The 56011-nt window shown below is 69.1% G+C and carries 52 protein-coding genes (2 of these 52 only partly in view); 26 read left to right on the top strand and 26 right to left on the bottom strand.

Annotation, left to right across the window (positions count from 1 at the left end):
* The 4 genes from Q0C38_RS01560 to Q0C38_RS01545 all read left to right on the top strand — a co-directional run.
* Positions 1-328: the final stretch of an N-formylglutamate amidohydrolase gene (locus Q0C38_RS01560; protein WP_291295289.1), read on the top strand. Its footprint begins 563 nt before the window's first position; 328 of the gene's 891 nt are visible here — the last part of the coding sequence; its start codon lies beyond the left edge, outside the window; it ends in the stop codon at positions 326-328.
* 61 nt (positions 329-389) lie between these two features.
* Positions 390-977: a GNAT family N-acetyltransferase gene (locus Q0C38_RS01555; RefSeq protein WP_291295288.1), complete on the top strand. Its 588-nt coding sequence runs from the start codon at positions 390-392 to the stop codon at positions 975-977.
* Positions 978-1237: 260 nt separating this feature from the next.
* Entirely contained in the window at positions 1238-2059 is an 822-nt protein-coding gene (locus tag Q0C38_RS01550) for a lytic transglycosylase domain-containing protein (protein WP_291295287.1), read from the top strand.
* 70 nt (positions 2060-2129) lie between these two features.
* On the top strand, positions 2130-2258 hold the full coding sequence (locus Q0C38_RS01545) for a hypothetical protein (RefSeq protein ID WP_291295286.1): 129 nt from the start codon (positions 2130-2132) through the stop codon (positions 2256-2258).
* Here the strand turns inward: Q0C38_RS01545 and Q0C38_RS01540 are convergent, their stop codons facing one another.
* From Q0C38_RS01540 to Q0C38_RS01530, 3 genes are read right to left on the bottom strand one after another with little or no spacing between them, the layout of a single operon-like run.
* The gene (locus tag Q0C38_RS01540) at positions 2259-3380 is read right to left on the bottom strand and encodes a CaiB/BaiF CoA-transferase family protein (RefSeq protein WP_291295285.1); all 1122 of its coding nucleotides are present in this window, start codon (positions 3378-3380) and stop codon (positions 2259-2261) included.
* 15 nt (positions 3381-3395) lie between these two features.
* The gene (locus Q0C38_RS01535) at positions 3396-4565 is read right to left on the bottom strand and encodes an acyl-CoA dehydrogenase family protein (RefSeq protein WP_291295284.1); all 1170 of its coding nucleotides are present in this window, start codon (positions 4563-4565) and stop codon (positions 3396-3398) included.
* Positions 4566-4623: 58 nt separating this feature from the next.
* A complete protein-coding gene (locus tag Q0C38_RS01530; RefSeq protein WP_291295283.1) occupies positions 4624-5220 on the bottom strand; it encodes a LysE family translocator in 597 nt (198 codons plus the stop codon).
* A 103-nt stretch (positions 5221-5323) separates the two neighbouring features.
* Between Q0C38_RS01530 and Q0C38_RS01525 the strand changes: the two genes are divergently transcribed.
* Positions 5324-6328: a 2-hydroxyacid dehydrogenase gene (locus tag Q0C38_RS01525; RefSeq protein WP_291295282.1), complete on the top strand. Its 1005-nt coding sequence runs from the start codon at positions 5324-5326 to the stop codon at positions 6326-6328.
* A gap of 1 nt (position 6329) precedes the next feature.
* Here the strand turns inward: Q0C38_RS01525 and Q0C38_RS01520 are convergent, their stop codons facing one another.
* Positions 6330-7802: an amidohydrolase family protein gene (locus Q0C38_RS01520; RefSeq protein WP_291295281.1), complete on the bottom strand. Its 1473-nt coding sequence runs from the start codon at positions 7800-7802 to the stop codon at positions 6330-6332.
* A 59-nt stretch (positions 7803-7861) separates the two neighbouring features.
* Here Q0C38_RS01520 and Q0C38_RS01515 point away from each other — a divergent pair, with 59 nt between their 5' ends.
* Both Q0C38_RS01515 and Q0C38_RS01510 read left to right on the top strand, forming a co-directional pair.
* On the top strand, positions 7862-8551 hold the full coding sequence (locus Q0C38_RS01515) for a hypothetical protein (protein ID WP_291295280.1): 690 nt from the start codon (positions 7862-7864) through the stop codon (positions 8549-8551).
* Positions 8552-8671: 120 nt separating this feature from the next.
* Positions 8672-9997, top strand: a complete 1326-nt coding sequence (locus Q0C38_RS01510) for a serine hydrolase (protein WP_291295279.1) — start codon at positions 8672-8674, stop codon at positions 9995-9997.
* A gap of 30 nt (positions 9998-10027) precedes the next feature.
* Here Q0C38_RS01510 and Q0C38_RS01505 read toward each other — a convergent pair whose 3' ends face one another.
* Genes Q0C38_RS01505 through Q0C38_RS01485 form a run of 5 tightly spaced genes read right to left on the bottom strand, consistent with a single transcriptional unit; the run spans position 10028 to position 17133 of the window.
* Entirely contained in the window at positions 10028-11707 is a 1680-nt protein-coding gene (locus Q0C38_RS01505) for a hydantoinase B/oxoprolinase family protein (protein ID WP_408869994.1), read from the bottom strand.
* A gap of 11 nt (positions 11708-11718) precedes the next feature.
* Positions 11719-13794 carry a hydantoinase/oxoprolinase family protein gene (locus Q0C38_RS01500; protein WP_291295278.1) on the bottom strand — a complete coding sequence of 692 codons (2076 nt, stop codon included), beginning with the start codon at positions 13792-13794 and terminating at the stop codon, positions 11719-11721.
* On the bottom strand, positions 13794-15059 hold the full coding sequence (locus Q0C38_RS01495) for a Zn-dependent hydrolase (protein ID WP_291295277.1): 1266 nt from the start codon (positions 15057-15059) through the stop codon (positions 13794-13796). The genes Q0C38_RS01500 and Q0C38_RS01495 overlap by 1 nt, the downstream gene beginning before the upstream one ends.
* Positions 15060-15071: 12 nt before the next feature.
* Entirely contained in the window at positions 15072-16337 is a 1266-nt protein-coding gene (locus Q0C38_RS01490) for a hydantoinase/carbamoylase family amidase (protein WP_291295276.1), read from the bottom strand.
* Between the two features lie 7 nt (positions 16338-16344).
* Positions 16345-17133 carry an SDR family oxidoreductase gene (locus tag Q0C38_RS01485; protein WP_291295275.1) on the bottom strand — a complete coding sequence of 263 codons (789 nt, stop codon included), beginning with the start codon at positions 17131-17133 and terminating at the stop codon, positions 16345-16347.
* 127 nt (positions 17134-17260) lie between these two features.
* On the opposite strand from Q0C38_RS01485, the gene Q0C38_RS01480 reads away from it, so the two are divergent.
* Positions 17261-18235 (top strand): D-glycerate dehydrogenase, encoded by a 975-nt coding sequence (locus tag Q0C38_RS01480; protein WP_291295274.1) that lies wholly within the window; start codon positions 17261-17263, stop codon positions 18233-18235.
* A gap of 7 nt (positions 18236-18242) precedes the next feature.
* On the opposite strand, the gene Q0C38_RS01475 is transcribed toward Q0C38_RS01480, so the two are convergent.
* A complete protein-coding gene (locus Q0C38_RS01475) occupies positions 18243-20564 on the bottom strand; it encodes a methyl-accepting chemotaxis protein (protein ID WP_291295273.1) in 2322 nt (773 codons plus the stop codon).
* Positions 20565-20722: 158 nt separating this feature from the next.
* On the opposite strand from Q0C38_RS01475, the gene Q0C38_RS01470 reads away from it, so the two are divergent.
* Together Q0C38_RS01470 and Q0C38_RS01465 are read left to right on the top strand one after the other, a co-directional pair.
* On the top strand, positions 20723-21361 hold the full coding sequence (locus Q0C38_RS01470) for a flavin reductase family protein (protein ID WP_291295272.1): 639 nt from the start codon (positions 20723-20725) through the stop codon (positions 21359-21361).
* A gap of 101 nt (positions 21362-21462) precedes the next feature.
* Complete coding sequence (locus Q0C38_RS01465) at positions 21463-23130, top strand: iron ABC transporter permease (protein ID WP_291295271.1); 1668 nt, start codon at positions 21463-21465, stop codon at positions 23128-23130.
* Between the two features lie 6 nt (positions 23131-23136).
* On the opposite strand, the gene zigA is transcribed toward Q0C38_RS01465, so the two are convergent.
* On the bottom strand, positions 23137-24378 hold the full coding sequence (gene zigA / locus Q0C38_RS01460; RefSeq protein ID WP_291295270.1) for a zinc metallochaperone GTPase ZigA: 1242 nt from the start codon (positions 24376-24378) through the stop codon (positions 23137-23139).
* Between the two features lie 98 nt (positions 24379-24476).
* Between zigA and Q0C38_RS01455 the strand changes: the two genes are divergently transcribed.
* Entirely contained in the window at positions 24477-25061 is a 585-nt protein-coding gene (locus Q0C38_RS01455; RefSeq protein WP_291295269.1) for a DUF1826 domain-containing protein, read from the top strand.
* Positions 25062-25212: 151 nt separating this feature from the next.
* Here Q0C38_RS01455 and Q0C38_RS01450 read toward each other — a convergent pair whose 3' ends face one another.
* Together Q0C38_RS01450 and Q0C38_RS01445 are read right to left on the bottom strand one after the other, a co-directional pair.
* Positions 25213-25710, bottom strand: a complete 498-nt coding sequence (locus Q0C38_RS01450) for a hypothetical protein (RefSeq protein WP_291295268.1) — start codon at positions 25708-25710, stop codon at positions 25213-25215.
* Between the two features lie 91 nt (positions 25711-25801).
* On the bottom strand, positions 25802-26926 hold the full coding sequence (locus Q0C38_RS01445; RefSeq protein ID WP_291295267.1) for a Fe(3+) ABC transporter substrate-binding protein: 1125 nt from the start codon (positions 26924-26926) through the stop codon (positions 25802-25804).
* Positions 26927-27086: 160 nt separating this feature from the next.
* Here Q0C38_RS01445 and Q0C38_RS01440 point away from each other — a divergent pair, with 160 nt between their 5' ends.
* Complete coding sequence (locus Q0C38_RS01440; protein WP_291295266.1) at positions 27087-27935, top strand: amidohydrolase family protein; 849 nt, start codon at positions 27087-27089, stop codon at positions 27933-27935.
* Positions 27936-27982: 47 nt separating this feature from the next.
* Here the strand turns inward: Q0C38_RS01440 and Q0C38_RS01435 are convergent, their stop codons facing one another.
* From Q0C38_RS01435 to Q0C38_RS01410, 6 genes are all read right to left on the bottom strand, one after another.
* The gene (locus Q0C38_RS01435) at positions 27983-28771 is read right to left on the bottom strand and encodes an HpcH/HpaI aldolase/citrate lyase family protein (RefSeq protein WP_291295265.1); all 789 of its coding nucleotides are present in this window, start codon (positions 28769-28771) and stop codon (positions 27983-27985) included.
* A gap of 55 nt (positions 28772-28826) precedes the next feature.
* Positions 28827-29513 (bottom strand): hypothetical protein, encoded by a 687-nt coding sequence (locus Q0C38_RS01430; RefSeq protein WP_291295264.1) that lies wholly within the window; start codon positions 29511-29513, stop codon positions 28827-28829.
* Positions 29514-29772: 259 nt separating this feature from the next.
* On the bottom strand, positions 29773-31362 hold the full coding sequence (locus tag Q0C38_RS01425) for a cisplatin damage response ATP-dependent DNA ligase (protein WP_291295263.1): 1590 nt from the start codon (positions 31360-31362) through the stop codon (positions 29773-29775).
* Positions 31359-32402 carry a ligase-associated DNA damage response exonuclease gene (locus tag Q0C38_RS01420; protein WP_291295262.1) on the bottom strand — a complete coding sequence of 348 codons (1044 nt, stop codon included), beginning with the start codon at positions 32400-32402 and terminating at the stop codon, positions 31359-31361. Before Q0C38_RS01420 ends, Q0C38_RS01425 begins: the two co-directional genes overlap by 4 nt.
* A gap of 22 nt (positions 32403-32424) precedes the next feature.
* The gene (locus Q0C38_RS01415; RefSeq protein WP_291295261.1) at positions 32425-33186 is read right to left on the bottom strand and encodes an SDR family NAD(P)-dependent oxidoreductase; all 762 of its coding nucleotides are present in this window, start codon (positions 33184-33186) and stop codon (positions 32425-32427) included.
* Between the two features lie 11 nt (positions 33187-33197).
* The gene (locus Q0C38_RS01410) at positions 33198-34184 is read right to left on the bottom strand and encodes an acetamidase/formamidase family protein (RefSeq protein WP_291295260.1); all 987 of its coding nucleotides are present in this window, start codon (positions 34182-34184) and stop codon (positions 33198-33200) included.
* Between the two features lie 160 nt (positions 34185-34344).
* Here Q0C38_RS01410 and Q0C38_RS01405 point away from each other — a divergent pair, with 160 nt between their 5' ends.
* From Q0C38_RS01405 to pdeM, 3 genes are all read left to right on the top strand, one after another.
* Positions 34345-35448, top strand: coding sequence for a B12-binding domain-containing protein (locus Q0C38_RS01405; protein WP_291295259.1), 1104 nt, complete (start codon positions 34345-34347; stop codon positions 35446-35448).
* Between the two features lie 208 nt (positions 35449-35656).
* A complete protein-coding gene (locus tag Q0C38_RS01400; protein ID WP_408869998.1) occupies positions 35657-38170 on the top strand; it encodes a ligase-associated DNA damage response DEXH box helicase in 2514 nt (837 codons plus the stop codon).
* Positions 38167-38856: a ligase-associated DNA damage response endonuclease PdeM gene (pdeM, locus tag Q0C38_RS01395; protein WP_291295257.1), complete on the top strand. Its 690-nt coding sequence runs from the start codon at positions 38167-38169 to the stop codon at positions 38854-38856. Before Q0C38_RS01400 ends, pdeM begins: the two co-directional genes overlap by 4 nt.
* Before the next feature lie 25 nt (positions 38857-38881).
* Here the strand turns inward: pdeM and Q0C38_RS01390 are convergent, their stop codons facing one another.
* On the bottom strand, positions 38882-39859 hold the full coding sequence (locus tag Q0C38_RS01390; protein WP_291295256.1) for an MBL fold metallo-hydrolase: 978 nt from the start codon (positions 39857-39859) through the stop codon (positions 38882-38884).
* 182 nt (positions 39860-40041) lie between these two features.
* Positions 40042-40674: an FMN-binding negative transcriptional regulator gene (locus tag Q0C38_RS01385; protein WP_291295255.1), complete on the bottom strand. Its 633-nt coding sequence runs from the start codon at positions 40672-40674 to the stop codon at positions 40042-40044.
* A gap of 203 nt (positions 40675-40877) precedes the next feature.
* Here Q0C38_RS01385 and Q0C38_RS01380 point away from each other — a divergent pair, with 203 nt between their 5' ends.
* The 9 genes from Q0C38_RS01380 (at position 40878) to Q0C38_RS01340 (ending at position 49657) form a co-directional block, all read left to right on the top strand.
* Positions 40878-42335 carry a deoxyribodipyrimidine photo-lyase gene (locus Q0C38_RS01380; protein WP_291295254.1) on the top strand — a complete coding sequence of 486 codons (1458 nt, stop codon included), beginning with the start codon at positions 40878-40880 and terminating at the stop codon, positions 42333-42335.
* Positions 42336-43646 (top strand): NAD(P)/FAD-dependent oxidoreductase, encoded by a 1311-nt coding sequence (locus Q0C38_RS01375; protein ID WP_291295253.1) that lies wholly within the window; start codon positions 42336-42338, stop codon positions 43644-43646.
* Positions 43643-44422, top strand: a complete 780-nt coding sequence (locus tag Q0C38_RS01370; RefSeq protein ID WP_291295252.1) for a DUF1365 domain-containing protein — start codon at positions 43643-43645, stop codon at positions 44420-44422. The genes Q0C38_RS01375 and Q0C38_RS01370 overlap by 4 nt, the downstream gene beginning before the upstream one ends.
* A 13-nt stretch (positions 44423-44435) precedes the next feature.
* Positions 44436-45653, top strand: a complete 1218-nt coding sequence (locus Q0C38_RS01365; RefSeq protein ID WP_291295251.1) for a cyclopropane-fatty-acyl-phospholipid synthase family protein — start codon at positions 44436-44438, stop codon at positions 45651-45653.
* Positions 45654-45657: 4 nt separating this feature from the next.
* Positions 45658-46977 (top strand): MFS transporter, encoded by a 1320-nt coding sequence (locus Q0C38_RS01360; protein ID WP_291295250.1) that lies wholly within the window; start codon positions 45658-45660, stop codon positions 46975-46977.
* A complete protein-coding gene (locus tag Q0C38_RS01355; RefSeq protein WP_291295249.1) occupies positions 46974-47714 on the top strand; it encodes a metallophosphoesterase in 741 nt (246 codons plus the stop codon). The genes Q0C38_RS01360 and Q0C38_RS01355 overlap by 4 nt, the downstream gene beginning before the upstream one ends.
* Complete coding sequence (locus Q0C38_RS01350; RefSeq protein WP_291295248.1) at positions 47714-48253, top strand: DUF3833 domain-containing protein; 540 nt, start codon at positions 47714-47716, stop codon at positions 48251-48253. The genes Q0C38_RS01355 and Q0C38_RS01350 overlap by 1 nt, the downstream gene beginning before the upstream one ends.
* Positions 48253-48732, top strand: coding sequence for a GNAT family N-acetyltransferase (locus tag Q0C38_RS01345; RefSeq protein WP_291295247.1), 480 nt, complete (start codon positions 48253-48255; stop codon positions 48730-48732). The genes Q0C38_RS01350 and Q0C38_RS01345 overlap by 1 nt, the downstream gene beginning before the upstream one ends.
* A 103-nt stretch (positions 48733-48835) precedes the next feature.
* Positions 48836-49657 carry a hypothetical protein gene (locus tag Q0C38_RS01340; RefSeq protein WP_291295246.1) on the top strand — a complete coding sequence of 274 codons (822 nt, stop codon included), beginning with the start codon at positions 48836-48838 and terminating at the stop codon, positions 49655-49657.
* A 289-nt stretch (positions 49658-49946) separates the two neighbouring features.
* Here Q0C38_RS01340 and Q0C38_RS01335 read toward each other — a convergent pair whose 3' ends face one another.
* From Q0C38_RS01335 to Q0C38_RS01315, 5 genes are read right to left on the bottom strand one after another with little or no spacing between them, the layout of a single operon-like run.
* On the bottom strand, positions 49947-50393 hold the full coding sequence (locus Q0C38_RS01335) for a nuclear transport factor 2 family protein (protein WP_291295245.1): 447 nt from the start codon (positions 50391-50393) through the stop codon (positions 49947-49949).
* A 4-nt stretch (positions 50394-50397) separates the two neighbouring features.
* Positions 50398-51195, bottom strand: coding sequence for an SDR family NAD(P)-dependent oxidoreductase (locus Q0C38_RS01330; protein ID WP_291295244.1), 798 nt, complete (start codon positions 51193-51195; stop codon positions 50398-50400).
* Positions 51192-52742 (bottom strand): cryptochrome/photolyase family protein, encoded by a 1551-nt coding sequence (locus Q0C38_RS01325; protein WP_291295243.1) that lies wholly within the window; start codon positions 52740-52742, stop codon positions 51192-51194. Before Q0C38_RS01325 ends, Q0C38_RS01330 begins: the two co-directional genes overlap by 4 nt.
* On the bottom strand, positions 52739-53383 hold the full coding sequence (locus Q0C38_RS01320) for a DUF6134 family protein (RefSeq protein ID WP_291295242.1): 645 nt from the start codon (positions 53381-53383) through the stop codon (positions 52739-52741). The genes Q0C38_RS01325 and Q0C38_RS01320 overlap by 4 nt, the downstream gene beginning before the upstream one ends.
* A gap of 17 nt (positions 53384-53400) precedes the next feature.
* Positions 53401-54135: an SDR family NAD(P)-dependent oxidoreductase gene (locus Q0C38_RS01315; protein WP_291295241.1), complete on the bottom strand. Its 735-nt coding sequence runs from the start codon at positions 54133-54135 to the stop codon at positions 53401-53403.
* 183 nt (positions 54136-54318) lie between these two features.
* On the opposite strand from Q0C38_RS01315, the gene Q0C38_RS01310 reads away from it, so the two are divergent.
* Both Q0C38_RS01310 and Q0C38_RS01305 read left to right on the top strand, forming a co-directional pair.
* A complete protein-coding gene (locus tag Q0C38_RS01310) occupies positions 54319-54870 on the top strand; it encodes a histidine phosphatase family protein (RefSeq protein ID WP_291295240.1) in 552 nt (183 codons plus the stop codon).
* Between the two features lie 8 nt (positions 54871-54878).
* Positions 54879-56011 carry the 5' portion of a CHAD domain-containing protein gene (locus Q0C38_RS01305; RefSeq protein ID WP_291295239.1) on the top strand. It continues 340 nt past the right edge of the window, so 1133 of the gene's 1473 nt are visible here — the first part of the coding sequence; the start codon lies at positions 54879-54881; its stop codon lies off the right edge, out of view.

The following is a 56011-nucleotide window of genomic DNA, read 5'->3' as shown; positions in this document are numbered from 1 at the left end:
GGCGCGGCACCGCCAGCCTGACATCGTGCTGGGCGATGCGCATGGCACGGCGGCCTCGCCGCTGGCGATGCGGCGGATCGAGGATCGGCTGCTCGATGCCGGCTTCACCGTGCGCCGGAACGACCCCTACGCGGGCGGCTTCGTCACCCGCCACTACGGCCGCCCACGCGATGGCGTGCATGCCGTGCAGATCGAGATCGCGCGCAGCCTTTACATGGACGAGGAGCGTATCGCGCGGAACGGCGGGTTCGCCCCGCTCCGCGTCCGCCTCGAGGCGGTAATCACCGCTCTCGCGGCCGAGGACTGGTCGATGCTCCGACGAGGCTGACCCGGGCGACATGCCCGCACCAAGCCTCGCCGATCAACCAGCCCTTCCGGACCAGACGCCCATGAACACCGAGATGACGCCCCCCCTCGCCGGCACGCTGACGCTGCGGCCGTCGACCGATGCCGACGTGGCACCAGCGCACGCGATCTACCGCCACCACGTGATGACCGGGCTTGCCAGCTTCGAGGACGATCCGCCGAACCTCGAGGAGTTTTCCGGGCGCCGCGCCGCGGTGCTGGCGGCCGGCATGCCCTGGCTCGTCGCCGTCGACGGGTCCGACAGGGTGCTCGGCTACGCCTATCTCGCGCTCTACCGGCCGCGCAGCGCCTATCGCTACACGGTGGAGGACAGCGTCTATGTGGCCCCTGGCCAGGGCGGGCGGGGAATCGGCCGGCAGTTGATCGCCGCGCTGGTCGCGCATGCCGCCACGCTCGGCTATCGCCAGATGGTCGCGGTGATCGGTGACAGCGGCAATGCTGGCTCGATCGGGGCCCACAGGGCGTGCGGCTTCCGCGAGGTCGGGCGCGTGGAGGCGATCGGCTTCAAGTTCGGCCGCTGGGTCGACAGCGTGCTGATGCAGCGCGCGCTTGGCGAGGGCGCGGCGGGCGTTCCCGCCGGCCCGCCGGCACATCGGCGCGGAACGCCCTGAGCCTGAACAAAAAAATGGCCACCCGCGAGGGTGGCCAAGTTTAGGGAGGAAACGTCCAAGAAAGACAGCACTGCCGCCGTAGCGGCCGTGCTGCGCTGCACAATGTATTCAGCGCCCACATGAACCACAAGGTCTTTTTGCACTGCAGCAAACGCATGGGGCACTGAGCGGTCTGCATGGGTCAGTGGAGTTGTCGTTCCGGCGTTCACGCGCCGGCCGGGTGCGGCGCCTCCTGGCACGGCGGTTGCGTTGGCCAGGGCATGAACACGCTCCGCACCCTTTCCTCCGCCCTTCTCGCACTGCTCGCGGTCGCAGGCGACGCCGCCGCCAACCCGTCCGCCCGTCCGGCGCAGGACGAGGACCAATCACGGTTGTGCCGCGCTGCCATCCGCACGGCGGAGCGGACGCACGGCATCCCCCAGGCGCTGCTTTCGGCGATCGGCCGCGTCGAGAGCGGCAGGCGTGACCCGGCAAGCGGCAATTTCGGCCCCTGGCCGTGGACCATCAATGCCGAGGGACGTGGGCAGTTCTTCCCCACCAAGGCAGAGGCGATCGCCACCGTCCGGCAGCTCCAGGCGGAGGGCATGCGCTCGATCGATGTCGGGTGCATGCAGATCAACCTCCGCCACCACCCGAATGCCTTCGCCAATCTCGACGATGCGTTCGACCCGGCGAAGAATGCCGACTATGCCGCGCGCTTCCTCTCCTCCCTCCAGGAGACATCGAAGAACTGGCTGCAGGCGGCGGCGAACTACCACTCGCACACGCCGGAATTCGGCACCGCCTACCAGCGCCGGGTGATGGCGGCGTGGCCTGACGAGCAGCGAATCGCAAACGACGAGTTCCGCCAGGCACAGCTGGCCGCCTGGGCAGCCAGGCCAGCGGCACACTCCGGAGGGCCGGGCAGGGTGTTGCCCAATGGTGGGATGGGGCGGATGCAGCAGGCCGCGCTCGGCCGTGGCCTCGATGCCTACCGCGCCGCGCCGATCCCGCCTGCCTTCGCACCACCCGCCCCGGCACGGAGTGCAACGAGCCAGGGCGTCGGGGGCCAAGGCGTCACTGCATTGCGAAGAAGCCCTTGAGTTGCTCCTTGGCCTTGTGCGTCAATCCGGGCTCGGGACGATCCCCGACGACGCTCGGAGCACACCCCCCATGCGCATGATCCTTGCCGCCGCCCTTTTCGTCACCGTCGCGCTGCCGGCCCTGGCCGGCCCGTGCAACGAGGCGCCGCCGCCGGCGCCGACCACCTCGTCGCTGCCGATCATCACGACCCTCGTCTGATCAGCCGGCAAACTCCGCCCTGATGCGATCGCCGTGCTGGCCGATGGCCGGCACGGCGCCGTAGCTGCGAATCCCCTCGGCCCAGCGCGCGGGCGGGGCGGCATAAGCCACCTCGCCGCCGGGTGTCGCGACGGTGATGCGGCGAAGTGCCGGGTGCTTAGCGAAATCCGCCACCTCGTTCACGAAGCCGAAGGCCGTTCCGGCAGCATTCAGCCGCGCGGTGATGCCGGCACGGTCGAGACTGCCGAACACCCGGCCCACCTCGTCCTCCAGGGCCGGGCGGTTCCTCACCCTCAGCACGTTGGTGGCAAAGAGCGGGTTGGAGGCGAAGCCCTCGTCCAGCATCACACCGCGGCAGAAATTCACCCATTCGCGCTCGTTCTGGATGCTAATCAGCACCTGCCCGCCATCGGCGAGGCGGAACACGCCATAGGGCGCGATCGAGGGGTGGGCGAGGCCGACGCGCGGCGGCGCCCTGCCCGTTCCCTCGTAGGTGAGCAGCGGCACGTTCATCCAGTCAGCCATGCCATCGAACAGCGAGACGGCGATGCCCGTGCCCTTCCCCGTGATGCCGCGCTGGATCAGCGCCTCGAGCACGGCCGCATAGCCGCCCATGCCGCAGGCGATGTCGCACACCGAGGCGCCGACGCGGCCAGGCCCTTCCGGACGGCCGCTGACGGCGGCGAGCGCGGTTTCCGCCTGGACCAGAAGATCATAGGCCTTCATCGACGCGTATTCGCCGTCCTCGCCGTAGCCGGAGATGTCGACCGTGATCAGGCGGGGGTATCTCTCGCGCAGCGCGGCTGAGCCGAAGCCCGCGCGTGCCGCGGCCCCTGGCGCGAGGTTCTGGATGAACACGTCGGCGCGGGCGAGGATGCGGTGCAGCAGCGCTGCGTCATCGCGGTTCTTGATGTCGGCGACGAGGCTTTCCTTGCCGCGGTTGAGCCAGACGAAGTAGCTCGACATGCCCTTCGCATAATCATCGTAGCCGCGCGCGAAATCGCCTTCCGCGCGTTCGACCTTGATCACGCGTGCGCCTGCGTCGGCGAGCTTGCAGGACAGGAACGGTGCGGCCACCGCCTGTTCCAGAGTCAGAACGGTGAGCCCCGCGAGCGGTGTCATCGGTGTCCTTCTGCGTCAGTACGACCGCGGCAATCCGAGTACGTGTTCCGCGATGTAGGAGAGCACGAGGTTGGTCGAGATCGGTGCGACCTGATACAGGCGCGTCTCGCGGAATTTCCGTTCGATGTCGTATTCTTCCGCGAAGCCGAAGCCGCCATGGGTCTGCACGCAGGCCTCCGCCGCGGCCCATGAGGCTTCGGCGGCGAGCATCTTCGCCATGTTCGCCTCGGCGCCGCAGTTGATCCCCGCCTCGAACTTCTCGCACGCGTCCTTGACCATCAACTCCGCCGCGCGCCACTGCGCATAGGCGCGCGCGATCGGGAACTGCACGCCCTGGTTCTGCCCGATGGGCCGGTTGAACACGTTCCGGTCCTTGGCGTAGGAGACCGAGCGTTCGGTGAACCATTTCGCATCGCCGATGCATTCCGCGGCGATCAGGATGCGCTCGGCGTTCATGCCGTCGAGGATGTAGCGGAAGCCGCGGCCCTCGACGCCGAGCAGGTTCTCGGCCGGGATCTCCATGTTGTCGAAGAACACCTCGCACGAATTGTGGTTCATCATCGTGCGGATGGGGCGGATGGTGAGGCCCTTCCCGAGCACCGCCTTCATGTCGACGATGAAGGTGGAAAGCCCCTCGGTCTTCTTCGCCACTTGGTCGCGCGCCGTGGTGCGGGCAAGCAGCAACATCAGGTCGGAATGTTCCGCGCGCGACGTCCACACCTTCTGGCCGTTGACGATGTAGCGATCGCCTTCCTTCCGCGCCGTCGTGCGCAGCGAGGTGGTGTCGGTGCCCGAGGTCGGCTCGGTCACCCCAAAGGCCTGCAGGCGCAGGCGGCCGGCGGCGATCTCGGGCAGGTACTTCGCCTTCTGCTCGGGCGAGCCGTGCCGGAGGATCGTTCCCATGATGTACATCTGCGCGTGGCAGGCAGCCCCGTTGCCGCCCTGGGCCTGGATCTCCTCCAGGATCGCGGCGGCACCCGAGAGCGGCAGGCCCGCGCCGCCATACTCCTCCGGGATCAGCGCGGCGAGATAGCCGGCCTCGGTCAGCGCCGTGACGAACGCCGTCGGATAGCCGCGCTCGGCGTCGAGCTTCCGCCAGTACTCGCCCGGGAACTGCGCGCAGAGCTTGGCGACCTCGCCGCGCAGGTCAGCCCAGGTGTCGTCACGCAGCAGCGTCTGGTCCATCGGAAGATCCTCCCCGTCCGGCATTAGGGCGCGATGGCGCGGGAGGCAAGGGTGCCACTCAGACGAATACGAGGGCCAGGGATGCGACGAGCAGCAGCGCCATCGTGACGTTGAAGGCGCGAAGCTTCGCCGGCGTGCGCAGCAGGCTCGCCGCCCCGCGGCCGACGAGCGCCCAGAAGCCGAGGGTGGGTGGTGCCACGGCAAGGAAGGCGCCGGCGATCAGCAGCGTCTCGCCCAGCACGTTGCCGCCAGGGGTGGAGAAGGCGGGAATGGCCGCAAGCGCCATCATCCAGGCCTTCGGGTTCACCCACTGGAATGCCGCCGCACCAAGGAAGCCGAGCGGAGGCTTCGCCTCTCCATCCCCCGGCGCGCCGGATCGCGCGATCTTCCATGCCAGCCACAAGAGCCAGGCCGAACCGATCCATTTCAGCGCCAGATGCAGCATCGGGCTCGCAGCGAACGGCCCGGCAAGGCCGAGGCCGACCAGCAGGACCATGGCGGGAAATCCGATCGAGATGCCCGCCATGTGCGGCAGCGTTGCCCGCACGCCGTGATTGGCGGCCGACGCCGCGACCATGATCACGTTCGGCCCCGGCGTGACCGACGAGGCGAAGGCGAAGGCGAGCAGGGCCCACATGACGTCGGGAACCATCATCTACCCAGTATCGGTCAGCGGCACTGACCTTGTCGCCCCATGGCCGGCCAAGGCGGCGCATGCGAGCCTTGCACCCCCCGCATGAATGGCCGGAGCCGCGCCGATGCGCATCGCGATGTTCAGCACCAAGCCTTATGACCAGCGCAGCTTCGAGGAGCGCGGCAGCAGCCACGACATCGCCTGGCTCGAGCCACGCCTCTCGGCCGAAACCGTCTCGCTCGCGCAGGGCTTCGAGGCTGTGTGCCTGTTCGTGAACGACGATGCGCGCGCCGAGGTGATCGCGGCCCTTGCCGCGGGCGGGACGAGGCTCATCGCGCTGCGCTGCGCCGGCTTCAACAATGTCGATCTCGCCGCGGCCGAGGCGCATGGCATGGCCGTGGTGCGCGTGCCCGCCTACTCGCCGCACGCGGTGGCGGAGTTCACGATCGGGCTGCTGCTCGCGCTCGTGCGGCGGATCCACAAGGCGTACACCCGCACGCGAGAGAGCAATTTCGCGCTCGACGGGCTGCTGGGCTTCGACCTGCATGGCCGTACCGTCGGCGTGATCGGCACGGGGCGGATCGGGGCGATCGTCGCACGCATCCTCCAGGCAGGCTTCGGCTGCCGCGTGCTTGCCTACGACATCCACCACGATGCGGCCCTCGAAGCCATCGGCGTGCGCTACGCCCCCGTCGAGGAGATCGTGGCGGAATGCGACATCATCTCCCTCCACTGCCCGCTGACGCCACAGACGCATCATCTCCTGAATGCGCGGAGCGTCGCGCGGCTGAGGCCGGGAACCATCGTTGTGAACACCTCGCGCGGCGCGCTGATCGACACCGAGGCGGCGATCGAGGCGCTGAAGACCGGCCAGCTCGGCGGGCTCGCGATCGATGTCTACGAGCAGGAGGCGGACGTGTTCTTCGAGGACCTTTCCGCCGAAATCATCCAGGACGACACCCTGCAGCGGCTGATGATGTTCCCCAACGTGCTGGTCACCGGCCACCAGGCCTTCTTCACGCGCGAGGCGCTGGCCGCGATCGCCGAGGTCACGCTCGGCAACATCGACGACTACGCAGCCGGAAGGCCGCTCGCGAACGCGGTGAAGCCAGCTGCGGTAAAGGCCTAGGCTACACCGCGCGCGGGTTGCGGATCAGCCGCCCCGCCCGCTCGCGCGTGGAGCCGATCTCGTCGCCCCAGCGATACGATTCCACGCCGTTCACCCACACGCGCTCGATGCCCTGCGAGGGCCTGATCGGGTCCTCGAAGGTCGCGCTGTCGATCACGGTCGCAGCGTCGAACAGAACCAGGTCGGCATGGTGGCCGGGGCGGATCACGCCACGGTCGGGGATGCCGAACACCTCCGCCGTCAGCCCCGTCATCTTCCGCACGGCATCCTCGAGGGTGATGAGGCCGAGGTCGCGCGCGTAGTGGCCGAGCACGCGCGGGAAGGTGCCCCAGAGGCGCGGATGCGGGAAACTGTCATGCGGAAGCCCGTCGGAGCCGATCATCGAGCGCGGATGGGCGATGATGCGCCGCACGTCCTCCTCGTTCATCTGGAAGTACACCGCGCCCGCCGGCAGAAGCTTCGCCGCCGCCTCGGCCCTGGTCATGCCCCACTCGGCCGCGACGTCGGCAAGGTCGCGACCCTGCATCTCGGGGTGCGGCACCGACCAGGTGACGACAACGCGAACCTCGTCGCGCAGCCGTTCCGGCATCAGCACGGTGGACGACGCGGGGTACGGGTAAACGTCGATCGCCACCTTCTGCGTCGCCGCCGCGGCATCGACCCGCGCGAGCGTCTCGGTGCTGCGGCCCCAATTGGCGGGGCCGGTGCACTTGAAGTGGCTGATGATGACCTTCACGTCGGCGCCCTGGCCGATGCGCAGCGTCTCCTCGATGCTGTCGATCACGCCGTCGCCCTCGTCGCGCATGTGCGTGGCATAGAGCCCGCCGCGCGCGCCCAGTGCCTGCGAGACCGCGATCACCTCGTCGGTCGGGGCCGCGATCGCTGGCGGATACCAGAGGCCGGTGGACATGCCCCAGGCGCCCTCGGCGAGCGCCTGGTCCAGCACCACGCGCATCCGCTCCGCTTCCGCATCGGTCGCCGCCCGGGTGAGCTCGCCATCGCCCATCTCGCGCACGCGCAGTGTTGTATGGCCGATGAAGGCGATGGCGTTGACGACGGGACGGTCACGGTCCAGCGCCGCGGCGTAGGCGCCGAAGCTGTCATGCCGCCACCAGCTCTCGTCGCCCAGCAGGTCGAGCGGCGCCGGCGGGCGCGTGTCGCGCGTCAGCGGCGAGAGGGAAACGCCGCAATTGCCGGCCACGACCGTCGTGACACCCTGGCTCAGCTTGCAGTGCATGCACTCGGCACCGCAGAGCAGCGCGCGATCGTCATGCGTGTGCGCGTCGATGAAGCCGGGGGCGAGCACCTTGCCGGTGCCGTCGATCTCCGTGTCCGCCGTCGTGGCGGAACAGTCACCCACCGACACGATGCGGTCGCCCGTCACCGCCACGTCGCCGGTGAAGCGGGGCGCACCGGTGCCGTCGATGATCGTCGCGTTGCGGATGATCGTGTCGCAGCGGAAGACTGTGGCCATCCAGTGGCTCCTTGTGGTTCGCTAACACGCTAATTGAACAGCATCCCGTGGAGGGCGGCATGGTCATCGCGGTCGCGGTCAAGAACTCGTTTTTCACCTATTTCTCCGTCGATGGCGAGACGGCAAAGCATCGCGAGGCGATCCAGGACTGGAACGCAGAGGGCATCAGCATGCGGATCCAGGGACCGCTGCCGCCAGCGGCCGACCCCGATGCCAAGAACCCCTATAACGGCTTCGGCAAGCGGCACCTGATCGTCACCGAGGGCGGCAAGCACGACGGCAGCGCCACCGACAAGGCAAAGGCGCTTGCGAACAAGCGGGCTGAGAACCCGGCCCAGAAGCGGCAGCAGGCGATGACCAAGTGGATCAACGCAGCGATCAAGCCGAGTGACTTCGACATGAAGACAGAGACCGGGCGGAACGCCTTCAAGGCTGCGAAGGAAGTGAAGCAGAGCGAGATCGCACCGTTCTACAAAACGGATCCCTACGGTCCGAAAACAGTCACGACGACAGTGCTGATCCTCGACGGGCTGACTCGGGCGGACGTCGCCAGCGCCTTCGCCAAGGCGATCAACGCGAAAGGACCTTGGGCTTCAGGAAACACGAAGCAGGTGCCATTCAATCTCGGCGCAGGAACTTGCTTCGAAGTCGCGAAGAATGGCACCACGACGCCCAAGAACGGCATGAACGTGCTCGTGCATTTCGATGGCGTGCTTCACCACATCTACCACTTCAACGGTGCATTCTGACCTGCTCTAGCCTTGTGCCTAGCCGAGCGGGGGACGCTTTCCGGACGACGCCACACTCGGTATCGTTGTGGCGCCAGGGCGGGTAACGTCCGGCGATCCCGAGGAGGAGTGTCCCCCCCCATGACCAAAGCGTTCCCCACGCTGCACCGCCGTGCGGCGCTGGCCGGCACCGGCCTCGCGCTCGTGCTTGGCGGCGGAGCGGCCGCGCAGCCCGCGACCGTCGCCGCAACCACGCCGGTCGCCGCACCCGATGTTATCCGCGGCTTCTCCAAGGCGCGGCTCGCCCGCATCCGCCCCGTCATGGAGGCGGAGGCCGCGCGCAATTCCTTCCCCGGCGCGGTGACGCTGATCGCGCGCCAGGGCGAGATCATCCACCACGAGGCGCACGGCCATCTCGACGCGGCCAAGACCAGGCCGATGACGACGGATGCGATCTTCCTCCAGGCCTCGATGACCAAGCCGATCGTCTCGACGCTGGCGATGATGATGGTCGAGCAGGGACGCGTGAAGCTCGACGACCCGATCCACACCTACCTGCCCGAGCTCGCCGAGCTGAAGGTCGAGGTCCGCCGGCCGGGGGCGGAGCCGGAATTCGTGCCACCCACGCGGCAGCCCACCATCCATGACCTGCTGCGCCATTCCGCTGGCTTCGTCTACGCCAATGCGGCCTCCCCCTCCCCCGGCATCCGCGCTGCGTACGGGCGGGCCGACATCGAGGCACGCAACGGGCCGGTGACGACGGCCGCGATGCTGCAGGCGCTCGGCACCATTCCCCTGGCGTTCCAGCCTGGCACGACATTCCACTACTCGATCGCAACCGACGTGCTGGGGCTGGCCCTCGAGCGCGCCGCCGGCATGCGGCTCGACCGCCTGCTCGCCCGCGACCTCACCGGCCCCCTCGGCATGGCTGAGACCACCTGGTTCGTCCCGGAAGCCAAGCGCGCACGCATTGCCGAGGCGCCGACCACCGACCCGCAGACCGCGCCGATGTGGCAGAGCTACCGCATCATGCAGGACCCGGGCGATGCCTCCTACTTCAAGGGCGGCGCTGGCCTCGTCTCGACCTCCACCGACTATCTCCGCTACGCGCAGATGATCGCCAATGGCGGCGTGTTCGAGGGCACGCGCTATCTGTCGCCCGCCACCGTGCGGTTCATGCTGTCGAACCACATCACCGGCATGGCGGGAACGCCTGCTGCCTCGACGGGCCCCGGCTACGGCTTCGGGCTCGGCTTCGGCGTCAGGCTCGCCGATGGCGTCGGCACGGCGCCGGGCAGCCCGAACGATGCGATGTGGGCAGGTGCCTGGGGCACGAGCTTCACGATCGACCGGTCGGAGGGGCTCGTCGCGATCCTGATGGCGCAGGGGCCATCGAGCCGCTTCCGCACGCGGATGATCTTCAAGAACCTCGTCTACGGCGCGATGACGGACAGCCTGCGCGGCTGAAAAATGGGTGGGCCGGCTGGCGCGAGAGCGTCAGCCGGTCCAGCCATACCGCGCCTTCGCCTCGCCGGGCGTGATCAGCCCATCGGCCACGTCGCGGGCGATGAGCTCAGGGTCACGCTCCTTCGGGTCGCCCATCCCGCCGCCGCCTGGCAGCAGCAGCAGCAACCGCTCCCCCTCCGGAATGATCTGGAACCCCTTGGTGCGCAGCGTCGTGCCGGAGGTGAGGGAGACGACACCCGCAGCCCCATCGCCGCCGCCCTTCCGGCCGCGCGGGGCATTCGCTACGCGGTCGAAGATTGCGTTCACGGCGAACTCGGCCTCGCCCTTGGTGCCGATCTCCATCACCTGGCCGAAGCCGCCGCGCGTGCGGCCCGCCCCCGCGCTGTCGGGGCGGAGCTCCTTCTTCCAGAACACCACCGGGGCGACGTTCTCGGTCGCCTCCACCGGCATAGTGCGCACGCCGGAGGGGAAGGCGATGCCGGAGAGCCCGTCGCGCGTGGCGCGCGCACCGGTGCCGCCGGAGTTGAACGTGATGATCTCGAAATCATCCACCCTGGCCTTCTGGCCCGACACCTGAGTGCCGCCGCGGAGCGGCGGGTTCCAGAGGCATGACGAGCCTTCGGCCGCCACGCGGTCCGGCACGGCCTGCACGAGGCAGCCCATCATCAGGTCGGGCAGCAGCTGGCCGGTCACGTGCCGCACCGCCACGGGATACGGGCGCGGGGCGTTGAGGATGCAGCCCTCCGGAATCGCCATCCGGAATGGCTGGAGCGAGGCCCAGTTGTTCGGGATCTCGGGGGCCACCACGACCTTGATGCCGAAGCATGAATACGCGCGGCAATAGGCCGGCGGCACATTGATCGCCCGCGTCGAGAGGCCAGACGTGCCGGTGAAGTCGACCACGATCTCGCTGTCGCCGATCGTCATCGCGGCCGCGAGCGTCACGGGCGCCTCATAGCCGTCCGACTGGATGGCGGCGCTGTAGGTGCCCTTCGGCAGCTTCGCGATCTCTGCCTCGGTGGCGCGGAGGGAGGCCTCGAAGATCGCCTCGGCCAGGGGGTCGAGCCCTTCCATGCCGAACTCCTCCATCATCTCGACGAGCCGCTTCGCCCCCGCATCGTTGCAGGCGCAGAGCGAATAGATGTCGCCCTCGAGCTCGACCGGCGTGCGGGAGCCTGCGCGGATGAAGTCGAAGAACGTCTCGTTCGGATGGCCTTCCTCGAAGCACTTCACGATGGGGATGTAGAGCCCCTCCTCGAACACCGACCGGCCCTCGGGCCCCATGCCGAGGCCGCCGATGTCGATGATGTGCGCGGTGTTCGCGAACAGGCCGACGATGCGCCCATCCTTGAAGGCGGGGGTGACGACCGTGAGGTCGTGCAGGTGGCCTGTGCCGAGCCAGGGGTCGTTGGTGATGTAGTGGTCACCGGGCTTCATCGTCTCGGCCGGAAACTTGGCGAGGAAGTGCGCCACGCTCTCCATCATCGAGTTCACGTGGCCTGGCGTGCCCGTCACGGCCTGGGCGAGCATGCGGCCCTTGAGGTCGAACACGCCGGCGGAAAGGTCGCCCGCCTCGCGCACGGTGGTTGAGAACGCCGTGCGGATCATCGTCTGCGCCTGCTCCTCCACGACGGCGATCAGGCGGTTCCACATGATCTGCGTCTGGATCTTCGCGAGCGCGGAGAGCTGGTCATTGGCCATCTGGTGCATCGTTCCGCTCCTCAGGCGTTGCCGCGGGTGAGGCGAATATAGCCCATGCCGTCGATCCGCGCCGACCAGCCGGGGCCGATGAGCGTCGAGGTCTCGTCCTCCGCGATGATCGCGGGGCCTGCGAAGCTGCTGCCTGGGGACAGCGACGCGCGGTCATACACCGCCCACTCGGCCACGGTGCCGGTGGCTGTGTCGCGCACGGCCTGGTGCCGCACGGGCGACGCGGGCTGGGCCGCCGGCGCCGTGGGGGCCGCGGTGACGGGCTCGGGCAGGGTCGCGACCGTGACGGCGAAGGAGAGGATCTCGACATCCGACCCCGGAACGGGGCGGTCATAGAACGAGGCGTAGAGGCGGTCATACTCGGCCCGGATCAGCCCGACATCGGCCGCCGTCAGCACGCGCGCCGGGATGGGTACCGCGATCTCGTGTCCCTGCCCGACATAGCGCATGTAGGCGAGGCGATGCTCCTCCGTCTCGCGCCCAGCGGCGCCAACGGCGACGACGTCGGACGCCTCCCTGCTCATCGCCGCAAGCAGCGTGTTGACGGCAGCGACATCGAAGCTCGAGAAGCGCTGGTAGAGGCTCTTCACCACCTCGTAGCCGACGGGCGCGCGCAGGAAGCCGATCGCGGAACCGACACCTGCGCCGGAGGGAACGAGCACCGAGGTGATGCCGATCTTCTCCGCCACGCGATAGCCATGCACCGGCCCGCCGCCGCCGAACGCGACCAGCGTGCGGCCGCCGAGGTTCTTGCCGCTCTCGATCGCATGCACGCGTGCGGCATTGGCCATGTTCTCATCGACCATCTCGACGACACCGAGCGCTGCCATCTCCGGCGGCAGGCCAAGCGGCTCTCCCACCGCGCGCGTCAGCGCATCGCCTGCCGCATCGGGGTAGAGCTTCAGGTAGCCGCCGGCGAAGTGTGCAGGATCGTAACGGCCGAGCGTGAGGTTGGCATCCGTCACCGCCGGCATCAGCCCGCCACGGCCGTAGCAGGCAGGCCCCGGGTCGGCCCCAGCACTCTCGGGACCGACGGCGATGCGGCCCATGCTGTCGACATGTGCCAGGCTGCCGCCGCCCGCACCGATCTCGACCATCTCGATCACGGGGATCCGCAGGGGCAGGCCAGAGCCCTTCTTGAAGCGGCCGACGCGCGCCACCTCGAAGGTACGCGAAGCCTGCGGGCGGTAATGGTCGATCAGGCACACCTTCGCGGTCGTTCCGCCCATGTCGTAGGACAGCACGTCGGTGATGCCGACCTCGCGCGCGATGTGGGCGGCGAAGATCGCCCCGCCAGCAGGCCCGCTCTCGACCAGGCGGATGGGATAGCGGCAGGCGGTGTCGACCGTCGTCAGCCCACCGCCCGAGAGCATCAGGAACAAGGGGGCGGTGAGGCCCGCGTCGTGCAGCCCGCTCTCGAGCTTGCGCAGGTAGCGGCTCATCAGCGGCTGGACGTAGGCGTTGGCGACCGTGGTCGAGAACCGCTCCCACTCGCGCATCTCGGGCGAGACCTCCGAGGAGAGGCTGACGGGAACGCCCGGAAGCTCGGCCTCCAGGATCTCGCGCACGCGCCGCTCATGCGCGCCGTTGACGAAGGCGTGCAGGAAGCCGACGGCGATGGCCTCGATCTTCTCCTGTTTCAGGAGCGGCACGAGCGCGCGCACGGCGGCCTCGTCGAGCGGCTTCAGCACCGCGCCGGTGTTGTCGAGGCGCTCCGGCACCGGAAGCCGCAGGCGCCGCGGTACCAGCGGCTCCGGCAGCACGATCTGGAGGTCATACTGGTCGTAGCGCGCTTCGTTGCCGAGGGCGAGGACGTCACGGAACCCTTCGGTGGTGATGAGCGCGGTGCGGGCGCCCTTCCGCTCGATCAGCGCATTCGTCGCGAGCGTGGTGCCGTGGATGACGAGGCCGACATCGCCCGGCGTCAGCCCGGCATCCTTCAGGATGGTGGCCACGCCTTCGAGAACACCCTTCTCGGGGGCCGACGGCGTGGTAAGCACCTTCGCTGTCCACCGCCGCGTACCCTGCTCGAGTGCCAGGTCGGTGAATGTGCCGCCGATGTCGACGGCGAGACGTGCGCTGCCCATCAGCCCGCCGCTCCCGCTGCCCAGGTCGTGACCACAGCACAGGCCTGCGCGAAATCCTCCATCCGCATTTCCTCATCGGGGTTGTGGCTACCGTTCTGGTTCCGCACGAACACCATGCCCGCCGGAACGCCGGCATTGGCAAACGCAGCGGCATCATGCCCGCCGCCTGATGGCATCACCTTGTGCGCGATGCCGAGCGACGTCGCGGCGCGAACCAGGCCTGCCTGGATGTGGGCGTTCATCGGCGCAGGCTGCGAGCCCCCCTCGGCACCGAGCTCGAAACTCACGCCGCGTCGTGCGGAGATCTCCGGCACCAACGTGTGCAGGGCCGCGAACAGCTTATCGACGTTGCGCATGTCGACCGAGCGGACATCGAGCTGGAACACCGCCTCGCCCGGGATCTTGGTGAAGCCAGCCTCCGCCGTGGTGGCCAGCACGCAGAAGGTGCAGACCATCTCCCGACGCTCGGCATCGAGCCGCGCCCACGCCTCATCAAGCCTATAGGCGAATTCCGCAAGCGCGATCGCGGCGTCGTGGCGGTAGCGGCGCGGCGTGCCACCGGAATGATCGTACTTGCCGAGCACGCGGGCCGCGCGCAGGCGGCGCGAGCCGGGAATGCCGGTGACGATGCCGACAGGAATCTCCAGCGCATCGAGCACGGGCCCCTGCTCGATGTGCAGTTCCAGGAACGCCGCGACATTGTGCGGCCCGAGCACGGCGGTGCCGACGCGCGCGGCAGCAGGGTCGAACCCTTCCTCGGCCATATGATCAGCCAAGGAGCGGCCGCTGTCCTGCCGCCTGATGTCGAGTTCCTCGGGCTTCAGGCGGCCGAGCGCGCCGCGGCTGCCGGGATAGGAGGTGGGGAACCAGGCACCGGCCTCCTCGGCGCGGATGGCCATCACCGTCACGTCACGGCCAGGCACGAAGCCCGCACGCTTCATGCCGGCAACGGCCGAGAGCCCGGCAAGCACGCCCGCCGCGCCATCGAAGTTCCCCCCTCGCGGCACGCTGTCGAGATGGCTACCGATCAGCACCGCGGGAGCGGAACGATCCGTCCCCGGAAGCGTGAGATAGAGGTTGCCGACATGGTCGGTGCGCGGTGAGAGGCCGAGGCGCTCGCCCTCCTCGCGCACGAGGGAATGGGCAATGCGCTCGCCAGGGCCGAAGGCCTCGCGCGTGATGCCGACGCCGTCATGCGTGCGGGCGCGCAGCACGTCGAACAGCCGCGCGGCCAAGTCGATGTCAGGCGTGAGGTTGGGGAGCATGCGGGTCCGATCTCAATGCGTTGCAGCGAGGGTGGTGAGGATGCGCGCGGCTTCGGCGAAATCATCCAACTCCATCGCCTCGTCTGGGTTGTGGCTGCCGTTCTGGTTGCGGATGAAAAGCATCGCGGCCGGCACGCCGGCCTCGTGGAAGGCCAGCGCATCGTGCCCACCACCGGAGGGCATCTCGTGGCAGGCGATGAACCGCGCGGAGGCGCAATCACGCAGCCGTTGCACCAGCGCATTGTCCAGGAACCCAGGCCGTGGCCCCGTGTCTGCGCCGAGCGTGACGGTGACGCCGAACTTCGCCTCGGCCTCGCCCGCCAGGTCGTCGAGCGCGAGCCGCATGCGCGCAAGGGCCGGCAGGTCGACGCCACGGATATCGAGGGTGAAGCGCGCCTCGCCGGGCACGCGGCTCCATGTTGCCATGCCCGGATCGACGCCGATGACGCCGAAGGTCGCCATGATGCGGTGACCCTCGGCGTCGAGCCTGTCCCACGCCGCGTTGATGCCCGCGATGATCTGCGCGAGGGCGGCGACCGCATCGCGGCGTGCACGCTTCGGCGCGCCGCCGACATGGGCGTACGCGCCCGTGATGCGCCCCTGGCGGAAGCGATAGCCGCCGCTGATCGCGGGTACGATCGCCACCGCACGATCAACCTCGATCAGCTCGGGCCCCTGCTCGATATGCGCCTCGACGAAGCCGGCGATGCGGTCCGGGTCGAGATGCCGCCGGCCAGCGGCAATCGCATCGGGGTCGAAACCAAGCGCGCGCATGTGCTCGGCGAGCGTCCGGCCGGTGTCGGAGCGGGTCAGGGACAGCGCGTCGGCCGGCAAGCGGCCGAGTGCCGCCTTCGCACCGGGGAAGGAGACGGGGAACCACACCGTCTCCTCCGCTCGCGTCATCATCACCGTGACATCCCCGCGCGGGCGGTGGTTCGCCTTCACGAGTCCCGAGAGTGCCGCGAGGCCAGCGAGCACGCCCGCCGCACCATCGTAGTTGCCGCCATGAGCGATGCTGTCGAGATGGCTGCCGATGATCAGCGTCTTCGCATCTGCATCGCTGCCGGCGAGCGTGGCGTAGGTGTTGCCGGCGAAGTCGCGGCTCACTGCAAGCCCGGCCTCCCGCGCAGCCTCGATCGCGAGCGTGTGCGCACGCTCCTCACCCGGGCCATATGCATCGCGCGTCACGCCCGGCGGGTCGAGGCTCGCCTCGCGCAGCGACGCGAACAGCGCCGCGGCGAGCGCAAGATCGGGGTCAAGGCGCGCGGCGTCCTTCACCGTGCCCTCAGAGCCCCCGCACGATGCCGCCGTCGCACCGCACGATGCTGCCGGTGATGTAGGAGGCGCGGGCCGACGCAAGGAAGGTGGCGACGGCGCCATACTCCTCCGGCGTGCCGATCCTGCCGGCGGGGATGGTCGCCGCGCGCTTGGCCAGCGCCTCCTCGAAGGTGATGCCCTCCTTCTTCGCCTGGAAGCCCGCCGTGTCCTTCGTCCGGTCGGTCAGGATCGAGCCGGGGGCGAGGATGTTGCACGTCACGCCATCGGCCGCGACCTCGTTGGCGAGCGTCTTGTTCCAGCCCACGATCGATGCGCGCAGCGTGTTCGACAGCACCATGTTCGGCAGCGGCTGCACCATGCCCGAGGAGCCGACGGTGATGATCCGCCCCCATTTTTGCGCGCGCATGGCAGGCAGCAGGCGCATCGCGAGGCGGATGGGGGCCACCACCATCTTCGCGAACTGCTCCTTCAGCGCCGCGAGGTCGAGGTCGACCGCGGGGCCGACTGGCGGGCCGCCATGGTTGAGGATGACGATGTCCACCCCGCCCATGCGCAACGTCGCCTCGTCGGCCAGCGCGTCCATCCCCGCCTCGTTGGCGACGTCGGCGGCGATGGCGTGCGCGGGCGCGCCGCTGGTGGCGGAGAGCGTGGCGGCCAGCGCCTCGAGGGCGGCGAGGTCGCGGCTCGCGAGCGTCAGCGTCGCCCCCTCGGCCGCCAGCCCCTCGGCCACCGCGCGGCCGAGCCCCTTCGACGCGCCCATGACCAGCGCGCGCTTTCCCTTGAGTCCGAGATCCATGCAACCCTCCGCGGTGAAGCCCGGCATCCTAGGGGGTATGGCCGCCGCGGCAAGCCCACGGGCTTGCGCCCGGCGCCAAGTTGGGGAAGAAGGCCCCCCACGTCGCATGCCGGGGAGACCAGGGACGATGGATCGCACGAAGACGCCGCGCCTTGCGCTGACCCGCCTGTTCCCGCCCGACGTGATGGCACGCGCGCGACGCGACTATGCCGTCGTCGCCGAGAACACCGACGACGTGCCGGTCGACGGGCCACGCGTCCTCGCCATGGCGGCGGAGGCCGATGCCATCCTCTGCGCTGCCGGCGACCCGATGGGAGAGGCAACGATCGTAGCCCTCCCCGCCAGCGTGCGGGCGATCGCCACCTTCTCCGTCGGCACCGACCATCTCGCGCTCGCTGCCGCCAAGGCGCGCGGCATTGCGGTCACGAACACGCCCGACGTGCTGACGGAGGCGACGGCCGAGACGACCATGCTGCTGCTCCTCGGCGCCGCGCGCCGGGCGGCGGAGGGCGAGCGCATGGTACGCGAAGGGCGCTGGACCGGCTGGACGCCGACTCAGCTGATGGGCCTGCAGGTCAGTGGCAAGAAACTCGGCATCCTCGGCATGGGGCGCATCGGGCGCGCGGTCGCGCGCATGGCGCACGGCTTCCTCATGGAGGTGCACTACCACAACCGCACCCGCCTCGCGCCGGAGCTCGAGCAGGGCGCGATCTACCACAGCGATGCGTCGTCGATGCTGTCTGCGATCGACATGCTTGCGTTGACGGCACCTGGCGGGGCTTCGCTCGCCAATTGGCTCAACGCGGAGCGCATCAGCCTGATGCGCGAAGGTGTGGTGGTGGTGAATTCAGGCCGCGGCAGCCTGGTGGATGACAATGCGCTGATCGCGGCGTTGCACACCGGCCACGTGGCGGCAGCAGGGCTCGACGTGTTCGCCAACGAACCGCGCCTCGATCCGCGCTATCGGGAGTGCGTCAACACCTTTCTGCTGCCCCATCTTGGCAGTGCGACGGTGGAGGCGCGCAACGCGATGGGCTTCCGCGCGCTCGACAACCTCGACGCCGTGTTCGCGGGGAAAGAGCCGCCTGACCGCGTTGCGTAGCTGAGGGTCACCGCGCGCGGATGGCGGCGAGGAAGCGCTCGACCTCCTCGGTCAGCTTCGTTGCCTCGTCGGTCAAGGCATGCGCCGAGGAGAGAACCTGCGCTGCCTGGTCACCCGCCTGCTCGACCGAGGAGCTGACCGCCCCGATGTTGCTGCTCACCTCGTTCGTGCCGGCCGCTGCCTGCTGCACGCCGCGCGCGATCTCGTGCGTCGCTGCCCCCTGCTCCTCCACGGCAGCGGCGATGCCGGCGGCGATCTCGTTCATGCGCGAGATTGTCGTGCCGATGCCGCGGATGGCCGACACCGCCTGCTCGGTCGCCTGCTGCATCGCACCGATCTGCGCCCCGATCTCCTCCGTCGCCTTCGCGGTCTGCCCGGCCAGGTTCTTCACCTCTGAGGCCACGACAGCGAAGCCCTTGCCTGCCTCTCCCGCACGCGCAGCCTCGATCGTTGCGTTCAACGCAAGCAGGTTCGTCTGCCCGGCGATGTCGCCGATCAGCTTCACGACGTCGCCGATGCGCATCGCCGCGGCAGACAGGCCAGCCACCGTGCTGTCTGTCGCCCGCGCCTCGCCGGCGGCCTGCGACGCGATCCGCGCACTCTCTGCCACCTGGCGGCTGATCTCCTGCACCGAGGCGGCAAGCTCCTCGGCGGAGGCAGCGACGGTCTGAACATTGCTGGAAGCCTGGTCGGTCGCCGCTGCCACGGCGGCCGCGCGCTTGCCGGTGTCAGAGGCGATCTCGCTCATCACCTCGGCAGCGGCCTTCATCCCCGACGCGCCTTCGCCGACACCGCGCGCGACACGCCCGACGGAGGCCTCGAAGCTGTCGGCGAGCTTGACCTGCTCGGTGACGAGGTTCCACACCAGCATGGTGCCGACATAGGCGCCGCTGGCGTCGCGCAATGCATTGATCCGGAGGTCCATCGTTTCGTCAGCGAGGCGGATCCGCGCCCGGTGCGGCAGACGCGAGGGATCGTTGAGAAGGCGGTGCTGGTGCGACGGGTTACGGTGGAAGATGTCGATGCTCTGCCCGACCAGCGCGTCGACCTTCGCCGGCAGAAGGTGCTCCACGGAGGCCAGCACACGGCGCGTCTCGGCGTTCATGTAGCCGATGCGGAACCCGTCGCGCGGATCGGCGATCATCACCGCGACGGGCAACTGCTCGAGCATCTGGCCCTGGGCGAACGCCTTCTCGACGGTGCCGCGCAGCACAGCGACCGCGTTCTGAATCTGCCCGAACTCGTCGCGCCGCGCGGTCTCGGCGAGCGCAAAGCCCGTGTCGCCGCCGGCGATGCGCTGCAACTGCTCGGTGATGCGCGACACGGGACGTCCGACGATGATCGAGGTGAGCACCGCGATGCCGATGAGCAGTGCCGCGATCGCGCCGGCAGCCACGAGCACCGTGTTCCGCGCGATGCCCATCACCTCGACCATGTGCTGGCCCGCGGCCCGCGCCTCGCCAACATAGGCGGCGGCGACAGCGGAGACGCTCTCCTCCACCGCATTCATGGCGGATACCGTCGCACTGCGGTCATGATCGGCCAGCTCGCCCGTGAGCGTGCCGAGACGGACCGCGGCCTGGAAGAGCTGGTCGAGCGCCTGGCTCGTCTCCTCGAGCTCGCCCTTCATCCTCGCGTTCACGTCGACGCCAAGTGCGCCGCGCATATGTGTCCGCCCGGTCGCTGCGGCGCGGCGCACGCGCTGCATCTGCCCCGCGTCGGCGGTCGCGAGATAGCGGAGCGCGGCAATCCGCGCATCCGACGCGGCACCGTTGACCGAGATGAGCCTGCTGCGCAGCTCCTCGATCTTCACATCGTCGAGACCTTCGAGGTCGATCGCGGCGAAGGTGCCCTCGAAGCGCATGTCGAAGGCCTGGCCGAGTGGAAAGAACGCGTCGTCACGCGTGGCGATCAGGCGTGCGCGCAACTCCGCAGCCTTGCCGATGGCGGCATCGAGGCTGCGCAGGGCTGCAGCGAAGCCCTTCACCTGGCTCCGATCGGCGTCATGCGTCTCGTGCGTCGACACGGCCTCGACCTCGGTGATGGCCGAGCTTGCGATGCGCGAGACCTCGGCGCGGATTGCCATGACCTCCTGGCTCGTCTGGGCCGCAAAGAGGGCCCGGTTGTGCGCCGGCAGTGCGGCAGCCGTCATGGCCGCCGCGCGCACCCGCCGCTCCATCTCGATGTCGGCCTGCTCATGGACGTGGCTGTCACCGATCTCGCCGAGCTGGCCGATCACGGCGCTGACAAGGCCGCCCAGGAGCAGAAGTGGGGCGAGCGCAAGAAGTGCGAGTTTCGCCGCGAGCGACAGGTTACGGAGAAGAGACATCGTGAGCCCTCCGGGGTTCTGCCCTGGCATCGGCGATCGTGGGAGTGTGGCGCGGGCGGTTTAACTCGCCGTGAAGGGCGGGGCGGCGCGCGTTGCCCTCGGGCTCGGTTCCGCCTAAGGCCTCCCCTGCACCGCTCGCGGACACGGGGGACCATCCGATGTTGTTCGACTGCGCCTCGCTCTCGCCCGAGAACACCTACAAGCTCCTGGTCTCCACCATCGTGCCGCGGCCGATCGCGTGGGTGACGACGCTCGACGCCGAAGGCCGCCCGAACGCTGCGCCCTACAGTTTCTTCAATGCGATGAGCGGCTCGCCGCCCGTCCTCTGCATCGGCATCGGGCCGAAGCGCGAGGGACTCAAGGACACGGGCGAGAACATCCGCCGCTCCGGCCAGTTCGTGGTGAACCTCGTGCCCGAGAGCGCGGCAGCGGCGATGAACGTCACCGCGATCGACTTTCCCCCTGGCGTCGATGAGCTGCTGGAGGCCGGGCTGACGGCTGTGCCCTCGACCCATGTGGGCCCGCCTCGAATCGCCGAGAGCCCGGTGGCGATGGAGTGCGAGAGGATCGCGGTGGTCGAGGTCGGGCACGGGCGCGCCGTCGTGCTCGGCCGCGTGCTCGCCTTCCACATCGACGATGCCTGCGTACTCGACCCGGTGAAGTGCTACGTCGATACGCCGAAGCTCGGGCTGATCGGGCGCATGCACGGCGCCGGCGGCTATCTCCGCACCTCTGACAGGTTCGAGATGCCGCGCATCGCGCTCGCCGACTGGCAGGACAAGCGCGCGGCGGACTGACGCAGGCGGGAGGCCTCCGCCCCCCTTCTGGTGCCCCCCTGGTACCGGGCGCGGTTCTGCGGCATGGTTGCGCAAATGCGAACCATTCTCATGTCTCCGACATGGCTCTGAGCACCACCGCAGTTCTTCGCCGTGGCGGCGGCATTGGCCTGTCGCTGCCGTCCGGCTGGACGATCGCTGCCCTTGCCGCGGCGCTTGCCGTCGCGGCACCGCTGATCGCCGTGCTCGCCGGGGCCTTCGCGCCGGCTGGCCCCGTCTGGCGACAGATGGCCGAGACGGTGCTGGGGGAGTTCATCCTGAACTCGGTGCTGCTCGCTGCCGGCACAGCGGCGATCGCGATCGTGGTCGGTGCCGGCACGGCATGGCTCGTCACCATGCACGCCTTCCCCGGCCGCACCGCGTTCGAGGTCGCGCTGCTGCTGCCGCTGGCGATGCCGGCCTACCTGATCGGCTATGTCTATACCGACCTGCTCGACGTGATGGGGCCGGTGCAGGTGGCCCTGCGCGGGGCCTTCGGCTGGCGCTTCGGCGACTACTCTTTCCCTGAGATCCGCACGCTGCCGGGCGCGATCCTGATGTTCGGGCTTGTGCTATACCCCTATGTCTATCTGCTCTGCCGCGCGGCGTTCCTCGAACAGTCGGTCTGCCTGACGGAGGTGGCGCGCACCCTCGGATGCTCCCGCTGGGGGATGATCCGCCGCGTGGCGCTGCCACTGGCCCGCCCCGCGATCGCCGCGGGCGCCGCGCTCGCGGTGATGGAGGCACTGGCCGATTTCGGCACGGTGCAGCATTTCGCCGTGCGCAGCTTCACCACCGGCATCTACCAGGCTTGGTTCCACATGGGTGACCGCACGGCGGCGCAGCAGCTCGCCGCCTGCCTGATGGGCGTCGTCGCCACGCTGCTGCTGCTCGAGCGCGCCGCGCGCGGGCCGCGGCGGTTCTTCAACACCTCGTCGAAGCACCAGGCGCTGGTGTGCGAGCCCCTCAGCGGCGCGTCCGCCACCTGTGCCGTCCTTGCCTGCGCGCTGCCCATCCTGTTCGGCTTCGCGCTGCCGGCCCTCCGCCTCGTCGTGCTCGCGACGGAGAGCGGCGACACGGCGGAGCGTGTCCTGCCCTATGCCACGCACAGCGTCATTCTCGCGGGCCTTGCCGCTGCCGTGGCGGTGGCCGTCGCGATCGTCATCGCCTACGGCGCCCGGCTCAGGCGAACGCACCTGATGCGGGGCGCTGTCACCGTCGCCTCGCTCGGCTATGCGGTGCCGGGCTCTGTCATCGCCGTCGGTGTGCTGGTGCCGTTCGGGCTGTTCGACAACACGCTCGATGCCTGGATGCGCGCACGCTTTGGAATCTCAACGGGCCTGCTGCTCTCGGGCACGATCGCGGCGCTGGTGTTCGCCTATGTCGTGCGGTTCCTCGCCGTCGCGTTGTCCACGGTCGAGGCGGGGCTCGCGCGGATCAGGCCATCGGTCGAGGATGCCGCCCGCGTGCTCGGCCGGGGCCCTGGCGGAACGCTCGTCGCCGTGCACGCGCCGCTGATCCGCGGCAGCCTGCTGTCGGCCGCGCTGCTCGTCTTCGTCGACACGATGAAGGAGCTGCCCGCGACACTGATTGTCCGCCCCTTTGATTTCGATACGCTGGCGGTGCGTGTCTACAACCTTGCCTCCGACGAGAAGCTCGCCCAGGCCTCGACGGCAGCCCTCGTCATCGTTGTCGCCGGGCTAATCCCGGTGATGATCCTCGCCCGCGCGATGCGGCGGACGGGTCACTGACCAGGGTCAGTCCTCGCGCCAGGCGGGGAACGGATCCGGCAGGCGCGCCCAGGCGCGCGGTCCCCTTGCGAACGCCGCCTCGCTCAGAAGGCACGCATCGAGGGCGCGGCGAAGCGCTGCCTCGTCCATGTCGATGCCGATGAACACGAGTTCCTGCCGCCTGTCGCCGTAGCGCTCGTCCCACAGCTTGACGATGCCTGCCCGCCAGCCCTCGTCATCGGGCCAGCGATCAGGCTCCACCGCACTCCACCAGAACCCCGCCGCCTCATGGCGGCCGACTCGCCCGGCCAGCTGCCATGAGCCGGCCCAGGGCATGCGTGTCGCCAGCCAGAAGAACCCCTTCGCGCGCACCACGCCGGCGAGATCGCCCTCGATGAACGCCTTGAACTGTGCCGGGTGGAACGGACGCCGTGCGCTGTAGACGAAGCTCCTGATGCCGAATTCCTCGCTTTCGGGCAGGTGATGCCCGGCCAGCGCCTGCGACCAGCCGGCAGCCTGCGCAGCACGCGAAAAGTCGAAGCGACCCGTGCCGAGCACGGACGCGAGCGGCACCGTCCCGTGCACGGCCTCGATGATCGCAGCACCTGGGTTGAACGTGCGCAGCAGGGCAGCGAGCCGACCGCGTTCCTCCTCCGTCACGAGATCGGCCTTGTTGACGACGATCACGTCGGCGAACTCCACCTGCTCGATCAGCAGGTCGACGAGCAGCCGCCTGTCGCCCTCCCCCGCCGTCTCGCCGCGCGCGGAAAGCGTGTCGGCAGAGGCGTAGTCGCTGATGAAGGCGGCAGCGTCGACCACCGTCACCATCGTGTCGAGGCGCGCGATATCCGCAAGGCTGCTGCCCTCGGCGTCACGAAAATCGAACGTGGCAGCGACGGGCATGGGCTCGCTGATGCCGGTGCTCTCGATCAGAAGCGCATCGAACCGGCCCGCCTCGGCAAGCCGCCGCACCTCGACCAGCAGGTCCTCGCGCAGCGTGCAGCAGATGCAGCCGTTCGACATCTCGACCAGCGCTTCCTCGGTGCGCGAGAGGGCGGCACCGTCGCGCACCAGCGCCGCGTCGATGTTCACTTCCGACATGTCGTTCACGATCACGGCCACGCGCAGTCCTTCGCGGTTGGCGAGGATGTGGTTGAGCAGCGTCGTCTTGCCCGCGCCGAGGAAGCCCGAAAGCACGGTCACGGGCAGGCGCGTGTCGCGCCCAGCGGACGCGTTTGGGTCCGCGCGCGTTTCGGTGAGAACAACCATGGCCTACTCCGTTTGTTATAGTATAACATAGCATCATGCAGACCCTTCAGGAAGCTCCCTCACTCGCTCCCGCGCGCCAGGCGCCGCCGCCACGGGCAGTGCGTGTCACCACGGCGGCAGGGCTCGCCGTCGTGCGCGGCCAGGGCGTGAACCTCGCCCTATGGCACCGCCCTGCCCCGTCGGCTGCGCGGCGCGAGGCAGCGCGGCTGCTCGCCCGCGCGCCCTTCTGCGTCACGGTGGAAGGACGGCCAGGGACGCTCGGCGCCGCCCTTTCTCCCGAAGCCCCCCTGCTTGCGGCCGACATCGCGCGGCTTGCCGCCGCCTTCGCCGCCATGACCGGCACCATCACGGTGCATGGCCGGCTTGAGGCGTTGACCGACGAAGGCTGCCGGCTGTTCCACGCGGATGCGGTCGGGCTCCGGCTTCTCTGCACCTATGCGGGTGCCGGGACCGAATGGGTTCCCGAGCATGGCATCGTGCGTGGCGGGCTTCGTCGTGGCGACAATGCTGCCGTAGTGCCCGACAGGCGACTCGCGCGCCGGCTCGCACCCTTCACTGTCGGCGTGTTCAAGGGCGATGCGTTCCCGGGCAACGCGGGGCGCGGCCTCGTGCACCGCTCATCGCCAGGCAGCGTGCGGGCGCCTCGCCTCCTGCTCTGCCTCGACGAGCCTGGGCGCTTCTGAGGCCTAAAAAAGAAGGCCCCGCATTTCTGCGGGGCCAGGAGGGAACGGAGCGATTGGGGCGCAAGTGGCGCAAGGACGGCGCCCGGCGTCCTGGAGCGGCCTGCACGAACGAGGGGAAGGGCAGGCCGCCCAAGCGCTGAGGCTTAGATGGTCAATGCAGCGTCGGCAGCATCTCCACCTCGCCGAGACGGTGACCTGCAGCGCTGAGGCCCTCCGCCGTCACCGCGAGCAACGCGACGGCGCGCGGCACCGCGGCCGGATCGAACCAGCCGGAGAGCATCCGCTGCGCCCGCCATGGCGCACCGTGCTGCAGCGCCGCGATGGCGTCGATCAACCCTTCCTCGTCGCCCGACAGCGTCCTGTCATGCAGGTGCCGGAAATCCGGTGGGCCACGGCCGACGGCACCGAGCAGCGACAGCACCGCGGCGAACGCGCCATAGGCCTCCTGTGTCACGCCGCCACAGCGGAACACCGTGCAGGGTGAGGGGGCGAGATCGGTCTCGCCGGCACCCAGGCCGCGCATGGCCAGGTTCCTGGCGGCCCAGCTTCGCGCGGCACACAGCACGAGCTGCGCACCAAGGCAGAGATCGGCGACATCAGGATGCACGAGGGCCTGGCTTGGCACACGTGTCGCTGGCTTGGGCGTCATCACGTCCTCTTGCATATGATAATCATTCGCAATTACCGGGTAGGAAAAAGGGCGTAGCCACCGCCGCGCCCCCATCCGCACTCCGTTCCGGTCAGCGCCAGCCGGCGCGCTGCATCAGCGTCAGCGCCTCGGCGCCGTTCTTGGCGTAGGCGACGGCGTTCAGCTGGTCCTCCTTGAACCGGCCCCACGCGGCAACGACAGGGTGGACGTTCACCTCGTCCACCACCGGGTACTCGAAGTTGCCATTGGCGAACATTTCCTGCGCCGCCACCGACGTCAGGTACTCGATGAACGCGACGGCGGCGTTCCTGTTCGGTGCAGTGCGTACGACGCCGGCGCCAGATACGTTCACATGCGTGCCGCGGTCGCCCTGGTTCGGGAATATCACCCGCACCGCATCGGCCACTGCCTTCTCCTCGGGCTTCGAGGACGCGGCGAGCCGGCCGAGATAATAGGTGTTGCTGATCGCGATGCGGCACTGGCCGGCAGCGACGGCCTGGATCTGGGGTGTGTCGCCGCCCTGCGGCGGCCGTCCCATGTTCGCGACGACGCCCTTGGCCCAGGCCTCCGTCCCAGCGGCACCATTGGCAGCGAGCATCGCGCCGGCGAGGGAGACATTGTAGACGTGGCCCGCAGCGCGCACGCAGATCGTTCCCTTCAGCGCCGGGTTCGCGAGATCCTCGTAGCGGGCGAGCGGCACCGGCGGCGTCCAGTCACGCGCGACGATCAGGATACGCGCGCGCTTGGAAATGCCGAACCACAGGCCATCGGGATCGCGCAGATGCGCCGGGATGCGGGCCTCGAGAACCTGGCTGCGCACTGGCTGCAGCAACTCCGCCGCACGCGCACGCTCGAGCCTGGCGGCATCGACCGTCATCAGGACATCGGCCGGGCTGTTGGCGCCCTCGCTACGGATGCGCTCGATCAGCTGGTCGGCATCGCCCTCGATCAGGCGGACGCGAATGCCGGTGGCCTGGGTAAACCCGTCATAGAGCGCGCGGTCGGTGTCGTAATGGCGGGAGGAGTAAATGTTGACCACACGCTCCTGCGCCCCCGCCTGGCCCATCGCGAAGGCGGGCGCGAGAAGCGCGGCGGCCCCTGTGGCGACGAGCAGCGCGCGCCGCCCGGACCCGCCCGTGGAATCAGGACGAGGCCCGCGGGGGCGCGTGGCGAGATTGGCGATCAGGCCGGCGACGATGGGGGTGGAGCGCTTCATCTTGGTCCATCCGTTCTGTTGCAACTCATTCTCATCCGCGACCCTAGTGCGACTGAGAACGCTTCGCAAGTGCGATTCCGCCCCTGCCCGGGATCGATCCACCCCCCTACACTCCCCAGTCCATTCAGTGACGCAATCGACCGGGAAGAGAACGCCAGCCATGACCGATCCGCACACACGCCCGACGCTCGTCTGCCCCCCCGGGTCGGTCGAGTGCCATAGCCACATCTATGATCCCGCCCGCTTCCCCTACGTGATGCCCGAGCTCGGCGAGGCGCCGCATGACTGGCGGGCCTTCCAGGCGATGCTCGACCGGCTCGGCTTCGACCGCACCGCCATCGTCCAGGCCGGCGCCTACGGCACCGACAACACCTGCACCCTCGAGGCGGTGGCGAAGATCGGGCTCGACCGTGCCCGTGCGGTGGTGGTCACGAAGCCTGACGAGACCGAGGCCGGCTTCCGCGCGCTGCATGTGCAAGGGGCACGCGGCTTGAGGTTCTTCTTCGGCTCACCCTTCCTCACGATGGCGGACGTGAAGCCGATGGCAGCCCGCGTCGCGCCCTTGGGCTGGCACATCATCATGCAGGACCCCAACGGCCTGACGTTTCCCGCGTGGGAGGAAGCCGTCACCGGCCTTCCCTGCCCCGTGGTGATCGACCATCTCGGTCGTGTTCCGCCCGGGCCGGGTGCCATGGCGGCGGCGACGCACCCGCAGTTCCAGGCCCTGCTGCGGCTGATCGAGAAGGGGCATGTCTACGTGAAGCTCTCGGGCTTCTACTACGCATCCGCCACCGGCTTTCCGTACCAGGACGTCGAGCAGCGCGTGCGCGCGCTGGTCGAGGCGCGGCCCGACAGGCTGCTCTACGGTGCCAACTGGCCGCACCCGAAGATGCAACCGAAGCCCGACGATGCGAAGGAACTCGACCTGCTGCTCGACTGGGTGCCGGACGGGAAGATCCGCGACATGATCCTCCGCGACAACCCCACGCGCCTCTACTTCGCGGATTGACGGATCCGAGGCGGCACCATTCCGGCGCCGCCTCGTTCCACCACCGTTCAGGCCTTGTTCAGGCCGCGCAGGAAGCCGGTGCGCGACTTCAGCGCCGGCATCAGCAGGCCATGGTCGCTGCCCGACAGGATGAACTGCATGCCCATCGCGACATAGGCGCGCGCGTTCTCCTCGTCATACACGCCGCCCATGCCGGGGAACTTGCCGTGCGCACGGCAGCCCGCGATCACCGCCTCGTAGGCTGCCTTCACCCTCGGATGGCCGAGCTGGCCCGGGATGCCCATCTCGGCCGTGAGGTCGGAGGTACCGATCAGCAGCACGTCGACGCCAGGGACGGCAGCGATCGACGCCGCGTTCTCGACCGCGAGCGGCGTCTCGATCATCACGATCGTCAGCAGCTGGTCGTTCAGCGTCGCCATCAGCTCGCCGGCGGGCATCGCGGCGAAGCGCGCCTGCGCCGGCGGGCCGCCGAGGCTGCGGTGACCGACCGGGGGGTACTTGCAGGCGGCAACGACTTCGCGCGCCTCCTCGGCGGTATCGATGTGGGGGATCACCACGCCCATCGCGCCGTTGTCGAGCACGCGCGGCGCCTGGTCGAGCGCTCCCTTGCAGACACGGATGATCGGGGTGCAACCGGTCGGCAGCGCGGCAAGCGCGATCTGCGTCGCCTGGTCCTCGCTGAAGGCGCCGTGCTCGGCGTCGATGAACAGCCAGTCGAACCCAGCCGCCTCGCCGAGCATGCCGGTCGCTGATGTCCGCAGGTGATGCACGCCCAAGCCCAGCGCGAGTCCGCCTGCCTTCATGCGGTCCTTGGCGTGGTTGGCAATGATGCTCATCGGCGCGTGTCCTTCCCTGGTTGCGGGCGAACGAAGCCACGCGCGTGGCCCCACGTCAACGCGACGGCAGGCGATAGCGCAACCCGAGGCTGATGATGTTCGAGCCGTCCTCGACGCCGTTGATCGCACCGAAGACGCCGCTGCGGTGGTGGTAGCGGAGGACGACCGCGTATTGCTCGTACTGTGGCAACGAGAACGAGATCTCGGGCGAAAAATAATGGAGCACGCTCGACGTGTTCTGCTCGGGCTGCGCCGGCGTTCCGGCCTCAGCCTCGGGCAGGCTCGAGATCCAGTTCAGCCCCGTGCTGAGCGCGACGGTGGTGCGGAGCCTCTCGCGCCACGGAAATCCGTCGAACCTGACATAGAAGGCGCCCCAGAGTTCGACGCTGTTTGTCTCACCGAGACGCCCGGCAATGCCCAGTTCCGGCTCGAGCGTGAACCATCGCCAGAACCGCGCGATCTCGTAGGATCCCGCGAGGCCGACGAGCGTGTCAGACCCCCAGGTGCCATTCCATGGTTGGAGTACGGTTTCGCTGAACGGAACATCATCGATCGACACACCGGTGAACATCGTCATGGCTGCGCGGCGGCCTGCCCCAGAGTCATGTTGAGTGGTTATGGGCGCACGCGGGTCATTCCGCGGCGCAGCGCCAGCAGAAGCGGCACTGCGACCGGCCTGCAACCGCAGTGGATTGGTGCCCGGCGCACGCGGGATCGCCTCCATGACGGTTCCGTCGATCATGACCGAAGGGCTCCGCGGTACATGGGCCCCCGCCCCGCTCGCCGCGACAAGGGCAGCACACACGAGTGTCGCAGTTGTTCCGCAGGGGCGGCGCCCAACGCTCCAAGCCAATAAGGTCCCCTCCCAGGCCCATCCGCGGAAAATGCCCCGAAGCGTCCGAGCAGCATTTGCTGTTGTATAACAGACGGGTCGCGTCCATCCGTTGACCTAGGACAAGCGCCTGCGTACATGCCCCTGCCGGCGATGAGCCCCATTGAACCTATGCGCGTTGGATCAGCGCCATCACCGCCTCAATGCTGTCAGCCTCCACCGACGGCTTGTCGGTGCGGATGCGCGCAATGCGGGGAAAGCGCAGTGCCACGCCGGAACGGTGGCGTGAAGAGAGCTGGGCTGCATCGAACGCAACCTCAAGCACCAGCGCCTTCTCGACCTCGCGCACCGGGCCGAAACGACCCGTCGTGTTGTTGCGGATCCAACGATCGAGCCAGACAAGTTCCTGGTCGGTGAAGCCGGAATAGGCCTTGCCGACGGGGACGAGCTCATCGCCGCGCCAGACGCCGAAGGTATAGTCGCTATAGAATGACGAGCGCTTGCCGTGGCCGCGCTGGGCGTACATCAGCACCGCGTCGAGGGTGAGTGGATCGCGCTTCCATTTAAACCACGGCCCCTTGGGCCTTCCCGCGAGATAGGGGCTGTCGGCCCGCTTCAGCATCAGCCCCTCGATGCCCGCCTCGCGCGCCCCGGCGCGGATGGCGGTGAGTTCCTCCCAGGTCGCGAAGGGAACGAGCGGCGACAGGTCCATCCGCTGTGGCGTGAAGCGGGCGAGCCATGCCGCGAGCCGTTGCTGCCGCGCATCGAACGGAAGCGCGCGGATGTCTTCCCCCGCCTCGAACAGCATGTCGTAGAGACGCACATGGGCGGGATGGTCACGCAGCAGCTTCGGCCCCGGCGTCTTGCGGTTCAGCCGCCGCTGCAGCTCGGAAAACGGCGCGACGACACCCTCGCGCAGCACAAGCAGTTCGCCATCGAGCACGGCGGCGAGGCCAGTCATCGCCGTGACGATCTCGGGAAACGCCCCGCTGATGTCCTCACCGCCGCGGGACCAGAGCTTGGCGCCGGCGAGCGTGGCAACGCACTGCACGCGGATGCCGTCCCACTTCCACTCCGCCCGGAAGGCGGCGGGGTCGAGGGTGGCAAGCTCCGCCTCGTCCAGCGGGTTGGCGAGCATGGGCGGGCGGAACACTGGCGCATCGGCGCTGCGGGGCTGCGGTCCCTTCCCGCCGAGCCAGAGGAACAGCGCGCGATAGGGCGGGGCGACGGCTGGCCACGCCTCCTCGATCTCCGCCACGTCGATATCGTATCGTTCCGCCAGCGCCACCTTCACCAGCCGCGCCGAGACGCCAACCCGCATGCCGCCCGTGATGAGCTTCAGCAACGCGAAGCGCGAGGACGGATCGAGTGTGTCGAGCCAGCCTGCGACGATGCTGGGAAGATCGACCTTGCGCGCCGTCGCCAGCGTCTCTGCCACGGTCGCAAGCGTGGGTGCTGCCTCGTTCACGCCTTCCCGTACCGACTGTTTTTGGGGCCACATGAGCGAGACCGTTTCGGCCAGGTCGCCGACGAAATCGTAGGAGAGGGCGAACAGCACGGGATCGGTTCGTTCCGCCGCCAGCGCGCGGATCAGCCCTGCCTTGGCGGCATCGAACGAGAGCTCGCCCGTCAGCGCCGCAAGGCCGATGCCGCGATCGGGGTCAGGCTCCGTCGCGATCCAGTCCTTGATCAGCGCGAGCTTCGTCGTGCGCGACGGCGTGAGCACGAGGCGCTCGAGCAGCTCCGCGAAAGATTTCATGAAGCGCCTTCGGCGGGTTCGGCGACGCCCTCGTCCTCGTCACCACGTCCGATGAGCGACAGGGCGCGGCCCCTGATGCCGCGCAGGCCCGCCGCGTGGATCAGCGCCTCCTCCGCGCCATGCGTCACCCACACCTCGGGGGCGCCGACGGCATCGAGCGTGGCGTTCAGCTCATCCCAATCCGCATGGTCGGAGATCACCAGCGGGAGTTCCACGCCACGGCTCTTCGCGCGCTGCCGCACCCGCATCCAGCCCGAGGCGAGCGCGACGACGGGGTCGGACAGCCGCCGTGCCCAGCGGTCCTGGATCGCGCCTGGCGGGGCGATGACGACCGCGCCCTTCAGCGCCTCGCGGTTGGCCACCGTCGCTGGCCTGAGGTCACCGAGCGTGATGCCGAACGACGCATAGATGTCGTTCATCGGCGCCAGCGCGCCATGGACGAAGATCGGCGCGTCGTAGCCGGCCTCGCGGAGCAGCGCGATCACACGCTGCGTCTTGCCGAGCGCGTAGGCGCCGATGATATGCGTGCGGTCGGGGAACACGCGGAGCGACGCGAGCAGCCGCGCGATCTCGCCATCCGCCGGCGGATGACGGAACACCGGCAGGCCAAACGTCGCTTCCGTCACGAACACGTCACAGCGCACCGGCTCGAACGCCGCGCAGGTCGGGTCGCGCCGCGTCTTGTAGTCGCCACTGATCACGGCGCGCGACCCGTGCCAGTCGAGCACGACCTGCGCAGAGCCAAGCACGTGGCCCGCGGGGCGAAGCGTGACGGCAACGCCGTTCGCCACGATGGTCTGGCCGTAGGCCAGCGCCTGCTGGCTCTCCCCCGCCCTCCCCTCGCCGAGGCGCCGCGTCATGATGGCAAGCGTCTCGGCGGTGGCCAGCACCGCGCGGTGGCCGGGCCGCGCATGGTCGCTGTGGCCGTGCGTGATCACGGCACGGTCGACCGCGCGCAGGGGGTCGATGAAGAATTGGCCGGGCTCGCACCAGAGCCCGGCCTCGGTCACCTTCAGCCAGGTGTCGGGATGCGGCGGCATGGCGTGCCCCCGCCGGCCACCCTCAGAGCTGGACGCCCTTCGTCAGTGCCCCATCGATCACGAGGTTGGTACCGGTTGTGAAAGAGGATGCGGGGCTGGCGAGGAAGACGACGCCGCGGGCGATCTCCTCAGGCCTGGCCATCCGGCCCGTCGGGTTCAGCGCCAGCGCCTCCTTGAACAGGCCAGCGTTGTTGTTCTCGATCCACTGCCAGATGCCGCCGTCGAAATAGGTGTTGCCGGGCGACACCGCGTTGGCGCGGATGCCCTTGCCGGCAAGGCGGTACGCCAAGCCCTGCGCGTAGTGCACGAGGGCCGCCTTGAACGCGCCATAGGCAGGGCCGGTGAAATCGATCTCGCGGCCCGACACCGACGAGATCACGGTGATCGAGGCGGCCTTCGATGTTTCGAGGTGCGGCATCGCGGCGTTGACCACGCGCACCGTGTGCATCATGTCGGTATCGAAACCCTTGCGCCACGCCTCCTCGTCATCGGCGACGGCGAGCGCGGAGACGTTCGCCACCACCATGTCGATGCCGCCCAGCGCGGCGGCGGACGCAGCCACCCAGGCTTCGAGCGCCGCCTTGTCGGCGACATCCACAGCCTGGCCGAACGCTGTGACACCCTTGGCGCCAAGTGCGGCGACCGTCTCCTCCACCTCGCCCTTGGTGCGGGCGCAGATCGAGACATGGGCGCCTTCCGCGGCGAACAGCTCGGCGCAGCGACGGCCGATTCCCTTCGAGCCGCCGGTGACGATCGCGCGCAATCCCTTGAGGCCGAGATCCATCGGTGTGTCTCCTAAACGAGGTAGGCTTTGAGCATCGAGGCGCCGAGCGTGTACTTGGGATCGACCATGTTGCCGACGCGCATCGCACCGGCCTGCGTGCAGAGGAAATAGGCCTCCGATTCCTCGAAGCCGTAATCCTCCACCATCCAGCGGATCAGGTCGCGATAGGCCATGCGGGCTGCATCCTCCATCGGCCGCGCGCTGCCCACCGCCATGATGAAGCGCTCATTCTCGAGCCGCACGCCGGGGATCGACCATCCCTTGATGAGATCGACCTGGATCGTGACATGCGCCGGCATCTCGACCGCCACGCCGCAGAGCTCGCCATCACCCTGCCGCGCGTGGCAATCGCCGAGATAGAGCAGCGCGCCCACGTGATGCACCGGGAAGTACGCGACAGCACCGGGGGCGATGTCCGGCAGGTCCATGTTGCCGCCCCAGTAGTCGGGCTGCAGCGAACTCACCGCCTCGATCTCGGGGCTGACGCCAAGCGTGCCGATGAAGGGCTCATAGGGCAGCGTGATGCGGTCGCTGAACCGCACGCCGGAGGTCGTCACTTCCATCTTCTTCACGCGCTCGGGCAGCGGCTTGTTCAGCATCGCCGTGGTGGCCGTGGCGACGAGGCCGCCGAATTCCGGGATCAGCGCGGTGGTGCCGACGGGCTGCTTCCCGCGCGGCAGGATCGAGAGGATGGAAACGGCAAGCACATCGCCCTTCACAGCGCCCTCGACCACGATGGGCCCGTTCTGCGGGTTCAGGAACGGCATGCGCAGCAGCGCCGTGGGGCTGTCGCTCTCACTCCTGATCTTGCCCTCGAACGCGTCGTGCGTCTCGACCTCCACCACGTCACCAGGCCGGATGTGCAGCACTGGCTTTGCGTAGGGGCCGTAGACATAGCGGTACTCGCCCTGCTGCGCCTCGGTCAGCGTGTGTGTCGCCCCGCGCACGCCGCGTGCGACCGCCTTGCGGCCCATGAATGAGTGTTCGAGCCAGGTCATCGCGCACCCCATCTCGTTGGATTCCGTTTTGGCGGTGGAGATTACAAGCCCACCGCAGTGCGGCAAGGTTGCGCCGGCCAGCCGCCCTCCCGCCGCGCCTGTCCAGGGTCAATCCCGAGACAACGTTGCAGTTTCTGGGCGCCGTGATCCCACCCGCGTGGTGTCTCGTCCGGACGGCACAATCCGTGTTGACGGTTCCGTCAAGGCTGAGCCACTCTTCAATCAAAGGCGGATTGATAACCGCACCGCGATGCGTCTCCGACCGCGCCGACAAAACAGGGATGTAGGGTCCAATGGCCACGTCATGACACGAACCCGGCGAGACGCGAATCCCAGTGATGCCGAGATCGTTCGGTACCGGGCGGGTGAGGACGATGAGGCCCAGCTGAGGCCGGACGGTCCGCGCCGCCGCGGTGTGGTGCATCATCTCGGGCTCGAGTCGCGCGGTGCCGCGCGACGACATCGGGCCGACCTGATCACCAGTGTTTTCGAGACAGCCATCGTGCCGGAAATGGCGCGGCGCCATGGCAGGGACGGCGAACAGCCCGATCCGATCGCGGTTGGCAACCCCATCACTCCCGAGGACCGCGCTCGGCTGACCATGCTCGCACGCGACAACGACCTCGCGGGCTGTATCGCGGCGGTCGATGCACTCGTCTCGCGCGGCATCTCCTTCACCGATATCTGCCTCGACGCCCTTGGCCACGCCGCCGCTGAGCTCGGCCAGATGTGGACGGATGACCGCTGCAGTTTCGTTGAGGTGACCGCAGGTCTCGGCATACTCCATCTCTTGCTCGAACGGCTGTCGGCCTCGTTCCTGGCCAACATTCCCGTGCGCAACGCCTCACGCCGGATCCTGCTGGCCAGCCTCTCGGGCGAACAGCACAGTCTCGGCCTTACCATCCTTGGCGACCTTTTCCGTCAGTCAGGCTGGGACGTGACGATGGAGCTTGCCGCCGCGCAGGCAGACATTTCGGCCACCGTGCGGAACGGCTGGTTTGCCATCGTCGGGCTTTCGGTCGCAGCCGATGAGCGTACGCCGCTGCTGGCCGGCACGATCGATGAGATCCGCAAGGCATCCGTGAACCCCTATGTCGGCGTCATGGTGGGCGGACAGGCGCTGCTGCAGCATCCCGAGCTGGCCGAGCGCATCGGCGCTGACATCTCGGCGTGCAATGCCGCCGAGGCAGTGCTGCGGGCCGAGGGGCTCAGGCTGCTGCTCGACCACGGCACCGAGCGTCGGCTTCCCGCCGCCGGGGTTTGATTCGCCCGGGCTGCCGGCCAGCCGAACTCCGCGCCACGCTGGCTGGTCAGCAGGCAGGTGCCGGCCGGACATCATCGATGATACGTTTCCCGGCGTGGCCATCGCGCATTCATCATCCCCGCCAGTGCTGGAACCACCGGCACTGCCGCGAGGCCTTGCCGCCTGGTTCGCCGCAAGGCGCTGGGCGCCGCACCCGCACCAACTGGCGATGCTCGCGGCAGCAAGGGCTGGCCGCTCGGCCCTCCTGATCGCCCCGACGGGGGCTGGCAAGACCCTCGCGGGCTTCCTCGGATCCCTGGCCGATCTTGCCGAACGACCATCGGCCGCGCTTCACACGCTCTACATCTCGCCGCTGAAGGCGCTGGCCACCGACATCGCGCGCAACCTCACCGCCCCGATCGCCGGCATGGGGCTTCCCATCACGGTCGAGACGCGAACCGGCGACACGGGGGCCGAGGCGCGCAAGCGCCAGCGCGCGAAGCCGCCGCACATCCTGCTGACCACGCCTGAAAGCCTCGCCGTGCTGCTCTCGGCGCCCGACGCCACAGCCATGTTCCAGGGGCTCGCCGCGGTCGTCGTCGATGAGATCCACGCGCTGGCCGGCACCAAGCGGGGCGACCAGCTTGCCCTCTGCCTCGCGCGGCTGGCCACGATCGCACCCGCCGCGCGGCGAGTCGGCCTTTCCGCCACCGTGCCGCACCGCGCCCCGCTCATCGCCTTCCTCTCGGCAGGCGGCCGGGCCGATGCCGATGACGTCTCCGTGATCGAGGCGCCCGGAGGAGCGGATGCCTCGGTGCGCATGGTGCTGCCCGAGGGCCCGCTTCCCTGGTCCGGCCACATGGGCCTTCTCGCCACGCCCGACATCTACCGCCTGGTGCGTGACGCCGGCACGTCGATCGTGTTCGTCAACACCCGCGCGCAGGCAGAGCTCGTATTCCAGGCGCTGTGGCGGCTGAACGACGACGGGCTGGCCATCGCGCTCCACCACGGCTCCCTCGCCCGCGAGCAGCGTGAACGCGTGGAAGCCGCGATGGCCGCGGGGAAACTCAAGGCGGTCGTCGCCACCTCCTCGCTCGACCTTGGGATTGACTGGGGCAATGTCGATCTCGTCATCCAGGTCGGCGCGCCGAAGGGCGTGTCGCGCCTGCTGCAGCGCATCGGCCGTGCCAACCATCGCTGGAACGAGGCATCGCGCGCCGTGCTCGTTCCGGCCAACCGGTTCGAGGTGCTGGAATGCCGTGCGGCCGTCGAGGGCGTCGCGGCGCATGACCTCGATGGCGATGCGCCGCCGCCAGGCGGTCTCGACGTGCTGGCCCAGCACATCCTCGGCATGGCCTGCGCCGGGCCCTTCACCGCCGATGATCTCTATGCCGAGGTGACGCGTGCGGCGCCCTACGCCGCGCTGCCGCGGCGGGATTTCGACGACGTGCTGCGCTACGTCGCCGATGGCGGCTACGCACTGTCGGCCTATGAGCGGCACCGCAAGCTGTTCCGCGATTCGGAGGGCCGCTACCACGCGGCCTCGGAGGCGGTGATGCGCCGGCACCGCATGAACATCGGCACGATCGTCGAGGCGCCGCTGTTGAAGGTGAAGCTCGGCCGCGGCTTCGGCGGCATGCAGCTCGGCGAGATCGAGGAATACTTCGTCTCGATGCTGAACCCCGGCGACACGTTCCTGTTCGCCGGCCGCGTGCTGCGCTTCGACCGGCTGCGCGAGACCACGGTGGAATGCAGCCCGGCTCAGGGCCAGGACCCGAAGGTGCCGGCCTATGCCGGCGGCCGCCTGCCGCTCACCACCTATCTCGCCGATCGCGTCCGCGCGATCCTGGAACGGCCGGAGAGCTGGGACGAGCTGCCGGAGAACGTCGCCGAGTGGCTGCGGCTCCAGAAATCCCGCTCACGCTTGCCGGGCCGGAACGATCTTCTGGTCGAGACGTTCCCGCGCGGTGGCAAGTGGTTCCTGGTCGCCTATTGCTTCGAGGGCCGCAACGCGCACCAGACGCTCGGCATGCTGCTGACGCGGCGGATGGAGCGCGCGGGCTTCGGCCCGCTCGGCTTCGTCGCGACCGACTATGTCGTCGCGGTCTGGTCGGCTCATCAGCCGCTGCGCGTGGCGGAGCTGTTCGGCGAGGACATGCTTGGCGATGACCTGGAGGAGTGGATGGCGGAAAGCTCCATGCTCCGCCGCACCTTCCGCACGGTGGCGGTGATCGCCGGCCTGATCGACCGGCACGTGCCGGGGGCGGAGAAGAACCGACGCCAGGTGACGATCAACACCGACCTTGTCTACGACGTGCTGCGCAAGCATGAGCCCGATCACGTGCTGCTCCGCGCCACCCGGGCCGATGCGGCGCGCGGCCTCGTCGATGTCGGGCGCATCGCGGGGCTGCTCGCGCGCGCGAAGGGGCGCGTGGTGCACATGGCGTTGTCGCGCGTCTCGCCGCTTGCCGTTCCCGTTCTGCTCGAGATCGGCCGCGAGAGCGTGCGTGCCGGCGAAGGGGAGGAGGCGCTGCTCGCCGAGGCCGAGGAGGCGGCGCTGGTCGCGGAAGCGATGGGGGAGGCAGAGTCTCCTCCGGCACCACAGCAGCGCGTTCATCCGGTTCATCGCGCGAATTTTCGACGCGGCGCGCGGCCAAGTGGCAGCGCAGTCGGCAACCAGGGCCGTTCGACGCTCGGCACCATCCGGGGGCGACGCCAGGGTGAGCTTTCGCTCGACGAATGACGGCAGCCCCGATCCACATCGCGGGCGAGCGGCTGATGCTCGACCCAGATGGCGTCCTCTGGTGGCCCGCGCGCAAGCTTCTGGCGGTCGCCGATCTGCATCTCGAGAAGGGCTCCTCGCTCGCCGCGCGCGGGGCGCTGCTGCCACCCTATGACAGCCGCGCGACGCTCGACCGGCTGGTGCCCCTCATCCGCCGCTACCGGCCGGAGCGGATCGTGGCCCTCGGCGACTCGTTCCATGACCGGCACGGTGCCGCGCGCCTCGCCGCGGCCGAAGCCGATCGGCTGCGCGCAATCGCGGAGGGGGCGGAACTCATCTGGGTGCTTGGCAACCACGACCCGGCCCCGCCCGCTGGGTTTCCGGGCGCGGTGGCAACCGAGTGGCTTGAGGGGCCGATCGCCTTTCGCCACGAGGGCGGCGGGGCAACGCCCGAGATCTGCGGCCACCACCACCCCAAGGCCTGGGTGCCGACGCGGGGCAAGGCCGTCTCACGGCCCTGCTTCGTGGCTGATGCGCGGCGGCTGATGCTGCCGGCCTTCGGCGCCTATACCGGCGGGCTCGACGTGCGTGACCAGGCGATCGCGGGCCTGTTCCCCCGCGGCGCGCGCGTGTTCCTGCAGGGCCGTGGGCGGCTCTACAGCTTCACGCTCGGGCAGGTGCGGCAGGCAGCGGAAGTGGGATCGTAAGGCACGCGTCCTGCCGGATCCCAGGCTAGAACTCGACGGGAACGCCCTTGGCGTTGGCCAGGGCGTAGATGGCGTCGAAGGTCGCCGGCGTGTCCCATGGGGCGTCTGGCGGTTCGCCGCGGAATTCCCGGTAGGCGCGCTCGACATTCATGTAGAGCCGTGCCGGAGCCTTCCAGTCGCCATAGGGGCCGAAATCGATCCTCTTGGCAGCATCCAGCACAGAAAGACCGTCCTCGAAACAGCGCCGCGATTGCTCAAGGACGTACTGGAGATAGGCTTTCATCTCGATCACGCCCTCGACGCCGCAGACGGGGCCGTGACCAGGCACGATGGCGTCCGGCTTCAGATCGATGAGCAGGTCGAGGCAGGCGAACCACTTCGCGTAACTGCCCGTCCAGCCCATCGGCGTGCAGCGGCGGAACAGCACGTCGCCGGCAAAGACCACCCGCTCCTTCGGCACGTGGACGATGGTGTCGCCGCACTGGTGGCAGGGTCCAACATGCCTCAGGTGCACATGCATGCCGTTCAGGTCCAAGTCGTGATGCGTGTCGAATACCGTTGTCGGCAGTACGAGTTCGACACCGGTCAGGTCATAATCCTCCGCCAACTGTCGCCCGGCCGCCACGACGCCTGGGCGGACTGCCGCGATCTTCTCGCAGGTCAGCGGGTTCCGGACGCTCGCCAGCAAGTGACGTGTCTCCTCGGGATCCGCGACACGCTTCATGCGTTCGGGGACTGAACTGTGGGCGATGATTTCCGCACCCGCGAAGAGCTGGTTGCCCCAGACATGGTCGCCGTCCTCATGCGTGTTGATCACGCGCTTCGGCATGCCAGGCCATACACGGCTGAACAGCGCGATCATCCCGCGCGCGTGGGGAAGGTCAGACTGCGTGTCGATCACGACGCCCCCGCCCAGATTGATGAGGCCGGAATTGGCATCGCAGACGCGGTTCTTCTCGTTGAGGACCGCGAAGCAATTGTCGCTGACCTGCTGCATCTTCATCAGGGCGGATCCTTCCATCCCTGCGGGATCCCCCCGCCTCGAAAGCCCAGGCCACCAACAAAACCCAGGACTGAACGCTTGAGCACGGTCCGATCGATTGGAATCAATCGATCGGAAAGTCGTGCTCTGGAAACATCGATGGGTAGAGCAGCTTGACTCGATCTGACGGAACCGAAGCCGGTTCAATCGGATCGGGCGCTGCTCTGGCGTGCCATCAGCGCAGCAAGCGCCTGGGCTGCGGGCGCTGGTTCGGCTTCCATCCCCGCACGCACGCCTGCATGATCCGCCGCCGGGCGGTTTTGGCTGAGCTTCGCCGTACCCTCGAGCGTGGCAAGGGTGAGCCGGAAGCCAATGATCGCCTTCATCATGCCCGCCAGGAAATCAGCCGGCGCATCATCGACCGCCCACGGATGTTCGCGCCCTGCTTCCTGCACATCCGTCAGCTGCGTCACGATGGCGTGCAGCGCGCCCGGCTCCGTCACCGGCTCAATCACGCCGCGGGCCTGGACGGCGACGTAGTTCCAGGTCGGCACGACCTTTCCGTGCTCGCGCTTGGAGGCGTACCAGGACGGCGAGACGTACGCCGAAGGCCCGACGAACACCGCCAGCCCAGGCATGCCGGGGGCGAGCAGGCGCGCAAGCGGGTTGGCGCGGGCCAGATGGCCGATCAGCTGATCCCCATCAAGCACGAGGGGCAGGTGGGCGGCGACCGGCCCCTCGGCGCCATTCACCACCAGCGTGGCGAAGCGAAGCTTGGCGATCAGGCCTTCAAGCGCCGAGCGCTCGCTGATTCGGAATGAAGGGGGGGCATACATGCATCAAGCTTGCGGCGCGGGCCGCTCCATTGTCCACTGCCTTACGGGAGAGTCTGGGCGGCGACCATCGCAGGCCACTGCATGAGCGTGCAGCGGGCTGGCAAAGCGGTGCGAACCCCCATATCGATTGTTTTGTTGTGGGCGCCACGGCCTGAGACCGGGCAGGGTCGCCTCGCGGTACAGGAAGACGAGGCGAACGGGGCATGGCAGCGCCCACCGGGGCACCGGTGATCTGGTGGATCAGGCAGGATGTGCGCTTGACCGACAACGCGGCCCTCGCGGCCGCGATCGCGTCAGGCCGCCCTGTCGTTCCCGTGTTCGTCCTCGACGATGCCGCCGCCGACACCTGGGCACCGGGCGGCGCCTCGCGCTGGTGGCTTCACCACAGCCTCGCCTCGCTTGCCAGTGACCTTGCCGCGCGAGGCTCGCGCCTGATCCTCCGCCGCGGCGCGTCGCAATCGATCATCCCGGCACTCGCCGCCGAGATCGGCGCATCCGCCGTGCATGCGGGGCGGATGTATGAGCCCTGGGCGCGGGCGCGCGACAAGGCCGTCGCCGCAGCGCTGGCCGGGAATGGCCTGGCGATCGAGGGCGCGCGCACCGCCCTCCTGTTCGAGCCGTGGGAAGTTCGCACCAAGACCGGCGGGCCCTACGGCGTCTACACACCCTTCAGTCGCGCCTGCTTCGCCGCCCCATCCCCGGCGCAGCCGAAGCCGGCCCCTGCCCGCGTCCCCGCCCCAGCCAGTTTCCCCGCCTCCGACCAGCTGGACGCATGGGGCCTCCTCCCCACCCGGCCCGACTGGGCGGGCGGGCTGCGCAACACCTGGCAACCGGGAGAGGCAGGAGCAGCATCGCGGCTCAAGGCGTTCCTCGACCATGCCCTCGCCGGCTATGACGATCTCCGCAACCGACCCGACATCGCGGGTACGTCGGGCCTGTCGCCACACCTGCACTGGGGCGAGATCTCGCCCGCCGCGGTCTGGCACGCGGCCGAGGCTGCCGGCGCGCCGCGCGGGCCCGGGACGGAGACCTTCCTGAAGGAACTGCTCTGGCGCGAGTTCAGCCACCACCTGCTGTGGCATCGCCCCGAGATGCCGGACGAGGCGCTGAAGCCAGCCTTCACAGCCTTTCCATGGCGGCACGATGCCGCCGGGCTGCGTGCCTGGCAGCGCGGCATGACGGGCTATCCGATCGTCGATGCCGGCATGCGGCAGCTCTGGCAGACGGGCTGGATGCACAACCGCGTGCGGATGATCACTGCCTCCTTCCTCGTCAAGCACCTGCTGTTGCCGTGGCAGGAGGGAGAGGCCTGGTTCTGGGACACGCTGGTCGATGCCGACCTCGCGGCCAACAGCGCCTCGTGGCAGTGGGTTGCAGGCTCGGGCGCCGATGCCGCGCCCTATTTCCGCATCTTCAACCCGGTGCTGCAGGGCGAGAAGTTCGACCCAGACGGCGCCTATGTGCGCCGCTTCGTGCCCGAACTCGCACGCCTGCCGGCAGCCCTGATCCACCGCCCGTGGGAAGCCTCGCCCCTGATCCTCCGCGAGGCGGGCGTGACCCTCGGGCGGACCTACCCCGCCCCGATCGTCGAGCATGGCATGGCGCGCGCCCGTGCGCTCGCCGCACTCGCGACGATCTCCGCCAACAAGGGAGCAGCCTGAATGGATGGCATGGTGCGCCCCGGGCGTCGCTCGGTCGCAGTCATCGGCGCCGGCATCTCGGGCCTCTCGGCGGCCTGGCTCCTGCGCACCGGCGCCGACGTGACGCTCTACGAGGCCGAACCACGGCTCGGCGGGCATGCCGATACCCAGGTGATCCAACTCGCCGGCGCGGAGGTCGCGGTCGATACCGGCTTCATCGTCTACAACACGCTGAACTACCACCACCTGACGGGGCTGTTCGATCATCTCGGTGTCGAGACGGAAAACTCCGACATGAGCTTCGGCGTGTCGATCGGCGGCGGCGTGCTGGAATATGCCGGCGGATCGTTCCCGCAGCTGTTCGTTCAGAAGCGGAACATCGCCCGGCCGCGCTTCCTGATGATGCTGCGCGACATCGTCCGCTTCTACCGCGAGGCGCCGCGCCTGCTCGACACCGACCACCATCCGAGCCTCGGTGACTATCTTGCGCGCAACGGCTACGGCCAGGGCTTCATCGACGATCACATCCTGCCGATGGGTGCGGCGATCTGGTCGGGCTCCGTCACGGCGATGCAGGATTTTCCGGCGCGCAGCTTCATCCGCTTCTTCATCAATCATGGGCTGCTCAGGCTGACCGACCGGCCGCAGTGGCGCACCGTCACCGGCGGGTCGCGCCGCTACGTCGCGCGCATCGAGGCAACCCTCGGGTCGGGCGTGCGCAAGGGTGTCGCGGTCGCTGCCATCAGCCGTGACGCTGGCGGTGTCACCGTCACGCTGGCCGATGGGGCCGCGTCGCGGCATGACGCCGTGGTGCTGGCGACGCATGGCGACGAGGCGCTCCGGCTGCTCGCCGATCCGTCGGAGGATGAGCGCCGCGTGCTCGGCGCCGTGCGCACCCAGGCCAACCGCATGGTGCTGCACACCGATGCATCGCTGATGCCGAGGCGGCGCGGCGCTTGGTCATCCTGGAACTACCTCGCGCGCGACGGGGCGGACCATGGCCGCGAGGTCGCTCTTACCTACTGGATGAACCGGCTGCAGAACCTGGTCACGAGCGAGCCGCTGCTCGTGACGCTGAACCCGCTGGCGGAGCCCGATCCGCGCCGCGTGCTGCTCGAGAAAACCTACCGCCATCCTTGCTACGATGCAGCGATGATCGCGGCGCAGACAGCACTTCCAGCGCTCCAGGGCGTGCGGAACACCTGGTTCTGTGGTGCCTGGACCGGCTATGGGTTCCATGAGGACGGCATCGCCTCCGCCGTCGCGGTCGCGCGTGGTTTCGGCGTAGCACCCCCCTGGCAGGCTGCAAGCACGACCGAGCTCGCCGCATGAGCGGCACCGATGACGAACCGGCCCTGCTGTACCGCATGCGCGTGATGCATGCGCGGCACCAGCCGTTCCACCACCGTTTCGAATACCGCATCTGGACGCTGCTGCTCGACATCGACCGCATCGAGGAAGTGGCCGCCCGCTCGCGCCTGTTCGCCGCGGAACGTCGCGGAATCGTGTCGTTCCGTGCACGTGATCATGCCGCGCGTGACGGTACCCCCATCCGCCCCTGGGTGGAGCGTGTGCTGGCCGATCACGGCCTCGCCGAATGCAGTGCGCGCATCCGGCTTCTCGCAATGCCGCGGGTCGCAGGAATCGTGTTCAATCCGATCTCGATCTATTTCTGCGACAGGGCGGATGGCTCGCCGGGGGCCGTGCTCTACGAGGTGAAGAACACCTTCGGCGACCAGCATGGCTACCTCGTGCGCCTTGCCGGCGACGCGCCCTGGCAGCACGGGGCCGACAAGGTGATGCACGTCTCGCCCTTCATCGGGATGGCGGCGCATTACGCCTTCACCCTCTCTCGCCCCGCCGACAGGCTGGCCATCGCCATCGAGGAGACCGATGGCGAGGGGGAGAAACTGCTCACCGCCACCATGGCTGGCCGCGGCGTGCCGATGACCGACCGCACGCTTGCCGCAGCCCTCGCCGCCATGCCCTTCGTCACGGCCAAGACCATCGCCGCCATCCACTGGCAGGCGCTGAAGCTGTGGCGCAAGGGCGCGACATTCCATTCCCGCCCCGCCCCACCCGACAAGCCGGTGTCGGCAGCAGCCTGACGGAACAGAACTGATGCACGGGACAGACACCACCCTCCCCGCCACGCGCGCGCTGCCGCGCGACCGGCGCTTCCGCCTTGCCCTGAAGCTCGCCGGGCTGATCCGCGCGGGGCACCTGATGCTCACCCTGCCCGACGGCTCTATGCACCGCTTCGGGGGGCATCACGATGGACCGGAAGCGCAGGTGACGCTGCTCAGGCCGCGCGCGATCCGCCGCTTCGCGCTCGGCGGCAGCCTCGGCTGGGCGGAAGCCTATCTCGACGGCGACTGGTCGAGCCCCGACATCCGCGCGGTGATGGCGCTTGCCACCGCCAACGAGGCGGAGTGGGACGAGGTGTTGCGGGGCAGCATGCTGGTGCGCACGCTCTCGCGCATCTTCCACGCGGTCCGGCCGAACACACGGCGCGGGGCCAAGCGCAACATCGCCGCGCACTACGACCTCGGCAACGCGTTCTACGGCACCTGGCTTGACCGGACGATGACCTACTCCGCGGCAGAGTTCGCCGCGCCCGACGAGGCGCTCGAGGAAGCGCAGGCGCGCAAGGTACGGAACCTGCTGACAGCGATCGACCTCCGCCCGGGACAGCGGCTGCTCGAGATCGGCTGCGGCTGGGGCTACCTCGCCGAGATCGCGGCGCGCGAATACGGCGCCTCCGTCGTGGCACTCACGCTCTCGCGCGAACAGCATGCCCATGCCGTCACCCGCATCGCCGCGGCAGGCCTGTCGGACCGCGTGGAGATCAGGCTGCAGGACTACCGCGATGTGCCGGAGCGGTTCGACAGGATCGCCTCGGTCGAGATGTTCGAGGCGGTGGGCGAGGCCTACTGGCCGGCCTTCTTCACGACGCTGCGCGAACGGCTGGCTCCCGGCGGGCAGGCAGGGCTGCAGATCATCACGATCGCGGACAGGTTCTTCCCGGTCTATCGCTCCTCGGCCGACTTCGTCCAGCGCTACGTGTTCCCCGGCGGCATGTTGCCATCGCCCACGCGGCTGCGCGAGGAGGTGGCACGCGCCGGCTTCACCTGGCAGTCGGAGACGTGGTTCGGTCCTTCCTACGCGGAAACGCTCCGACTCTGGAACGAACGCTTCCAGGAAGCGTGGCCGCAGATCTCGCCGCGCGGCTACGACGATCGCTTCAAGCGCCTCTGGGAATACTACCTCGCCTATTGCGAGACGGGCTTCCGCGCCGGCTGGACCGATGTCGGCCGCATCGTGCTGACGCGGCCCTGACGCCATGAGCATGGCGCTGCCGCGGCGCCTGCCCGTGCGCACGCTGGGGGCCTACGCCGCACCAGCGTTTCCGCTCGCCATCCTCGGCCTGCCGCTGAACGTCTACCTGCCCAGTTTCTGGGGCGAGACGATGGGGCTTGGGCTGACCACCGTCGGGCTCGTGCTGCTCGCCACGCGCCTGTTCGATGTCGTGACCGATCCTCTCGTGGGCATGCTGAGCGACCGCAGCTCCGGCCGGTTCGGCCGCCGCCGCCCGTGGGTCGCGGCAGCACTGCCGATCGCGGCCCCCGCCGTCTGGTTCCTGTTCGTGCCGCCCGCGGGCGCTGGCGCGGTGCATCTCTTCGTCACCGCGAGCCTCGTCTATCTCGGGTGGACGATGCTCAACATCGCCCATACCGCCTGGGGGGCGGAACTGTCGGGCGACTATCACCAGCGCACGCGGGTGAATGCCTGGCGGGAGGCGGCGACGCTCGGCGGCATTGTCGCCTCGGCGCTGATCCCGGCCCTCGCACCGGGGGGCATCGCCGATGACCTCCGCGCGCTTGCCTTCGTCACGCTCGGGCTTGCCATCCCCGCACTCGCGCTGCTGTTCGCGATCGTGCCGGATGCGCGTCACCCCGCGCGGACGGCCCCGTTCGGCCTCCGCGCCACGCTCGCGCCCCTGTTCGCCAACGCGCCGTTCCGGCGGTTGCTGTCGGCCTGGGTGCTGAACGGGATGGCGAACGGGCTGCCGGCGGCGCTGTTCCTTCTCGTGGTGACGCACCTGCTCGCGGCCGAGGACAAGGCAGGGCCGCTGCTGCTCGCCTATTTCCTGGCCGGCATCATCGCCGTGCCCGGCTGGACGCGGCTTGCCGCGCGCATCGGCAAGCACCGCGCCTGGTGCGCGGCGATGCTCTGGGCAAGCCTCGTCTTCGCCTTCGTGCCGCTGCTGGGGCCGGGCGACTGGATGCTGTTCCTTGTCATCTCGACCCTGTCCGGTGCGGCACTTGGGGCCGATCTCGCCCTGCCGCCCGCCATCCAGGCCGATGTGGTCGACCTCGACACCCTCGAGACCGGCGAGGGCCGCGCGGGCCTCCTGTTCGCGGTCTCGTCGATGGCGCAGAAGCTCGGCAATGCACTCGCCGTCGGGCTCGGCCTGCCACTTCTTGAGGGCCTCGGCTTTTCATCCGCGGGCGGCGAGGTGCGCGGGCTTGCCGCCCTCGTTGGCCTCTATTGCGCGGCGCCGGTCGTGCTGAAGCTCGCCGCCGTCTCGCTGATGTGGCGCTTCCCGCTCGATGCCGCCGCACAGGCGCACCTGCGTGAACAGCTCGAGGCAGCGCGGTGAGGCTCAGGCTCCCGCCAGGCTTCGCCGGCGTGCGCGTGGTGGGTGACGTGCATGGCGAGGCGCGGGCCTTCGAGGCGGCGGTGGAAGGTGCGGCAGAGCGGCGCCTCTTCACCGTGCAGCTCGGCGACCTGACCGATCATGGGCCCGATGCGCCCGCCGTGCTCGCGATGATGTTCGGCCTGATCGATCGCGGTGCGGGGCTGTTCCTCCTCGGTAATCATGACCACAAGCTCCGTCGCGCCCTCTCAGGCCAAGCGATGCGGGTTGACGAGGACGGGCTCGGCGCCACGCTGGCACAGCTCAAGGCGCACCCGGATGGCGAGGCGCTGGCCGCGCGCGCGATCGCCGAGATCGCACGCGCGCCGGCCTGGGTCGGCTTCGGGCCAGTGACGCTGTTCGTCCATGGTGGGTTCCATCCCTCCATGCTCGCGTCGCCGCCGCCTGCCGATGCGGGAACGCAGAGGCCGGAGGGGGCCATCGCGCGCGCGCTGTTCGGCCAGACGGCACGCGGTGCCGTCACCGCCGCGGGCTATCCCGTGCGTGTCCTCGGCTGGGTGGATGCGATCCCCGCGGGGCTCACGGTCTATTGCGGGCACGACACGCGCTCGACCGATGGGCGGCCCCATATCAGGCGGGGCAAGGCCGGCGGCAGGGCCGTGTTCATGGACACCGGTGCCGGCAAGGGCGGGCACCTCTCCTGGTGCGATCTCGGTGTGGACGGAGAGGAAGCGACATGATGGCGTGGCGAAGGTGGCGTGGCATCGCGGCATTCATGGTGGTGCTGCTGGCGGCAGGATGCGGGGGCGGGATGAAGATCGAGGATTTCGCGCAAGGCAAACCCGAGCTGAGGCTCGAGCAGTACTTCGCCGGCAAGACGCGCGCGGCGGGGTTGTTCGAGGATCGTTTCGGCACCGTTCGCCGCACCTTCGTCGTCGACATCGACGGCACGTGGGACGGTACGACGCTGACGCTGGACGAGGACTTCCTCTACAACGACGGCGAGAAGCAGCGCCGCATCTGGCGGCTGACGAAAACCGGCGACCGCACCTGGGAAGGCCGGGCTGACGACGTGATCGGCGTCGCCACCGGCCGCGAGGCGGGCAACGCCTTCCAGTTCGGCTATCGCATCAACCTCAAGGTCGGCGAGAGCACCTGGGAGGTGCGGTTCGACGACTGGATGTTCCGCATCGACGAGGACGTGGTGCTGAACACCGCCCGCGTCTATCGCTGGGGCATCTGGATCGGCACGGTGCAACTCGCCTTCCGCCGCGCGTGATGCGGGGTCCGCTCTCGCTCACCACGATCGCCGCGCGGCCAGATCTCGCGCCGATCGTCGCGCGCTGGATCTGGGAGGAGTGGGGCAGGCCGAAGGGCCGATTGATCGAGCGCACGGAGGCCCGCGTCGCCTCTCGCACCGCACAGCTCGGGCTCGAGCAGTGCTTCGTGGTGCTGGAGGGCGATACGCCCGCCGGCACCGCGAGCTTCGTCGCCGAGGACAGCGACAGCCGGCCCGACCTCTCGCCCTGGCTCGCCTCGGTGTTCGTCGATCCCGCGTTCCGGGGGCGCGGGCATGCGCGCGTCCTGGTGACGGCCGTCGAGAGTGCGGCGCGGAGTGCGGGCGTGCCCACGCTCTGGCTGTTCACCGAGACGGCCGCCCCGCTCTACGCCTCACTCGGCTGGCAGGCGGCGGGAGCGATCGTCGAACAGGGACGCCCGCAGCAGTTGATGCGCCGCGATCTGGGGCAGGCACCATAAGCCGCGCCAGCCGCACCGCCACGTTGACCTCAATCAATGCGTCATTCGCGTACGCGCATGATCCTCGCCGAAACGAACGGCCATGACCAGGCGAGGAGCCACGATGATGTGGCAATTGTTGCACATTCTGCTCCTGGGATGCGTGCTGCCCGTCGCGGTCGGGACGGTATCGCGTCCAGCTTCCGCAGCGCCGGTGCTCCTCGGGTCGCTCTTGGAGGATCCCGCCGCCTATCTCGAAGCCAGCGGCGTCCGCCTGCTCAACTGGCAGTTGATCGAGAATACATCTGTTGGTGTTGGTGCGGCTGAACTCTACCACGTGGAAGTCGCAATGTCCGGCGTCGCTACAGCCGGCGTGGCGGTCACATACTCGCCGGACGCATCCAATTGGGAGTTCGTCCCGACAGTTTCGACATCGCAACCAGCATTGCGCACGGTCCAGCTGAACAGGCTCACCCGCTTCTCCTATCTCATGGCCGTGACCGACGATGCTGTGATCGACGGCCTCCAGGCGAATGTCGTTCGCGCGGAGGCCTATTTCCTCCAGCCGCCTGTGATCGTGACGTCACGACCGGAATTTCTCACCTTCATCACGGTTTCGACCCAGATCACCGACTATGCGGGCGAGCCCATCGATGTCGGATCGATCTTTCGTGAAGGCGCCCCGAATGACCAAGCGCGCTACGCAACAAGTGCGCACGTCCCGAACCTGCGCTTCTTCACCGTCACAACGACGGTAGACGTCGGCAGTTCAGCCTTGAGCTATCTGGGCACTGTCCGGTCCAACACGATCGCACAAATCAGCGAGACGGACTTCGTGCAGAAGTTCGTGCTCGTTTCCGAACCCCCTGCATGGATGCTCATGGCACTGCCGCTCGCGACGCTCCTTGTCATCGGGGCGCGCAGCGGACGGCGCGCTAGATCGTGATCCGTTTGGACGGATCATGGTCTCGCCATTGCTTGCGAGCAATTTCATCCGCTTACGGATCGCTTCGCGAGTCTACGAATGCGGATATTGCTCTAGCACGCGACTGCGCACGGCAGCCTGAATGCCACGCTCAACGTCAGCCACGCACGCAGCGTTGCGCACCATCCCGTAGCTGCCTTCGCGGCACCGAAGTCGAGCGTCGCGGCATCGAAGGGACGATCGCGTCGACCGGTGCGGGGTGGCCGACGAACATGATCTCGATCGGGTCGCGCGCGTCGACGAAGACGCGTCAGCTGCCGGCCACGCGGCGGGCGACCATGCGGATCACGGCGCCCAGCACCGGCAGCCGGGCATAGACCTGGCTGCCGCTGTCCCAATGGTCGATATGCGCGGTCACGAGCCCGTCGCCGCGGAGGTGGATCTCGCTCATCCCGATGATCGTCTCGGCCTGGCCGCCAGGGCCCCAGGAGAAGGTCCACCGCAGGTAGCCGGCCTCGATGCCGAAGGCGCGGTCGGTCACGGTGAAGCGCGGGTCGGGCACGCGGCTGAACATGTGGGTGATGACGCGCCTGAGCCCGTCGCGCCCGTGCACCACCTGGAACGGATCGCTGAAGCGTATGTCGGGGGCGGCGAGCGAAAGCAGCGCCTCGACCGTGCCGGGCCGCAACGCCTCCCATGCGTCACCCCAGGCTGCCAGGGCGCCGGCGCGCGGGTTGAGCATGGTGGTCGCGGCCATGGCGTCAGCGCTTGCCCGTCGTGCGGCCGACGAGGGGGAAGTAGAGCGCGTAGGGAAGCAGCCTCATGGTTTTCAGGATATACGCGAAGCGGCGCGGGAAGCACACCTCGAACCCGCCGCGCGCCAAGCCCTGCACCACGCGTTGTGACGCATCCTCGACCGACATGAGGAACGGCATGGGGAAGTCATTCCTGTCGGTCAGCGGCGTCTTCACGAAGCCGGGGTTGACCACGTTCATCATCACGCCGGCGTGGTCGAGGTCGAACTTGAGGCTCTCGCTCATGGCGATCAGCGCTGCCTTGGTCGCGGAATAGGCGATGGCGCGCGGCAGGCCGCGATAGCCGGCGACGGAGGAGACGATCGCGATCTGCCCCGATTGCCGCGCGATCATCGCCGGCATCACCGCGGCGAGTGCGTTCGCCGTGCCGATCAGGTTCACGTTCACCTGGGCCGAGAAGGCCGCGAGGTCGAACCGCTCGGCGCTGTCGGTCATGTAGGTGCCGGCGTTGAGCAGGGCGAGCGCGATCGGGCGCCCGGCTTCCGTCTGCGCGGTGTGAACGGCAGCGTCGATCGCCTGCGCATCCGTCACGTCGGCCGGTGCGGCGATGATCTTTCCCGCAGGGCCCTCGGCCGCGAGCTTTGCCAGTTCCTCGGCACGGCGGGCGGTCACAACCACCGTCCAGCCAGCGCGGGCAAGGTCGAGTGCCACCTGCCGCCCGATGCCGGAGGACGCACCGGTGACCCACGCGAGGCCGTCAGCCGGCTTGGCGGGGCGCGGCCTGGAAGAGCCCGGACTGTTCATGCCGCGCGCTCGGCCAGGCGCGGTGCCACGCTATCGAGGAACTCCCTCGCCTGCCGGCGCATCGCCGTCACCTTCTCGGGCGCCATGCGGTCCATCGTGCGGTACATCTGCGCCATGCGGGGGTTGCCTTCGAAGCGGGTGCGGTGGCGGGCGAGGAAATCCCAATACAGTGAATTGAACGGGCAGGCGCGCGGCCCTGTTGCGTCAGCCACGGTGTAGCGGCAGGTGCCGCAATGATCGCTCATCCTGTCGATGTACTTGCCTGAGGCGGCGTAGGGCTTTGACGCCATGATGCCACCATCGGCGTGGATCGCCATGCCATGGGTGTTGGGCAGTTCCACCCACTCGAATGCATCGGCATAGACGGCGAGATACCACTCGTTGATCGCCGCCGGGTCGATGCCGGCAAGCAGCGCGAAATTGCCCGTCACCATCAGCCGCTGGATGTGGTGCGCGTAGGCGAGGTCGCGCGTCTGGCCGATCGCCTGGTCCATGCATGCCATGCCGCTGTCACCCGACCAGTAGAAGTCCGGCAGCGCACGGTCGGCGCCGAGTGCGTTGAGGCTCGCGTAGCCCGGCATCTTCAGCCAGTAGAGGCCGCGGACGTATTCGCGCCAGCCGATGATCTGGCGGATGAAGCCCTCGACCGCGTTCAGCGGCGCATGCCCCGCACGCCACGCGGCCTCCGCGCGGCGGCATGCCTCCAGAGGGTCAAGCAGGCCGATATTGAGGCTCGTGCTGATCAGCGCGTGGAACAACGTCGGCTCGCCCGTCGCCATCGCGTCCTGGTAGTCGCCGAAGCGCGGCAGGCGCTCGCGCACGAAGGCGTCGAGCGCGGCCTCGGCCTCCGCTGGCGTGACGGGGAAGGAGAAGCCCTCGAGCGTGCCGAAATTGCTGGGGAACCGCCGGGCGACGAGGGCGAGCACCTCGCGCGTGATCGCATCCGGCGCGAAGCGCAGGGGTGCCGGGATGCGCTCGCCCTTCGGCAGGCGCTTGCGGTTCTCGGCATCAAGGTTCCACTGCCCGCCAACTGGCTCGCCGCCGTCCATCAGCAGGCCGGTGCGGCGGCGCATCTCGCGGTAGAAGAACTCCATCCGCAGCACCTTCTGCCCCTCCGCCCAGCGGGCGAAATCGGCGATGCTCGCCACGAACCGCGTGTCGGGGCGGACCTCCACCGGAACGTCGCCGCCCCACCCGCGCATGGCCTCGCGCACCCGCCACTCGCCGGGCTCGGTCGCGACGATGCGGGCGGGTGCGTGGCGTGCGACGGCGCGCGCCACCTCGCCCGTGAGCGTGCCGGTGTTGTCGGCGTCATCCAGCGTGACGTAGTCGACCGCGATGCCCTCCTCCCGCAGCGTTGCGGCGAAGTGGCGCATGGCGGAGAGGACGAGCGCGATCTTCTTCGGGTGGTGCGGCACATAGGTGCACTCGCCCATCACCTCGGCCATCAGCACGCGGTCGCGCGCGGGGTCGATGCCGGCAAGCGCTGAGAGGCCGCGCGCCAGCTGGTCTCCCAGCACGACGCGCAACACACCGGCCTCGCTCATGCGGTGCGCGTGTAGGCGATGACGGAGCCGTCGCTGCGGGGAAAGCGCAGCGCCGACCAGGCGCCGGCGCGGTCGTACCAGATGTCGAGCGTGAGATCGCCGGCGATGCGCCAGCGCTGCGCCGGTGTCGGGCGGCCGGCAACAGGGATCGTTTCCTCGCCCAACTGCTCCAGCGACGTGGTGAGAAGCCTGCCGCCCTGGGTGTCGATCTTCTGGCCGCGGAGGAAGGCGCCGTGCCAGTAGCTGGTCGAGATCGCCTCGATCGGCGCGACATAGGTGCCGGCTTCCGTGCCCTCGACGGCGATGCCAGCCCCGTTCGCGCGCGCCTTCACGGCGAGCGGGGTGCCGTTGTTGTCGGTCGTGGCATCGATCGCGAGCAGCCTGTCGCCGCGCCAGACCTCGGTGTTGCGGTGGGTGTAGCGGAACGCGGTGATGCCGATGAAGCGGACCGCGAAATCGATCGCGATGGCCACGCGCACATCGGCACCGTCACGCGTGAAGGTGAGCACGTGCGTGCCGATCTGGCTGTCATTGCGCGTCACCGTGAATGCGATCCTGTCGCCCGGCGGGATCGCGGCAAGGCTGCCGCGCGCGGCAACGATGGCAGGCGCGGCAAGCAGAATGGACCTGCGATGCAGCATGCGTGAGCCCTCCCTCCCTATCCCTTTGTCCGCAGGCTCGACCGCCCGCCATCGACGGCAAACACCTGGCCGGTGATCCACCCGGCCGCAGGGCTTAGCAGGAACCTTGCCAGCGCCGCTGCATCCTCCGCCTCGCCGAGGCGCGGGATCGGATGCTGGGCCGCGATCGCCTTGGCCATGGCCTCGTTGCCGGCCAACGGTGCAGCTATGGCGGTCCGCGTCAGGCTGGGTGCGATGCAGTTCACCCGGACCGAGGGCGCGAGCTCGGCCGCGAGCGCCACCGTCAGCCCCTCGACCGCTGCCTTGGCCGGCCCGATCACGCTGTGGTTGGCAAACCCTGACCGCGCCGCAACGGACGAGAACAGCACGACCGAGCCCTGCCCTGCCTTCAGCGCAGGCTCGGCCGCCGCGATGGCTTCGGCGGCGGCAACGACGTTGAGGCGATAGGCGGAGAGATGGTCCTCCACCGTCGCGCGCTTCGCTGGCTTCAGCACGATCGATCCGATCGCGAAGACGAGCCCGGCAAGCGCCCCGCCATGCGTGGCGGATGCCTCCGTCACGGCCTGGGCGATGGCACCGGGGGCGAGAACGTCACACACCGTCGCGGGCGCGCCGAGCCGGGCCGCGAGGGCACCGAGCCGCCCGGCATCGCGCCCCGCGAGGTGGACCGGCACGCCGGATGCGGCAAGCCCCTCGGCGATCGCACCGCCGATCCCGCCCGTTGCACCGAACACCAGAACCGCACCCGACATGATCACCCCTTACCGACAGATCGTTGACAGATGGTAGGGACCGGCAGGCCTGCTTCAACCGCCCACGGAAGCGTGACCCCCATACGAACAGGTATGGGCCCGCGGCGAGGGATGGGCGGCAGGCTCGCACCGTGCGATGGTCGAGTAACAACGACCCGATGATCAGGACCACGACGCCAGCCCATGCGACAGCTCCTGCTGCTGCGCCACGCGAAATCCTCCTGGGACGACCCGAGGACGCCGGATCATCAGCGGCCGCTCGATGCGCGCGGCCAGCATGACGCTGTCGCGATGGGCGCGGCGATGCGCAAGCTCGGCCTCGCACCCGACATCGTCCTCGTCTCCACCGCCCGCCGCACCCGCGAGACGCTGGCCGCGATCGAGCCGATCGAAGGCTCGCCGCTGGTCGATGAGCATGAGGCGCTCTACCTCGCCCCGGCGGAAGCGATGCTCGGCATGCTCCACGCCGTGCCCGAAACCGCGCGCAGTGTGCTGCTGATCGGGCACAATCCCGGGCTGCACAACCTGGCACTCACCCTGGTCGGTCCGGCCGGCCTCGCCAAGGGCGGCCGCGATGCCGAGACGCTGGGCGAACGCTATCCCACCGGCGCGCTCGCCGAGTTCGCGATCGCCGCCCCCTGGTGGGGGATCGAGGCGGGGGCAGGCAGGCTCGTTCGCTTCCTCTGCCCGCGTGATCTGTCGCCCGACATCCAACCCGACATCCTGGGCCACTGAGGCCAGGCATGGCCGACATCACGATCGAGCTTGTGCTTGCGCCCGAAGCAGCGCGGCACTTGTTTCGCCACGCGCGGCCCGGTGGGGGACCAGCAGCGAAGCCACGGCATGCAGCGGTGGAGCAGGTGCTGTCCTGCGCGGCAGACGGCGCTCTCGGCAAGGCAGGGCTTGCGCTCGTGGTCGAGAAGCGCCGGCGTGGCGCCGTGCAGCGCCTCGTCCGCTGCATGCCCGCGGACAGCGAGATCTGGTACCCGGGCGCGCCGATGCCGGTGCTCGCCGAAACCACGCTGCCCGACCTCCAGCCCGACCTTGGCGCCTTCGCCGACCTGCTCGGGCGCGATGCCGGCGTCGTGCCGCAGCCGCTCGCTGCCTTCTCGGGCAGGCGGAGCACGCTGGCGGCTGGCGAGGCTGGCCCCGCGCTGTCGCTGCTGTCCGGCACGCTCAGGGCGGTGACGGCGGAACAGCCGATCGCTCGGCTCTGCATCACCGGCGAGAGGGCTGCGGTGTTCGCCACCGCCGAGCGGCTTGCCGCCATGCTGCCGCTCTCGCTGCCTGCCACCAGCCTCGTGGAGGTGGCGCGCGGGCTGGCGCGCGGCCTCCCTCCACGCCCGCTCCGGCAGGGGGCGCCCGCGATCGCGCCGACGGCTGCGGTGGCGGAGGCATTCTCCGCCATCGTCTCGCACCTCGCACTCGCCATGCTCGCCCACGCACCGGCCGCGCTCGCAGGAGAGACGCCGGAGGGCGTGCACCAGATGCGCGTGGCGCTGCGGCGCCTCCGCTCCGCGCTCTCGCTGTTCCGCGACCATGCCGGGCCTCCGGGCACACTGGCATCGTCCGGGCTGAAGGCACTCGCGAGCCGCCTTGGCCCCGCGCGTGACTGGGACGTGTTCATCGGCGGCCGCCTCGCCGCAGTGCGCGCTGCCTTCCCGCGTGACGAGCGGATCGGGGCGCTGGCGGCTGACGCGACGGCGGCGCGCGAGGCAGCCTACGCCAGGCTGCGCGAGGCGCTCGACACCCCCGGCTTCCGATTGCTGTCGCTCTCCCTCGCCGCGCTCGCCCAAGGTGAGCGCGAGGCGCCGGAGCCGGCTTCCGCGTTCGCAGCCAAGGCCCTGCAGAAGCGGCTCAAGCGTGTGCTGCGCCA

The organism is Elioraea sp., assembly GCF_022842375.1.
Taxonomy (GTDB): Bacteria; Pseudomonadota; Alphaproteobacteria; order Acetobacterales; family Acetobacteraceae; genus Elioraea_A.
The sequence above is the reverse complement of the archived record's forward strand: the minus strand, read 5'-3'. Positions and strand labels throughout refer to the sequence as shown.

Bases quoted from the DNA above. Each gene is read 5' to 3' on its own strand.
- Q0C38_RS01555 (WP_291295288.1), top strand. From the start codon at position 390: ATGAACACCGAGATGACGCCCCCCCTCGCCGGCACGCTGACGCTGCGG.
- Q0C38_RS01550 (WP_291295287.1), top strand. From the start codon at position 1,238: ATGAACACGCTCCGCACCCTTTCCTCCGCCCTTCTCGCACTGCTCGCG.
- Q0C38_RS01545 (WP_291295286.1), top strand. From the start codon at position 2,130: ATGCGCATGATCCTTGCCGCCGCCCTTTTCGTCACCGTCGCGCTGCCG.
- Q0C38_RS01540 (WP_291295285.1), bottom strand. From the start codon at position 3,380: ATGACACCGCTCGCGGGGCTCACCGTTCTGACTCTGGAACAGGCGGTG.
- Q0C38_RS01535 (WP_291295284.1), bottom strand. From the start codon at position 4,565: ATGGACCAGACGCTGCTGCGTGACGACACCTGGGCTGACCTGCGCGGC.
- Q0C38_RS01530 (WP_291295283.1), bottom strand. From the start codon at position 5,220: ATGATGGTTCCCGACGTCATGTGGGCCCTGCTCGCCTTCGCCTTCGCC.
- Q0C38_RS01525 (WP_291295282.1), top strand. From the start codon at position 5,324: ATGCGCATCGCGATGTTCAGCACCAAGCCTTATGACCAGCGCAGCTTC.
- Q0C38_RS01520 (WP_291295281.1), bottom strand. From the start codon at position 7,802: ATGGCCACAGTCTTCCGCTGCGACACGATCATCCGCAACGCGACGATC.
- Q0C38_RS01515 (WP_291295280.1), top strand. From the start codon at position 7,862: ATGGTCATCGCGGTCGCGGTCAAGAACTCGTTTTTCACCTATTTCTCC.
- Q0C38_RS01510 (WP_291295279.1), top strand. From the start codon at position 8,672: ATGACCAAAGCGTTCCCCACGCTGCACCGCCGTGCGGCGCTGGCCGGC.
- Q0C38_RS01505 (WP_408869994.1), bottom strand. From the start codon at position 11,707: ATGCACCAGATGGCCAATGACCAGCTCTCCGCGCTCGCGAAGATCCAG.
- Q0C38_RS01500 (WP_291295278.1), bottom strand. From the start codon at position 13,794: ATGGGCAGCGCACGTCTCGCCGTCGACATCGGCGGCACATTCACCGAC.
- Q0C38_RS01495 (WP_291295277.1), bottom strand. From the start codon at position 15,059: ATGCTCCCCAACCTCACGCCTGACATCGACTTGGCCGCGCGGCTGTTC.
- Q0C38_RS01485 (WP_291295275.1), bottom strand. From the start codon at position 17,133: ATGGATCTCGGACTCAAGGGAAAGCGCGCGCTGGTCATGGGCGCGTCG.
- Q0C38_RS01480 (WP_291295274.1), top strand. From the start codon at position 17,261: ATGGATCGCACGAAGACGCCGCGCCTTGCGCTGACCCGCCTGTTCCCG.
- Q0C38_RS01475 (WP_291295273.1), bottom strand. From the start codon at position 20,564: ATGTCTCTTCTCCGTAACCTGTCGCTCGCGGCGAAACTCGCACTTCTT.
- Q0C38_RS01470 (WP_291295272.1), top strand. From the start codon at position 20,723: ATGTTGTTCGACTGCGCCTCGCTCTCGCCCGAGAACACCTACAAGCTC.
- Q0C38_RS01465 (WP_291295271.1), top strand. From the start codon at position 21,463: ATGGCTCTGAGCACCACCGCAGTTCTTCGCCGTGGCGGCGGCATTGGC.
- zigA (WP_291295270.1), bottom strand. From the start codon at position 24,378: ATGGTTGTTCTCACCGAAACGCGCGCGGACCCAAACGCGTCCGCTGGG.
- Q0C38_RS01450 (WP_291295268.1), bottom strand. From the start codon at position 25,710: ATGACGCCCAAGCCAGCGACACGTGTGCCAAGCCAGGCCCTCGTGCAT.
- Q0C38_RS01445 (WP_291295267.1), bottom strand. From the start codon at position 26,926: ATGAAGCGCTCCACCCCCATCGTCGCCGGCCTGATCGCCAATCTCGCC.
- Q0C38_RS01440 (WP_291295266.1), top strand. From the start codon at position 27,087: ATGACCGATCCGCACACACGCCCGACGCTCGTCTGCCCCCCCGGGTCG.
- Q0C38_RS01435 (WP_291295265.1), bottom strand. From the start codon at position 28,771: ATGAGCATCATTGCCAACCACGCCAAGGACCGCATGAAGGCAGGCGGA.
- Q0C38_RS01430 (WP_291295264.1), bottom strand. From the start codon at position 29,513: ATGATCGACGGAACCGTCATGGAGGCGATCCCGCGTGCGCCGGGCACC.
- Q0C38_RS01425 (WP_291295263.1), bottom strand. From the start codon at position 31,362: ATGAAATCTTTCGCGGAGCTGCTCGAGCGCCTCGTGCTCACGCCGTCG.
- Q0C38_RS01420 (WP_291295262.1), bottom strand. From the start codon at position 32,402: ATGCCGCCGCATCCCGACACCTGGCTGAAGGTGACCGAGGCCGGGCTC.
- Q0C38_RS01415 (WP_291295261.1), bottom strand. From the start codon at position 33,186: ATGGATCTCGGCCTCAAGGGATTGCGCGCGATCGTCACCGGCGGCTCG.
- Q0C38_RS01410 (WP_291295260.1), bottom strand. From the start codon at position 34,184: ATGACCTGGCTCGAACACTCATTCATGGGCCGCAAGGCGGTCGCACGC.
- Q0C38_RS01400 (WP_408869998.1), top strand. From the start codon at position 35,657: ATGCTCGCGGCAGCAAGGGCTGGCCGCTCGGCCCTCCTGATCGCCCCG.
- pdeM (WP_291295257.1), top strand. From the start codon at position 38,167: ATGACGGCAGCCCCGATCCACATCGCGGGCGAGCGGCTGATGCTCGAC.
- Q0C38_RS01390 (WP_291295256.1), bottom strand. From the start codon at position 39,859: ATGAAGATGCAGCAGGTCAGCGACAATTGCTTCGCGGTCCTCAACGAG.
- Q0C38_RS01385 (WP_291295255.1), bottom strand. From the start codon at position 40,674: ATGTATGCCCCCCCTTCATTCCGAATCAGCGAGCGCTCGGCGCTTGAA.
- Q0C38_RS01380 (WP_291295254.1), top strand. From the start codon at position 40,878: ATGGCAGCGCCCACCGGGGCACCGGTGATCTGGTGGATCAGGCAGGAT.
- Q0C38_RS01375 (WP_291295253.1), top strand. From the start codon at position 42,336: ATGGATGGCATGGTGCGCCCCGGGCGTCGCTCGGTCGCAGTCATCGGC.
- Q0C38_RS01370 (WP_291295252.1), top strand. From the start codon at position 43,643: ATGAGCGGCACCGATGACGAACCGGCCCTGCTGTACCGCATGCGCGTG.
- Q0C38_RS01365 (WP_291295251.1), top strand. From the start codon at position 44,436: ATGCACGGGACAGACACCACCCTCCCCGCCACGCGCGCGCTGCCGCGC.
- Q0C38_RS01360 (WP_291295250.1), top strand. From the start codon at position 45,658: ATGAGCATGGCGCTGCCGCGGCGCCTGCCCGTGCGCACGCTGGGGGCC.
- Q0C38_RS01350 (WP_291295248.1), top strand. From the start codon at position 47,714: ATGGCGTGGCGAAGGTGGCGTGGCATCGCGGCATTCATGGTGGTGCTG.
- Q0C38_RS01345 (WP_291295247.1), top strand. From the start codon at position 48,253: ATGCGGGGTCCGCTCTCGCTCACCACGATCGCCGCGCGGCCAGATCTC.
- Q0C38_RS01340 (WP_291295246.1), top strand. From the start codon at position 48,836: ATGATGTGGCAATTGTTGCACATTCTGCTCCTGGGATGCGTGCTGCCC.
- Q0C38_RS01335 (WP_291295245.1), bottom strand. From the start codon at position 50,393: ATGGCCGCGACCACCATGCTCAACCCGCGCGCCGGCGCCCTGGCAGCC.
- Q0C38_RS01330 (WP_291295244.1), bottom strand. From the start codon at position 51,195: ATGAACAGTCCGGGCTCTTCCAGGCCGCGCCCCGCCAAGCCGGCTGAC.
- Q0C38_RS01325 (WP_291295243.1), bottom strand. From the start codon at position 52,742: ATGAGCGAGGCCGGTGTGTTGCGCGTCGTGCTGGGAGACCAGCTGGCG.
- Q0C38_RS01320 (WP_291295242.1), bottom strand. From the start codon at position 53,383: ATGCTGCATCGCAGGTCCATTCTGCTTGCCGCGCCTGCCATCGTTGCC.
- Q0C38_RS01315 (WP_291295241.1), bottom strand. From the start codon at position 54,135: ATGTCGGGTGCGGTTCTGGTGTTCGGTGCAACGGGCGGGATCGGCGGT.
- Q0C38_RS01310 (WP_291295240.1), top strand. From the start codon at position 54,319: ATGCGACAGCTCCTGCTGCTGCGCCACGCGAAATCCTCCTGGGACGAC.